The organism is Lysobacter sp. CCNWLW3 (assembly GCF_036697405.1).
Lineage (GTDB): Bacteria > Pseudomonadota > Gammaproteobacteria > Xanthomonadales > Xanthomonadaceae > Lysobacter.
The window spans coordinates 964,566-1,022,236 of sequence record NZ_JBAHWA010000001.1; the positions used below are offsets into that span (position 1 = coordinate 964,566).

At 66.2% G+C, this 57,671-nt stretch carries 41 protein-coding genes (2 of these 41 cut by a window edge); 18 read left to right on the plus strand and 23 right to left on the minus strand.

Annotated features, from left to right (window positions below):
- From V1318_RS04295 to V1318_RS04320, 6 genes are all read left to right on the plus strand, one after another.
- On the plus strand, nucleotides 1-1,997 hold the 3' portion of the coding sequence (locus V1318_RS04295) for a DEAD/DEAH box helicase (protein ID WP_332937960.1). Its footprint begins 220 nt before the window's first position; the window shows 1,997 of its 2,217 coding nt (coding positions 221-2,217); the start codon falls outside the window, past its left edge; its stop codon occupies nucleotides 1,995-1,997.
- Complete coding sequence (locus V1318_RS04300; protein WP_332937962.1) at nucleotides 1,994-2,797, plus strand: ion transporter; 804 nt, start codon at nucleotides 1,994-1,996, stop codon at nucleotides 2,795-2,797. The genes V1318_RS04295 and V1318_RS04300 overlap by 4 nt, the downstream gene beginning before the upstream one ends.
- Before the next feature lie 478 nt (nucleotides 2,798-3,275).
- Nucleotides 3,276-4,109, plus strand: a complete 834-nt coding sequence (locus V1318_RS04305; protein ID WP_332937965.1) for a vWA domain-containing protein — start codon at nucleotides 3,276-3,278, stop codon at nucleotides 4,107-4,109.
- 4 nt (nucleotides 4,110-4,113) lie between these two features.
- Nucleotides 4,114-4,833, plus strand: a complete 720-nt coding sequence (locus tag V1318_RS04310) for a hypothetical protein (protein WP_332937967.1) — start codon at nucleotides 4,114-4,116, stop codon at nucleotides 4,831-4,833.
- A 17-nt stretch (nucleotides 4,834-4,850) separates the two neighbouring features.
- Entirely contained in the window at nucleotides 4,851-6,530 is a 1,680-nt protein-coding gene (locus tag V1318_RS04315; RefSeq protein WP_332937970.1) for a protein kinase family protein, read from the plus strand.
- A gap of 45 nt (nucleotides 6,531-6,575) precedes the next feature.
- The gene (locus V1318_RS04320) at nucleotides 6,576-7,529 is read left to right on the plus strand and encodes a phospholipase D family protein (protein WP_332937972.1); all 954 of its coding nucleotides are present in this window, start codon (nucleotides 6,576-6,578) and stop codon (nucleotides 7,527-7,529) included.
- Between the two features lie 435 nt (nucleotides 7,530-7,964).
- Here V1318_RS04320 and V1318_RS04325 read toward each other — a convergent pair whose 3' ends face one another.
- The 3 genes from V1318_RS04325 to V1318_RS04335 all read right to left on the minus strand — a co-directional run bounded on the left by V1318_RS04325 (nucleotide 7,965) and on the right by V1318_RS04335 (nucleotide 10,013).
- Entirely contained in the window at nucleotides 7,965-8,099 is a 135-nt protein-coding gene (locus tag V1318_RS04325) for a hypothetical protein (protein WP_332937973.1), read from the minus strand.
- Between the two features lie 302 nt (nucleotides 8,100-8,401).
- Complete coding sequence (locus tag V1318_RS04330; protein ID WP_332937975.1) at nucleotides 8,402-9,052, minus strand: poly-gamma-glutamate hydrolase family protein; 651 nt, start codon at nucleotides 9,050-9,052, stop codon at nucleotides 8,402-8,404.
- A gap of 34 nt (nucleotides 9,053-9,086) precedes the next feature.
- Nucleotides 9,087-10,013, minus strand: coding sequence for a hypothetical protein (locus V1318_RS04335; protein WP_332937977.1), 927 nt, complete (start codon nucleotides 10,011-10,013; stop codon nucleotides 9,087-9,089).
- A gap of 1,192 nt (nucleotides 10,014-11,205) precedes the next feature.
- Here V1318_RS04335 and V1318_RS04340 point away from each other — a divergent pair.
- Together V1318_RS04340 and V1318_RS04345 are read left to right on the plus strand one after the other, a co-directional pair.
- Nucleotides 11,206-12,600, plus strand: a complete 1,395-nt coding sequence (locus tag V1318_RS04340) for a site-specific integrase (protein WP_332937979.1) — start codon at nucleotides 11,206-11,208, stop codon at nucleotides 12,598-12,600.
- 56 nt (nucleotides 12,601-12,656) lie between these two features.
- Nucleotides 12,657-13,076, plus strand: coding sequence for an H-NS histone family protein (locus V1318_RS04345; protein WP_332937981.1), 420 nt, complete (start codon nucleotides 12,657-12,659; stop codon nucleotides 13,074-13,076).
- Nucleotides 13,077-13,173: 97 nt separating this feature from the next.
- On the opposite strand, the gene V1318_RS04350 is transcribed toward V1318_RS04345, so the two are convergent.
- From V1318_RS04350 to V1318_RS04390, 9 genes are all read right to left on the minus strand, one after another.
- Nucleotides 13,174-13,572, minus strand: coding sequence for a hypothetical protein (locus tag V1318_RS04350; protein WP_332937983.1), 399 nt, complete (start codon nucleotides 13,570-13,572; stop codon nucleotides 13,174-13,176).
- Nucleotides 13,573-13,693: 121 nt separating this feature from the next.
- Nucleotides 13,694-14,656 carry a toll/interleukin-1 receptor domain-containing protein gene (locus V1318_RS04355; RefSeq protein ID WP_332937985.1) on the minus strand — a complete coding sequence of 321 codons (963 nt, stop codon included), beginning with the start codon at nucleotides 14,654-14,656 and terminating at the stop codon, nucleotides 13,694-13,696.
- A 159-nt stretch (nucleotides 14,657-14,815) separates the two neighbouring features.
- Nucleotides 14,816-16,372: a hypothetical protein gene (locus V1318_RS04360; protein ID WP_332937988.1), complete on the minus strand. Its 1,557-nt coding sequence runs from the start codon at nucleotides 16,370-16,372 to the stop codon at nucleotides 14,816-14,818.
- The gene (locus V1318_RS04365) at nucleotides 16,365-16,730 is read right to left on the minus strand and encodes a hypothetical protein (RefSeq protein WP_332937990.1); all 366 of its coding nucleotides are present in this window, start codon (nucleotides 16,728-16,730) and stop codon (nucleotides 16,365-16,367) included. Before V1318_RS04365 ends, V1318_RS04360 begins: the two co-directional genes overlap by 8 nt.
- A 90-nt stretch (nucleotides 16,731-16,820) precedes the next feature.
- Complete coding sequence (locus V1318_RS04370; RefSeq protein ID WP_332937993.1) at nucleotides 16,821-19,460, minus strand: AAA family ATPase; 2,640 nt, start codon at nucleotides 19,458-19,460, stop codon at nucleotides 16,821-16,823.
- Complete coding sequence (locus V1318_RS04375; RefSeq protein WP_332937995.1) at nucleotides 19,457-20,566, minus strand: DNA repair exonuclease; 1,110 nt, start codon at nucleotides 20,564-20,566, stop codon at nucleotides 19,457-19,459. The genes V1318_RS04370 and V1318_RS04375 overlap by 4 nt, the downstream gene beginning before the upstream one ends.
- 221 nt (nucleotides 20,567-20,787) lie before the next feature.
- A complete protein-coding gene (locus V1318_RS04380; protein WP_332937997.1) occupies nucleotides 20,788-21,192 on the minus strand; it encodes a hypothetical protein in 405 nt (134 codons plus the stop codon).
- 197 nt (nucleotides 21,193-21,389) lie between these two features.
- Nucleotides 21,390-22,364, minus strand: coding sequence for a tyrosine-type recombinase/integrase (locus tag V1318_RS04385; protein WP_332937999.1), 975 nt, complete (start codon nucleotides 22,362-22,364; stop codon nucleotides 21,390-21,392).
- Nucleotides 22,337-22,834: an integrase arm-type DNA-binding domain-containing protein gene (locus tag V1318_RS04390; RefSeq protein ID WP_332938001.1), complete on the minus strand. Its 498-nt coding sequence runs from the start codon at nucleotides 22,832-22,834 to the stop codon at nucleotides 22,337-22,339. Before V1318_RS04390 ends, V1318_RS04385 begins: the two co-directional genes overlap by 28 nt.
- Nucleotides 22,835-23,020: 186 nt before the next feature.
- On the opposite strand from V1318_RS04390, the gene mutS reads away from it, so the two are divergent.
- From mutS to katG, 3 genes are all read left to right on the plus strand, one after another.
- Complete coding sequence (gene mutS, locus V1318_RS04395) at nucleotides 23,021-25,636, plus strand: DNA mismatch repair protein MutS (protein WP_332938003.1); 2,616 nt, start codon at nucleotides 23,021-23,023, stop codon at nucleotides 25,634-25,636.
- A gap of 78 nt (nucleotides 25,637-25,714) precedes the next feature.
- Nucleotides 25,715-29,059, plus strand: coding sequence for an AAA family ATPase (locus V1318_RS04400; protein ID WP_332938005.1), 3,345 nt, complete (start codon nucleotides 25,715-25,717; stop codon nucleotides 29,057-29,059).
- A gap of 373 nt (nucleotides 29,060-29,432) precedes the next feature.
- Nucleotides 29,433-31,610, plus strand: coding sequence for a catalase/peroxidase HPI (gene katG / locus V1318_RS04405; protein WP_332938007.1), 2,178 nt, complete (start codon nucleotides 29,433-29,435; stop codon nucleotides 31,608-31,610).
- Nucleotides 31,611-31,776: 166 nt separating this feature from the next.
- On the opposite strand, the gene V1318_RS04410 is transcribed toward katG, so the two are convergent.
- Nucleotides 31,777-32,649: an aminoglycoside phosphotransferase family protein gene (locus tag V1318_RS04410; protein WP_332938009.1), complete on the minus strand. Its 873-nt coding sequence runs from the start codon at nucleotides 32,647-32,649 to the stop codon at nucleotides 31,777-31,779.
- 301 nt (nucleotides 32,650-32,950) lie between these two features.
- On the opposite strand from V1318_RS04410, the gene V1318_RS04415 reads away from it, so the two are divergent.
- On the plus strand, nucleotides 32,951-33,583 hold the full coding sequence (locus V1318_RS04415; protein ID WP_332938011.1) for a DUF937 domain-containing protein: 633 nt from the start codon (nucleotides 32,951-32,953) through the stop codon (nucleotides 33,581-33,583).
- A 590-nt stretch (nucleotides 33,584-34,173) separates the two neighbouring features.
- Here the strand turns inward: V1318_RS04415 and V1318_RS04420 are convergent.
- The 8 genes from V1318_RS04420 to ffh form a co-directional block, all read right to left on the minus strand.
- Entirely contained in the window at nucleotides 34,174-34,608 is a 435-nt protein-coding gene (locus V1318_RS04420) for an RNA-binding S4 domain-containing protein (RefSeq protein ID WP_332938015.1), read from the minus strand.
- A gap of 130 nt (nucleotides 34,609-34,738) precedes the next feature.
- Nucleotides 34,739-35,104, minus strand: a complete 366-nt coding sequence (locus tag V1318_RS04425; RefSeq protein ID WP_332938016.1) for a hypothetical protein — start codon at nucleotides 35,102-35,104, stop codon at nucleotides 34,739-34,741.
- Between the two features lie 236 nt (nucleotides 35,105-35,340).
- Complete coding sequence (gene rplS, locus V1318_RS04430) at nucleotides 35,341-35,733, minus strand: 50S ribosomal protein L19 (protein ID WP_332938018.1); 393 nt, start codon at nucleotides 35,731-35,733, stop codon at nucleotides 35,341-35,343.
- 106 nt (nucleotides 35,734-35,839) lie between these two features.
- The gene (gene trmD, locus V1318_RS04435; protein WP_332938020.1) at nucleotides 35,840-36,664 is read right to left on the minus strand and encodes a tRNA (guanosine(37)-N1)-methyltransferase TrmD; all 825 of its coding nucleotides are present in this window, start codon (nucleotides 36,662-36,664) and stop codon (nucleotides 35,840-35,842) included.
- 137 nt (nucleotides 36,665-36,801) lie between these two features.
- Nucleotides 36,802-37,317 carry a ribosome maturation factor RimM gene (gene rimM / locus V1318_RS04440; protein WP_332938022.1) on the minus strand — a complete coding sequence of 172 codons (516 nt, stop codon included), beginning with the start codon at nucleotides 37,315-37,317 and terminating at the stop codon, nucleotides 36,802-36,804.
- Nucleotides 37,318-37,372: 55 nt separating this feature from the next.
- Complete coding sequence (rpsP, locus tag V1318_RS04445; RefSeq protein WP_332938024.1) at nucleotides 37,373-37,630, minus strand: 30S ribosomal protein S16; 258 nt, start codon at nucleotides 37,628-37,630, stop codon at nucleotides 37,373-37,375.
- A gap of 415 nt (nucleotides 37,631-38,045) precedes the next feature.
- The gene (locus tag V1318_RS04450; protein ID WP_332938026.1) at nucleotides 38,046-38,945 is read right to left on the minus strand and encodes a hypothetical protein; all 900 of its coding nucleotides are present in this window, start codon (nucleotides 38,943-38,945) and stop codon (nucleotides 38,046-38,048) included.
- A gap of 987 nt (nucleotides 38,946-39,932) precedes the next feature.
- Nucleotides 39,933-41,300, minus strand: a complete 1,368-nt coding sequence (ffh, locus tag V1318_RS04455; protein WP_332938029.1) for a signal recognition particle protein — start codon at nucleotides 41,298-41,300, stop codon at nucleotides 39,933-39,935.
- Between the two features lie 282 nt (nucleotides 41,301-41,582).
- Here ffh and ccsA point away from each other — a divergent pair, with 282 nt between their 5' ends.
- The 6 genes from ccsA (at nucleotide 41,583) to V1318_RS04485 (ending at nucleotide 48,115) form a co-directional block, all read left to right on the plus strand.
- Entirely contained in the window at nucleotides 41,583-42,371 is a 789-nt protein-coding gene (ccsA, locus tag V1318_RS04460; RefSeq protein ID WP_332938031.1) for a cytochrome c biogenesis protein CcsA, read from the plus strand.
- Nucleotides 42,372-42,413: 42 nt separating this feature from the next.
- Nucleotides 42,414-43,082: a CPBP family intramembrane glutamic endopeptidase gene (locus V1318_RS04465; RefSeq protein WP_332938033.1), complete on the plus strand. Its 669-nt coding sequence runs from the start codon at nucleotides 42,414-42,416 to the stop codon at nucleotides 43,080-43,082.
- A 176-nt stretch (nucleotides 43,083-43,258) separates the two neighbouring features.
- Nucleotides 43,259-43,717 carry a MarR family transcriptional regulator gene (locus tag V1318_RS04470; RefSeq protein WP_332938036.1) on the plus strand — a complete coding sequence of 153 codons (459 nt, stop codon included), beginning with the start codon at nucleotides 43,259-43,261 and terminating at the stop codon, nucleotides 43,715-43,717.
- A 3-nt stretch (nucleotides 43,718-43,720) separates the two neighbouring features.
- On the plus strand, nucleotides 43,721-45,226 hold the full coding sequence (locus V1318_RS04475) for an efflux transporter outer membrane subunit (protein WP_332938038.1): 1,506 nt from the start codon (nucleotides 43,721-43,723) through the stop codon (nucleotides 45,224-45,226).
- On the plus strand, nucleotides 45,223-46,407 hold the full coding sequence (locus V1318_RS04480; protein ID WP_332938040.1) for an efflux RND transporter periplasmic adaptor subunit: 1,185 nt from the start codon (nucleotides 45,223-45,225) through the stop codon (nucleotides 46,405-46,407). The genes V1318_RS04475 and V1318_RS04480 overlap by 4 nt, the downstream gene beginning before the upstream one ends.
- Before the next feature lie 145 nt (nucleotides 46,408-46,552).
- Nucleotides 46,553-48,115 carry a DHA2 family efflux MFS transporter permease subunit gene (locus tag V1318_RS04485; RefSeq protein WP_332938042.1) on the plus strand — a complete coding sequence of 521 codons (1,563 nt, stop codon included), beginning with the start codon at nucleotides 46,553-46,555 and terminating at the stop codon, nucleotides 48,113-48,115.
- 62 nt (nucleotides 48,116-48,177) lie between these two features.
- Here the strand turns inward: V1318_RS04485 and V1318_RS04490 are convergent, their stop codons facing one another.
- Nucleotides 48,178-49,893 carry an enoyl-CoA hydratase-related protein gene (locus V1318_RS04490; RefSeq protein ID WP_332938044.1) on the minus strand — a complete coding sequence of 572 codons (1,716 nt, stop codon included), beginning with the start codon at nucleotides 49,891-49,893 and terminating at the stop codon, nucleotides 48,178-48,180.
- Between the two features lie 334 nt (nucleotides 49,894-50,227).
- Nucleotides 50,228-57,671, minus strand: partial view of a calcium-binding protein gene (locus tag V1318_RS04495; protein WP_332938046.1) — the 3' portion only. The gene runs 1,724 nt beyond the window's last position; only the last 7,444 of its 9,168 coding nucleotides appear in the window; its start codon lies off the right edge, out of view; its stop codon occupies nucleotides 50,228-50,230.

Below are 57,671 nucleotides of genomic sequence, written 5' to 3' on the forward strand. Positions count from 1 at the left end.
TGATCATATACATCAGCCCACTGAAAGCCCTGATCAACGATCAGTTCGGCCGTTTGGATCGACTGTGCGAGAACCTGGAAGTCCCCGTCTGGCCCTGGCACGGGGATATCACCGCGACCAGCAAGCGCAAGTTCTTGGGCCAGCCCGAGGGCGTGCTGCTGATCACGCCGGAGTCATTGGAGGCCACCCTGTGCAACCGCGGGACCAGTGTGGCGGGCCTGTTCCAGAACACCACCTTCGTGATCGTCGACGAGCTCCATGCCTTCATCGGCTCCGAGCGCGGGAAGCAGCTCCAATCGCTACTGCATCGCATCGAGGTCGCCCTAGGTCGCTCGGTGCCACGCATCGGCCTGTCAGCGACCTTGGGCGACATGAGCTTAGCCGCTCAGTTCCTACGACCGGGCCGATCGGCTGCCATCGTCGACACAGGGTCCACCGCTTCGCAGTTGCTGATCAAGGTCAAAGGCTGTGAAGAACCGCCCGAGATCCGGGCTGCAGAAACGCAGGCGAACGCGAACACCGTCCCGGCCTCCAAGGCCATCGCCCAGCACCTGTTCAAGGTCTTGCGAGGATCGAACAACCTGATCTTTCCCAACCGGCGTCAGGAGGTCGAGCGCTACACGCACCTTCTGAATGAGTTGTGCGAACAAGCCCAGGTGCCCTCGGAGTTCTGGCCGCATCACGGCAACCTGTCCAAGGAGATCCGCTACGACACCGAGACTGCCCTAAAGCAGCGCGAGCGCCCTGCGTCGGCCGTGTGCACCAGCACCCTGGAACTGGGCATCGACATCGGTGCGGTTAAAAGCGTCGTCCAAGTGGGCGTGCCGCCCTCAGTAGCCAGCCTACGGCAACGCCTGGGACGGTCCGGGCGGCGCGCGGGCGAGCCGGCCATCTTGCGCGGGTATGTGATCGAAGACACCTTGGACGAGCAGTCCAGCCTTCAGACGCGGCTGCGAATGGATACGGTGCAAACGGCCGCCGTGGTCTCCTTGCTCATCGAACACTGGTTCGAGCCACCAGCCGTGCGGGGTGCGCACTACTCCACTCTGGTCCAACAGCTGCTGTCGGCCATTGCCCAATACAGCGGCCTCACCGCCGGGCAGGCCTTCGCACTGCTGTGCTCCCCACATGCTCCATTCGATGGGATTTCCAAGGAGAACTTCGCCGAACTGCTCAAGACATTGGGGCAGAAGGAAATCCTGATCCAGGACCACTCGGGGCTGCTGCTTCATGGCCGAGTCGGCGATCGAATCGTCAATCACTACTCGTTCTACGCCGCCTTCGCCAGCGATGAGGAGTTCCGCATCGTGTCGGGCGACAAAGCACTTGGCACCTTGCCCATCGTTCAAATGGTCTCGCCCGGCCAGCGCATCTTGTTCGGTGGCCGGACCTGGCAAGTCCAGGATGTCGACGAGGCCCACAAGACCATCTATGTAACACCCACCAAGGGCGGCGCACCGCCGATGTTCAGTGGCGGCGTAGGGCGGGTCCATACCCGTGTGCGCCAGCGCATGCGCGAGCTCTACCTGGGCGATGATGCGCCCGGCTACCTGGATGCGCAGGCACAACGCTTCCTCGATGAGGGGCGGGCCGCGTTCCGCGGGCTGGGACTGAAAGACGCGATCATGCTCGACCAGGGAAGCGACGCTCTGTTGCTCACCTGGCTGGGTGATGCGGCCAACGAGGCGATCGCCTGCCTGCTGACCGCGCGCGGCGCCACCGCTTTCGCCGCGAGCCTGGGAGTGGAAGTGCAGCGCTCCGGGCGCAGCGTGGACGACATCGCCGACCTGCTGGCCGACATCGGGTCGGAGCCGATCCCTGCGGTCGATGACCTGCTGGCCAACGCCAGCAATCTGGCCCTGCAAAAGTGGGACAACCTGCTGTCGCCCCGGTTGCTTCGGGAGACCTACGCGCGCTCCAACATCGATCTGGACGAGGCCATGGCCTGGATCCGTGCCCACTTCGGTGTCGAAGCCGAAACTGTGCCCGGACCATGAGCATGCTGCACGAGCGACTGCAGCGCCGGGCCTATGTCGCTCTGTTTGGGCGCGGCGACGCCAGCGGGCTCACCATCACTCAGCTGGTTAGTGTGATTCTCATCCTGACGTCCGTGGCCGTCGCTGTGCTGGGCACCGAACCTGTCGTGATCGCCGCCTATGGGCCCACGCTGCGCAGCTTGGAGACCGGCTTCGTTATCGCCTTCTCGTTCGAGTATGTGATGCGCCTGTGGGCGGTCGGAGCCAATCCCGCCTACAACGGGATCTCTGGCCGCATCCGATACGCCCTGAGCTTCTATGCGCTGATCGATCTGCTGGCGATCATCCCCTTCCTGTTCGGATGGGGCGCGCAATCACTGCTGGTGCGCTTGCTGCGACTGTTCCGGCTGCTGGCGCTGTCCCGGCTAATCCGATACTCGCAGGCGATGCGCATCGTGCTCGGGGCCGTGCTGGAGCGCCGCTACGAGCTGACCTTCTCCATGGCGCTGTCGGCGTGCGTCATCCTGCTGTCGGCTGGCGTTCTCTATTCGGTGGAAGCCGACACCAATCCTGAGGCCTTCGGCTCCATCCCACGGGCGATCTGGTGGTCGGTCACGACCCTGACGACAGTGGGCTATGGGGACGCCGTTCCTCAAACTATATTGGGGCGCGTCTTTGCGGCTCTGACTGCCATCGCCGGCATTGGCCTGATCGCCATGCCCACCGGCATTTTGGCGGCAGCCTTCTCCCAGGCATTCAAGAACGTCAAGGACCAAGATCGGGCGCGCAGCGAAGGCCCGAAGGGCGACACGCAGTTCTGATGATGCTCCACCCTTCAAATTACGAACGCCGCTAATTTTGCACGATAAACTCCCCTTGACCCTGCCGGTCGGGGTTCAACAAGGAGGGATACGAGATGGAACTCGGATCGTCCAACTACGACACTCGCGATGGGCTATGCGGTCGCAGCCTCCTGGTTCCTGACGCTTCAGGGACGCCCCTTCTTGGTGCTGGCTGCCATGCGCAGGGTTGGCGACAGCCTGACAAGTCTCTGCGTCCTTCCGCGCCCCTCAGTAGTCCCGAAGGCCGTCAGCCACGAGCTAATCGTCGAGCCGTTGACCGTGCATTGTTCCTAGTATGGTTCGAACGCACACCGGCGCTCCAAGGCCTGTGGGCAGATAGATCCGCGGGCCTTGCGATAAGCGGTGGGCTCGGCCCCCCAATCACCCCGTGCAACCTTTTTCTCATCCCACCAGCGTCGACCCAAAGTCGTCGCTCAACGCCGCACTGGAGCACTCCATGAGCTATAGCGCCGAGATCAGTCGCACGACCCCTACCGCCTTCTTGTTCCTTGTGGACCAGTCCGGCTCGATGCAGGACCAGATGACGAACGGCAAGTCCAAGGCCCAGTTCGTCGCCGATGTGCTGAACCGGACCCTGGCCACCTTGATTACGCGCTGCACCAAGTCGGAAGGCACACGCGACTACTTTCATGTCGGCGTGATCGGCTACTCGGGCTCGACGGCGGAGAACGGATTGGCCGGCCCGCTCTCCCACATCGTGATGCACCCCATCTCTGCGATTGAGAACTCTCCCCTGAGGGTCGAAGACCGGACGCGCCGTATCGACGATGGGGCGGGCGGACTGGTCAACCAGTCAATCAAGTTCCCGGTGTGGTTCGATGCCAAAGCCAGTGGCGGCACACCGATGTGCCACGCGATCACCGAGGCGGCCGCCCAGCTCGCCGCCTGGTGCGACGCTCACCCGGATAGCTACCCGCCGACCGTGCTGCATGTGACCGACGGCGAATCGACCGACGGCGACCCGCAAAACCTGGCCGCTCAGCTCCAGCAGATCGGGACGAACGACGGCACGATCCTGCTGTTCAACTTGCATGTGAGCAACGCGGGTGGAGACCCGGTCAAGTTCCCTGCTTCCGATGCTGGGCTCCCTGATGCCTACGCTCGACTGCTGTTCCAGATGTCCAGCCCCTTGCCTCCGCACCTCCACCAAGCGGCCGAAGAGAAGGGCATCAATGCCACGATGGAATCGCGTGGTTTCATGTTCAACGCTGAGGTCACGGAAATCGTCGACTTCTTCGATATCGGCACGCGCGCCGCACAGCTGCGCTAGTTCCATGCAGATCCTGTTTCACGGCAGCGTGCCCAAGCACGCGGACAGCCCATCGGACAACGAGGATGCTTACCGCGTGGATGCCGAGCGCGGACGCGTGGTGGTGTCGGACGGCGCCTCGGAATCATTCGACGCCAAGAGTTGGGCACAACTGATCGTGGACCAATTCATGGAGACAGGCCCAAACGAGGCCACAGTCGGTGAATGCGTCGCCGCTTTCGCCGCGTTGCACGACCCAGCGGCCCTGTCGTGGTCCCGTGCCGCGGCGTTCGAGCGCGGGAGCTTCGGCACACTGCTGGTGGCGCAGGAAGATAGCGACGGCCGACTAGGCGTCATCAGCATCGGGGACAGCTTGGCGGTCGTGACCGACGGCCACGTCCTGCTAGGCCAATGGCCTTACGACGCCGCGGAGCAGTTCGCGCAGAAACCGGTCCTGCTGTCCACCAAGGCCGAACTCAATGTCGACCTGCTCCAGGAGGACAGCGAGCGCGTCGTGACAGCGACCTGGGAGCGTGGGGACCTGCAAGGCCCGGTGTTCGTGTTGTGCATGACCGATGCGTTAGGGGCGTGGTTGCTCGCCAGCACGCAAGCCGGACAAACGAACGCGCTGGAGCAGCTACTGGAGATCCGAGACGAAGCGGCTTTGGAAACCCTAGTAGAGCGAGAAAGGGACATCGGTGCGATGCGTCGAGACGACAGCACCTTGGTTATTGCGGTGATTTGACGACTGGCGGAGCTAACGTGGCTTACCCGACGCTGGAGCAATACAACCTGGCCCTGGCTTCGCCGCAGCTCACACTGCGCGATGCAGAACTCCGGGGCGGCACGGTCAGAACCACCTCCCTGGGCGTGCCCCGAGCCCTGTGCGGTGGCTTCGCGCTGACCTATACCATCGACACGCCAGGCAAGCGGTATGCCCTGCGCTGCTTCCACAAGGAAGCGCCCGAGCTCGAAAAGCGCTACCGCCTGATTTCTGATCGAATCAAGCAGCTCAATTCACCTTTCTTCCTACCCTTCGATTTCCAGTCGGACGGGATCGTCATCGACAAGCGGCCGTATCCGGTCGTCAAGATGGCTTGGGCGGCGGGCGAAACGCTCAGCGAATTCCTCGATACGCACCATGCCACGCCCACGACCTTGAGCAAGCTGCGGCAGTCGTTGACCCAGCTCAGCGCCTATCTGGAAGGTCAGAAGATCGCCCACGGCGACATTCAGCCGGGCAATGTCATGGTCGGCGCGCAAGGCGCCTCACTCCAATTGATCGACTACGACGGGATGTTCGTGGAGGCGTTCCGCGGATCCCGAGCCACGGAACTTGGGCAGCTGAACTTTCAGCATCCGGCCCGCTCGGCGAGCTACTTCAACGAGACGCTCGATCGGTTTTCCTTCCTGGCCCTGGATGTCGCCCTGCAGGCGCTGATTGCTCAACCGGGCATCTGGAGAACCTCCCGCTCGGATCCCGATGCGGTCGTATTCCGGCGCAACGATTACCTCGATCCGGGATCCTCGCCGGTCTTTGCCCAGTTGCTCAAGCTTCCTGCAGTGGCCGGAGAGGCCAGGAAGCTCGCGCAAGTCGCCTCGGCGCCCATTGATCAAACGCCAAGCCTGGCCGAGTTTTTACAGGGCAAGGGGGTTCCGCAAATCGTTGTCGCCTTCGGTGCGGCGCCCTCCGCGGCGCAGCGGGCCTACCAGGGTGCTTACACCGTGTGCGACGCCCTGTCGTTCTCGCAAGTCCAAGCCCAGGTGGGCAACCGCATCGAACTTATCGGCCGGATCGTGGCGGTGGATCGGCAATACACCAAACGATCCAAAAAGCCCTATCTGTTCGTCAACTTCTCTAATTGGCAGGACGGCCCGTCGGTCAAGCTCAATATCTGGACCGACGGCCTGGACGCGCTGGGCGCCTCCGTGCCGACCAAGGACTGGATCGGCAAGTGGGTATCCGTAACCGGATTGGTCGATCCGGTTTACAACGGCATGGCCCGCAGCGGGAGCTATTCCAGTGTTTCAGTGACGGTCAGTCAGCGCGGACAGATCCAGATCATCGAGGAAGCCGAAGCCAAGTTCCGCCTGCGCGGCGGCAGCGACCCATCCAGGACTGCCGGCCCGCGCAACACCCAAGTGCTGGGGAACATGGGCATACGGCCTGAGACCCCCCGCAGCGCGCCCTCCTCCGTTCCCGCACGATCCGCATCCGTACCGCCGACGCGGCCGGCGCCGCCCCCCGCACCTAAAAGCGCGAACAGCCAGGTGCTGGATCGGATGCGCGGGCAGACGTCCAGTCCGCACACACCGTCGCCACACGGCGTTCTGCCGCACCGCCCTCAGACCAAGCCGCCTGCGCCGGAGGGCGGGCTCGGGGTATTCGGATGGATCGTGGTGGGACTTATGGTTCTGGTGGCGCTGCGAAGTTGTCTCTAGCCTCTGCGAGGGGTCGCATCGAACAATCATCTCCAAGTCGAGCCTATGAAAGTCATTCACGATCAGCAGCATGTGGTCGAGTGGATCCGCGGACTGAACGGCCCCCTCGACATAGCAATCGCATTCTGGGGGGCTGGCGCGATGAAGACGCTGGGTCTCGCCAAGCGATCGCCTAAACCCCGGATCCTGCTTGAACTCGATACCGGAGGCAGCAATCCCTCCGAGGTCGAGAGGCTTTGGAAGACCCTGGGCAAGGACCATGTCCGTTGCTTGCCCCGCCTTCACGCCAAGGCGGTGATCGCCTCCAATGAAGTTCTTATCGGAAGCGCGAACGCGTCCGCAAGCGGCCTCGGAACCGAAGGCCACGAAGCCAGTCACTGGCACGAGCTGGCGCTACTGACCCATGACACCAGCGCTGTTGCCGAGGCACAGGAGTGGTTCTCGCAAAAGTGGGAGGCGTCGGTCCCAATCGACGAACAACGGCTTGCGAACGCTCGTATTCAATGGAAGCGCAACAGGGAAAATCGCCCCTACACCATCGCCAAGAACAACGGACTTCTGTCCTCCGCCATCTCCCATCCAAACGAATTTCTGGAAAGGGAGATCTATGTCGTTACCGTGGTCTCTGGCCTGGATGAGAAAGGGACACGCGCGCTCCAAGAACATCGCAAGCGCTTTGGTCCCGAGGTATACGCGTTCCAGCGCTGGCCGACGATCCCGACGAACGCCGTGCTGATCTGCTTCACGGACTATCCGGACGAAGGATTGTGCGCAGACACCCCCATGGTCTTCCATACGGGCGCGTCACGAATGAAAGGAGCGATGCAGTGGGTCTATCCGGCACCCACTGACCGCCTGGTCGATGGTTTCAAGGTCGAACCCTTCCGCGACTGGCGCTCGCGACTTGAGCTTTATCGGGAGCGGTATCGGAAAGCGTGGGACAAAAACGGTATGAGCAAACGACTGGTAGATTTCGTCCGACACACCGGCCCTGCGTAGCGCACAACGCTCAAGGCCAACTTGGCCGAACCAAGGGCAGATTGCGCGCTGGTCCGCATAGGCTACTTCGTCGCCGGCGGGGCCTGATCCGCCCGTGACAGCGCCCTTTGCTCTCCCTGCCCTACACTCAGGTCTCAACGGATTGACTGATCCCGGCGACCGCTTAGTGGACCTTGTTCGGCCGCTACCACCCTGAGAGGGCACATGGAACATTGGACTGCTCAGGCTACTCAGCTGTTTTGCTCTGCGTCTTGTGCGCGGCCATCGCCTGCGGCTATCTGACTAGAGCTCTCTACTGGAGCCACAGAGCCGATACCGCTCAGCAACCGGACCCCAAGTTCAGCGAGAACAAGAAGTCAGATATTGGGCGGTTCCTTACCTGGATCTTTGTGAGCGCCATCTTCGGCGTGACCGTGCTCGTCGGGCCGCCATGGCTCAGTAAATGAGTATGTAGATCAAATAGCCAAGAACACACGCCAGGGCGATGTCATTGAGAACGCGTTCACGCGTCCACCGTTTGCGGCGCTTGGGTAGCACCTGTTCTACTTGCTCCGGCTTTTCTGGCTTCATGGCCCCACCCTAAGGCCGATCATCCACTTGGCAAACGCACTCGGCGCGTACGAGTTCACTTACCTTTGTTCATAGCCGTTCGCAACGGGCCAGCGCCTGGTGACCTTCGCTCATCGAATGATGCCGGAATAGGAAAACTAGCATGGAGGCAATGAAATCCGCTCGGACGCAAAGTCTATGATCCGCGAGGTTAGGCATTCAGCGCGCGTGCATCAGCACCTATGTCAGAAAAGTTGATAGCACAGAGGATTAATCCAAAACCCAACCTCAACATGGTCTCGGGCTATTGAGCGAAACTCACCCTATCTGACAACGCGATCCAACACCTGGCGCACCAAGGCTGAAATCTGCGCTGCGGGCTCTCTCGCGCGCATGTCCATAGTCAGCTCCAATTGGGCGCCCGCGCCAAGCGCGCCACGATTGCAGATGTTCATTGGCTGCAGAGCCGGATAGGCATGACCGTGTCGATGAACTGGAAAGCCTCCAGCGCTTAACGCATGAAAAATGGCATCCGCCAAAGGAGTATCCAGTCCCCCTACATTGATGGCACCCTCCCCCTTGCATCCGTGTATAGCCAGCACGGTTGTCGCTTCAGCAATGAGGACAAGGCTTTGCGGCTCGTCGAAATGGTGGCTGGTGACATGTAGATCTCTGTTGCCCTCAGCCTTTTTCCCCTCGAACAAGTAGTAGGAATAGTCTTGACCCGCAATATCGCGCGTAAGACGGGAGGTTCCTGGCTCGATCTTCCCCCCATGCGGCGCAATGATGGCAACCTCAGGATTGGCACCACGATGCGTCGTTATCGCGTAGCTCTCGGCAGGCTCCCTAGCCGCCAGGACAGAGAAGTCTGGATACAGGTCTATGTGCACCATTCCTGCAACGCTCCCATCTAAATCCGCACGACGGCGACTGGTCAATCCATACGCCCTACACATGCCAGTGACCTCGGACATCAATTTACCGAAATCCTTGGCGTCGACCCGAACGCTAGGTCCGTCGCTCGCAACTTTTTGCAACTTGCATGAACCTGACCCCAAGCGCCTCAGCAATCGCTGCCGCTTTCCTGGAGAGCGGCACCGTCGATACCAAGATAGAGGTGCCGGGAAGGCGGTGCTTTGGGTAGGCCCGCGCTTCGGCTTGCAACGTGGCACGATATTTTACGCACTGAAAGATTCCGCGGATGAGTTCGGCTTCAGAAGAGTTGCTCGCTTTTACTTCGACTGCCAACCGCGAGGTCGGGCCACAGAGCATGGCATCAATGCTGTCACCTGATTGAAGCGGCGCCTCACACTGGCCATGATTGAAGTGGCCGAAATCGCTGAACCTTTGAGGATTGCTGATCACCCAATGCTTTAGCGCTTCATGTGCTTGGCCCTCACCTTCGCCCCCTATAAGCGGCTTGGTTGGAGGCCCAATCTGGGTGACACGAACCTTCGGCGCAGGAACCGCGGATATGCCAAGAAGTTGCTCCAGACGCTCCCAAAAACTGGTCTCTAGCGCCCAAATACGTTCGACCTCTCGATCAATGATGGCTAGCCGTTTCGGGTCTCTAGTGTGCAGGTCTGTCCCGCGGAGACGAGGCACAAACTGGTTAGCGCCGTCGCCGGCATAGCCCGTGTTGGCGTTCACAACGATCAAACTGATTGGAGGGACCTTAATACCGTGTTTGCGCCCGCCAATGATTGCCGCATCCGCAGCGGCACCCAATGGGCGCCCGTATTTCTGCTTGTTGGATTGAACAGGCTCACCGTATCGCTCATACATCAGCATGGCGAGCTCGCTGTATGAAAGCGAGCCCTGCTTCTCCTTGAGGCGCTCCAGTAGCAGCGCTAGCGTCATGGGGGCGGTTTGTCGCGTCCACCATGCGCTGGCTGAGATGTAGTTACCCCACTCGATTGAACTTCCAATGTTCATCTAACGCCCCCTGGCTTTGTTCCTATGAACGCTAGGACTTTTCTTCTAAGACCTCGATAGAGTCTACCCCGCTACTTTGGGACCCGCACATGAGCCGATCGATCCTCTGAGACCCCGCCCTTGCCTGTCATGACGCGGCGAGGTCTCAACAGGGGCCCCATAGGCCCCTCTGACTAAATCCGGTCAAGCCTAGGTTTGTCGTGCCGAGTTCAAGCCAGCTGGAATACTGGGAAGCCTAGGCTCCGAGTACCACTGGATTCTGCCGCCCTAAGGCCGAGCGTCTCGTTGGCAATGCCCGCACAGGGCGCCCCGACGCCTGACGACACTGCCAACGGAGACGCCAAACCAGACTATCTGCCGACCGCGTACGAACTGCGAGCGGGCGCTTACCGCAGCCTAGCTTTTCTTCGTTGGGGCGCGCAACAAGCGCTGCCCCCTGACTACGAGTTCCAACTGGCCATCCGCCTTGCGACGAAGCACAGCATAGTCTGTCGGCCGCCTCGTTTCGGTGTTCATATCGCCTCCTGGTGTAGGTCCGCGAACTCAAGCCTAAAACATTCAAACCGACGTGGAATTAGCGAAGGAATCGAAAACATGCTCTGAAGCCCCTTGACCGCAGGCGAAGTGGGGCTAGAAGAATCGGGAAGGAGGACGTTTCCCAATGACAGACACGATTGAACCACGCCCTACGCACGACGAAATGCCCGACCATGACCCGGTCTACAGGCGCAAGGTTTGCGACCTTTTTATCGAAGCGAGCCGCGTGCTTGAGCTCCCCTTGGGCCACCGGATCTTGCGCTTGCTGACGCTGTACGAAGAGGGCGAGCTTTCGATACAGGAAGTCGAGAGTGAGATAAGACGCCCCCGCTTCCACTGAGTGCAATGAACGCCTGGCGTTACCGATTACTCACAAACTGCGGTTTATTTGACGTTTATCCGGACGCGGACGAGTGATGCAACGAAAAGCGCGTTACTTCTATTTGTTGCATTACAAGCACCCTCCGGACCGCCTCAGACACCCGCATACCGATCAACGACTTGAGCTAAGTCATCGGGCCTGTCTCCCTCTCCGCAGCCGCCCAACCGCATCCACGCGTATAGCAAGTTGGACCCGCCAATAGCTCGCGAAGAAAACGCATTGACGCAGCGCACCCCGGAGCTATCAAGGATGCATCCCTTATAGAACACCTATATGAATGCCTTCGACGACAACTTCGGTAACGACATCAAGTCCGCAGGTAGGTTGCGCATTGCCAAGCTGCGGATGGGCGGCTCCCACTTCCAGGATATTGAAACGGATGGGCCCGAGGGCACCGCTCAGCTCATCGCTCTCTTGCGCGAAGTGCGCGAGATGACCCGTCGCCGATACTTTGATCGAAAAGGCCAGCCCTACCCCAGCTCTGTACCGCAGCGTTTCTACCCGCGCAAGCTCTCGGCGGAGATCCAGGACTACCTTCGCAGTCGCTCGCTAGAAGGCCTGGACACCAAGTCGGTCGAGCAGATCAGGCGCTCGTTGACGCTGCTGATGGCGGTCTGCGGTGATGTCTATGTTTCCTCGATCTCGGAAGGCGATATCCTGCGGCTGCAGGAGTTCATTCTGTGGACACCTAAGGGACTGGCCAGCCTCCAACGCCTCAAGAACCAGACGCCCGAACAGCTGATCGCTGAAGGCAAGGCCGCCAATTTGCCGCGGCCGGCTGAAGGAACAGTCGATCTGCACCTGCGCCTGCTGAACCCCTTCTTCAAGAACCTCGTCGACCGAGGCATTTTGGGCCACAGCCCGATGGTGGCCTGGAGGAAGATGCGCACGGAGCACGTCCATGACCCTGAGAAGGCCGAGCGAGTCTTCAGCGAGGCCGACCTGCAGCGGATCTTCGATCCGCAGATCTATGCCGAATGGGCCAGCAAATGGCCGCACCGCTTTTGGGGCCCGATCCTGGGCCTGTATACCGGGGCACGGATCAACGAGATCGCGCAGCTCAGGCTCGACGACATTGTGGAGAAGCACGGCACCTGGTGGATGCATATCCGCGCCACGGTGGATGAGGATCTGCGGAACCAGCGGGGACGGCGGAGTCGGGCCAGCGTCAAGTGCGCCACCTCTGTTCGTTGCATTCCGATCGCCCAACCAGTCCTGGATGCTGGCTTTCTCGACTTCATCGCCGATATTCGTGATGGTAGCCATGCCCGCCTCTTTCCCAATCTGTCGTCGGGCCCCGACAAGGACCGGGCGCGCTACGGGGTCGGACTGGCCACCCAGTTCGGCAACTACATGAAGCAGCTTGGCTTCCCCACAGGCGTTCGGTTCCACGCCTTCCGGCACACTTTCGTAACGATCTTGCTCAACGAACAGGTCAAACAAGTGGACATCGCCAGTGTCACCGGGCATGCGCTTGACCAGAGGGTCGAGCGGGTTCAAGCCTACGGCCATGTGGGCAGCCCCAAGCATCCGCCTAAGGAGCGCGTGGTCGATGAGTGCGTCCAGATGGATGTCGTTGCGAAATTCCAGCCAGTAGTGACACTACCGCGCTACGAACGGGGCCAGTTCAAAAAGCAGCTGGGGAGGAAGGCGTGGGTGTATCCTTGAAAGTCCCTTGATCAACCTGTCGCTCGCTGAAACACCACCGCGGGACCCTCGCTTGCATGACCATCGATATCGAGACGCTCAGCTTGCCGGAAATCGAGGCACTACTGGTCGCCGCGCAGCGGCGGAAGCGGTTGCTATCCAGTCGTCGCCCCATTGCCTTTGTACGTCGTAAATTGGTCGCAATCGCTGCCCAATACGGTTATGCGATCGAGGAGCTTTACGGCGATCAGGCGATAGCAGAAATTGCTGGAAAGAAGCGCGCCTTGCGACGAAAGGGAAACAAGGTTGCTGCCAAGTACCGTGATCCAGAGAACAAGCGAAACACCTGGTCGGGCCGTGGGCGAATGCCGCGATGGTTGACCCAGAAGACAAAGCATGGCCGGAGCATCACCGATTTCCTGATCCCCGGCCTAGCGAAGCCGACCGCACGCAAGAGCAGCTCAATAGGCCAGCGAACGCTCGTCAAGCAGAGCTAACGGGTGGCCCTTGATATCCGACCGTAAGGCGCGCGCCGGGTGACCGCGCCAAGGAAGGCGCGGGCCTATCGCCGAGTGGATGCGCCTGCACTTGAAGTCAACCGGGCGCATCAACAGCGTTTGCGTCGATCTCAAACAGAATATCAATCAGTGCGCCCGGAGCATCCTCACGGTATAACCCCATACTCCAAACCGGCACTGACACTGGGTCGTGTTGGAAACTTGGCGTAACGTCCTCGCCTGATGAGTTGAAGGCGTAGACGACTTCTTCATTAAACCAACTGCGAAACGCATGACCGTCTTTGTAGAAGAAGAGCGAACCCGGCTTAGCCTGCGCAGGTTCGGGCAAAGTGGGAAGCAAAGGGCGGCAGCGAAATGCAGGGCTTATCGCGAAAACTTGATCGTGGGCCTGAAGTACCGTCAGCTGCCCCTGCAACGCGCCGTTCATCGCCAAGGCTCGGCGGCGATTTGTGTTACCAATGTTCAGCGCGGTCAACAAGAACCACATCCCCTGCGATGTGAGCAGCTGGCCGGGCTGACACCCACTGACGGGCCCGTAAGTGAAAGCGTCGGCGGGAATCATCGTCTCGTGCCCCCAGTGTGACTGACTTAACTTTTTAGCGTTGCAAGGGTTGGATCAACATACCCCAGAGGAGTTCAGCCGCGCCCTCCTGCGACAATTTTTGATCGCGCCCCGAAAAGGAGCCCATCCCCATACTGGTCAGAAATAGAGTTTGGTCGTCGGCCTGGACGGCGAGGCTCTCATTCATGGTGTTGCTTTGATGGTCATGCCCGTGAACATACGCGATACCACCGGCGAAGCCCCCTAGGTAAATCGTAGCGCGAGCCACATCCTCGCCGCCCTTATAGATCGAGACAAAGAAACGGCTTGCGTCTACCTGGCGAAAATCGACGTCGTAGCCTGGGTTCCGCGTCGCCAACTCGGAAAGCGAGTTCTGGAAGTAGCGCGCCATGAACTCGAAGGTCTCGGCTTGGAAGCGGTCCTTATCCAACTGGGTAAAGGTCTTCGCCAAACGAAGATTACTCGACCGCGCCGCAGGCGCTGAAGGAGGAGCTGGGTACGCCGGGGCTGCGTCGGCAGCTGGCCTCGCAGGCGTCTTGACAGCGGGAGCACTGGCTTGCGTCCAGCGTGCGGCAGCCCCCCGCACGGCCTTGGCGACATGCAAAAAGGCTTCGTCAATGTTCGTCCATTGCGTCACGGCCTTCCCGTCGGGTGGACTGGCATTGAGCTTGCCGAAGGGCGCAGGGTGCCAGTCGCAAGGCCTGAGGATCACCGGGATGACGATGGCGCTGCCTGCTGCGTGCCGCTCCATGGCCCGTGCCATCTCAATGTTGTAGCAATAGTGGGACGCGATGAAGTCCGGGCTGACGAGAAGCAGGATGATCTCGTCGCTATTGATGCGCTCATCGATGGCCTCGTCGATGTTCTCGCCGGCGCCGATCCGGCGATCGTGCCAAGTCTCGATCACCCCTTGGTGCTTGAGCATGGCTAGCTGCTTTTCCAGCTGGTCCCGCAATGCTTCGTCCGCGTGCGAGTATGAGAAGAAAACGCTGGGCAAGATGCGCTCCTTGCACTATCTAAGATGCTGAACTCAGGGCTAAACCTCGCTCCGGGGTACATGTCACCGAGGACGAGCCGTTAAACTTGGCCACATCGCCCGTCGCCTTGTGTTGCCGAGCCAAATCGTTTCGCATCACTGCACCGGACAGCAGCCCGATCAGTAGTTGTTCTCATACTGATGACGTACGACATCTTCTGACACGCCGTAGTGCGCTGCCACCTTCGTCATCGACAGCTCTTCTTCATCGATCATCGCGATCACGCCCGCAGCAGGCGCCATGAATTCGGCGGCAAACGCCCGCCCCACTGCCTGTCGATCGGTGTATTTGTTGGAGACACACGATTTCTTGCTCTGGAACACCAGATAGTCACCTATCGCTCGCGCCAGGAAAAAAGCCGCATAGGGCTCCTCCCACCCACTGCGCACTAGCATCGTCGGCGCGTCCTGGGCATTGGACTGGAACGCCAAAATCTCATCCGAGCCAAACTCGTTGAGGATGAAATCGTCGGCACCGAACAGCCCCGCCAGATGGTCAATCCCCCCCATTGGCCGATCAACGCCCATCTGTAAACGGCGTCGCATCAACTTCGCGACCGCAGTGCCCTTCTGCCAAGGCTTAAAAATGGCCGCGGCGGCGATCCCTGACACCTTACTATTCATGTCCGCCAACGCGTCGGGAAGCGCTGTCAACTTATTATGACCACTCAACCTAGCAACATCTTGATCAAGCTGAGTGGTTATCGTGTCAACCTCTTCAAGATCCAGAGTGGATGCAAAATCCAACCGCGCATCCTCCTCAGGCATCCCCGCTATTAGATCGCGCACTGCTTGAGCAGCCTCGTTGCTCAGACCATAGGGTGAGAGCTGCAAGGCGCCGGCTGTGCGACAGAACTCGTGTTCCCGCGTTTGCTCATAAGAATCCGCCAAGCGGGTCAGCTTCGATAGGAAGAGCTCGTCGAATGTCGCCCCGCCTCTACCGGCCAGCTTGCCCATGGGCTCCAATACGCACTGACGCAGTTCCTGCTGAAAGGCATCCGCTCCGGCGAAATCGGACGTGATCTTGAGATCAGGTTCTGCAGTCCAACGCACGGAGCGCTCAATCCGCGCTCCTTTCGAGGCGATCAAGACCGTAAACGCACCGACCTTCTCGGAATCAAAATCTCCGACCTTGAAGGGCGCGTCCCTACGGCACCAGATCCGCCACCAATGATCGATCAGTCGATGAGCCATCTCATTGTGGGCCTCCCTACTCTGCCCGACTACGGCCTCCTTAGGGCTACGCACATTGGCCAGTAGAACGGTGTCCGCGCCGTGAGCGGCAATGACCAGGAATGGCTTCGTATCCGTGACCAGATCGACTTGATCATCGGCAACGGCCTGAGCGGCACCAGTGAGGTCCGGCACACCTATTTCGGCCGCTTTTTCTTGCCCCAATGCGGTGAGTGTGGGAACGGACGATCGGCCGTTGACCACGATGGTAATCAAGCCAGCGCGAGCCAACGCCGCCAGCGATCGACTGACATTAGGCTGCGCTCGATCCACCAACGCGGACAGCTCACCAATACTCTTCGGAGCGTAATGGGCGATGGTTGCCAACAGCAGGCGATGACCCGGCGTTCCCAGCACGGCCATCCATGCGTCAGCAGGCACCGGTTGGTGCTGTCGAGCCAACAATCGGTCGCGAAGATCACTGCCCGATATGGTCTTACTCATCACCGTCACCCTCGAATTCAAATGGCGTGCCTGTGTTGTGGCAGTGCGCTTCCACGCGATCAAAAATGTCGCTCACCAACTGATTGGGATTCTTGAACACATACGGAAAGCGCTGACCGACCTTACCCGGTAGGTGCTCGTGGTCGAATGGATCATCAGGCTGCGCGTTATCAAAGGCATGCGAGTTGTCCAAACCCAGTATGCGTTGGCCATTCTCATCGTTGAGGATCGCGCCGTAGAACAATCCATGAGGCCTACCCACGGTTGGATCACAAAAATCGACCCGGATCACGACAGACCAGCCGCAGGTCATTCTGTAGATCACCGTGCCGATCAACCAAAGTATACCCTCTCCCATATCATATATATCCTTATGCGATATACGTCAATTCCGGAAGCTATCGCCCCTGAATCTCAGTATTTCATGAGACTAGACAGCGACGATTGTCTACGCCGAAAGCCCCGCCCTCAACGCGATCCGCGTCGCCGGCACATGCCTAAACGCCCGGTCCCGGCAGGTCAGCACGATCACCTGCATCCTTTGCGATACCTCGCTGAGGATGTCGATCATCAGATCCAACCGGGCGTCGTCCGAGTAGACGAACGGATCGTCCAGGATCAGGGAGACGGGTTGGCCCTCGGCCAGCAGCAAGTCCGCGAACGCAATGCGCGTCAGCACGGCCAATTGCTCCTGGGTCCCGTGCGACAGGTCTTCGCAACCCTCACTTGCCCCCGCACGCTCCACCTCTTCCAGCTGCAGGTCCTCTGAGAACTTCAGCTCGCAGCCGGGCAACAGGCGTTCGATATAACCTTTGGCCCGCTTGGTCACCGGCCCCACGAACTTCGCAGAGGTTTCGTTGCGCGCCTCGTCCAGCGTGTCGCGCAGGAGCTTGATCGTCTCGGCTTCTTCAGTGACACGCTCCAGAGCTGCACGCGCGGCTTCAACCTCATCGCGAGCGGCCGCCTCACGCTCGGCCAATCCCTTGCCACCTTCGCTCTCGATCGTGCCACCCAGCCGCGCGATCTCCCTTTCCAACTTCGCGCGCGTATCGGACGCCGTCCGCTCCCGCGCATCGATCATCTCAATCTTTCGATTGATGACCGCCTGATCGTGCGCGATCGCGTTCTGCTTGGCCTCTTCCCAGCGAACGGAGGCTTCGGCGCGAATCGCGTGGGCCTCCGTTAGCCCCGCAGTCAGAGTGGCGAACTCTCCGCGACCTTCAATGTCTTGGATCTCCGCTGTCGCGTGGGCAAGATTGCTACGCAGCTCAGCCTCCCTCGTAGCCAGCGGCGAGTACTCCTCCTCCGCCTGACGCAGGCCCGCCATTGCGCTCTCCTGGGCGCCCTCGGCGCGAGCTACGGTGTCTTCCACCGCCCTCGCCGCTGCCCTCAACTCGTCGATGCTCGGCAGCGCGTCGTCGCTTGCATCGTCGTCCTGAGACGCAGCCGCTATGAGCGCCTTCAAAGCATCGGCTCCGGCCACTAGGTTCAACCGGTTATCCCCTGGAGTGGCAGCGTCAATGCGCGCCTGAAGGGTGCGCGTTTCGCTTATCGCCTCGCGACCGCGATCGTGGCGGGCACGGGCGGCTGCGGCATCGAGGACCCCAAGATCGCGTAGGGCCGCCTGCTGTCGCTGCGAGACCGCATTGAGCTGCTCTTGCGCGCTCGCGGCACCCGGGGGCGGCAGAACTACCACCTCGGTATCCCCCACACGAATGCGGGTCTCACGGATGATCGTCTGCTCCTCAGCCACCAGAGGCTCGTCGTCGACCAGAACGCCACCCGTTTCGCCCTCGACCCGAATACGCGTCGCGCCGGCGTCCAAAGCCGCCTGGGCCTGACCAATAGCGCGTTCGTTCTCATCCAGCTTGCCCAACGCGTCCGCGGGGATCATAGACGCGGCCACCGCCTGCGCGGCAGTGAGCTGGGCCTCCAACGCCAATAGCTCATCGTGGCGCCCACGGGCCGCCGCCAATGCGACTTTGCGCTGGACAACCTGCGCCCGCTCTTCACCCGCCCTGAGTGCTTCCCGCGCAGCACGGTGCTGGGCACGCGCGCCTTCGAGCGCGCCGCGGGCTTCCTGCGATCGCTGCCCAGCCTGCGTTAGGGCGTCCTGGAGCGCCGCACGCTGCCCCCCCACTTGGTCGAGGGCTGCCTGCGCGACGCCTTGGCTTTCCTTGGCGCGGCGATGGCGCTCGGCCAGCTCTTCCAGCGCGCGGACCTTGACATCGGCCACTTCGTGCTCGGCTTTACGGGCCGACAACATCTGCGTTGCGCTGCGAGCGATCTCCAGCGAGGCCACCAAGCCCTTTCGGGTCTGCGCATCCGTGTCATCGGCAATGTCGCGCAGCACAACCTTGAGCTTGGCCCGCTCGCCTTCGAGGTCGGAGAACGCCTGCTCCAAGCCGGCCAAGCGGGACGCGGCGTCGCTGGCCTCCTTTTCGGCCTGGTCGAGGCGACTGCGAGCGTCATTTTGCGGACCGCGCCTTTGCCCGGTCCGCGTCCAATAGCGATCGAACTGCTCGTCGACCGCCGTGCGCACCCGCTGATAAGCGGGACCACCCATGATCGAGCCGACCTCTCCCTCCAGAGTCGCGCGGATGCTGTCGCGGACGAGTTGCCCGGGCGGCGTTACGGCCAGCGCTTCGGTCTGGGCCACCCATAGTAAGCCGAGCGCTCCGTAGTTCGCGGTGTCGCCGGCGCCACGCCCATCCTTCACCGATCCGAACAGAGTATGCAGTCGTGTCTCCGCCTCATCGCTTTGCGCCCGGCCCTGCGGCCCCTCGACTTCGACCATAGCGCTCTTGAGAAAGCGCTTCGTCACCTTCCAAGGGATTCCGTCCACCTCGAAATCGGCCTCGATCAAAGGGCCGACCGCATCGCCGTGCGGCGCATACGACAGAGCACGCTGGCTTCTGGTCGAATACTTCATGAAGAACGCCGCACGCAGCGCTTCCAACAGGGTCGACTTTCCGGTCTCGTTCGGCTCGATCAGGATGTTCAACCCATCGGTCAGCCCGTCGATGACAACGGGCTTCCGGAACTTGCGGAAATTGTCGACGGCAATCCGGCGAAGACGCAGGCTCACGCGATCTCTCCCCGGCTGTATTCGACGAATAGGCGCTCTAGCGCGCGGCGGGCCAAAGCTGCATCAGGCCCGCCGGCTTCTATCCGGGCATTGAGCTTAGCCGCCGCTACACCGAGGACGCCCTCTACCGCCAAAGTGTCCAAATCCTCCCGCGTCGGGCTTACCACCAGCTCCGAGGCCCGCACCTCTAGGTCGCGCAGTCGGTGTGCGATCTCGTCCTCCAGCTTGCTGAGGATGGCCGAACGATCCCCCAGGTTCGTGATCCCGCTCAGGGATAGCTTTAGGAGGCTAGCCGACGGATCGACCGTGCCCAGCAGCGCCTCAACTTGGGCGTCGAAGTCGGCCAGATCGCTCACGATCCAGTCGCGCGTGATCCAGCGAAAGCGCCCGGTCTGAATTGGACTCACCTGAGGCGCACGCCCCGGTTCCAGATCGACTAGTAGCGCATATCCCGGTGCGTCGCGCTTGAAGCGATCGGTCTCGGGGGTGCCCGAATACCAGGTCCAAGCGTCGACCTCCAGCACGCCGTGCCAATCGCCCAACGCCAGGTAATCCAGGTTCGAGCGGCGGGCCCGATCGGGTGCGATCTGGTTACCCGCCTCTCCTTGGGACCCGAAGTCCCGAATGGATCCATGGGCTAGGCCGATCCGCAAGCGGGCGCCCGGCGTGTCCATGGCGTCGAAGGCCTCAGTGGGGTCGTCCAAGTTGAGCCGGTAGGTCAGCGGCGCCGGCAGGAGCCATGATCCGGGTTCGATTTCGTGGGGCCTGGCTTCGGACAGCACGACGATGCGATCGCTGGCGCGCTTGCGCACCCGGTCCCAGAGCCCGTCGTTGCGTACGAAGTCGTGGTTGCCCGGGAGCAGCCACCATCGGCACGGGTGGCGTTCCATGCGGGAAATCGCCTGAACGATGGTGCGATCTCCCGGACCCTCGGTGTCAAAGATGTCGCCGGCGACCAATACATGGTCGACGCCCTGGTCGGTGGCGGCCCGTCCGATCGCGTCGATGGCGTCGAAGCGCGCTTCTGTCAGTGCGGCCCGCACCTCCGGCTGAAAGCGCCCGAAGGCCTTACCGAGTTGCCAGTCGGCAGTATGAATGAACTTCATAGGGTCCCCTACCCTGGGTGAGCACCAGGCGCGTCCGTCCTGAGCAGGAGACTACCAACGCGCCGGCGGACGCGCATCCATCCTGACCACCGGACCGTTGCTGGGCAAAATAGGTCCTCGACCGGCCCTTGCGACTGCGAAAAATGCCGCTCGAACGGCGCGCCGTTCGAGCGTGCTGGTCTCTAATACGACGACCAGACCATGGTGGCGCCCTATTCCTTTCAAGCTCGCTCATTGGCCTCCGCAGTCGATGCCGCGTCGATCGCCGCATCCACGATCCGGCGGGCGATCTCGTATGTCATGGGCTCATGGCGACCGATGAAATTCGCGTGCTCTACCTGCGTGCGATCAAATTGGACCGCCATCGGCTCGGTAGAGATCACCGCACTGGGTAGCTCGTCAGCGACAAATGCGCACACCTGAAAGCCATGACAAACAGGGGGAGACACAAAGTCTCGGATCCACTTCGCCTCATCTGCTCGACGCTTTTGCACGATGTCGAGCACCCCGCCATAAGCAGGAAGAAGCTCCTCGATCAGCAGATACAAACGCTTGGCAATCTCATCTGGACGCCTGCTGAAAAGTGTTTGTCGATGCGCATGGGTAAATTTAACAGAGATCAGCAACCCGACTACCCTATCCCTCTAGCCCAAAGACCGCCAGATCTTTGAGGCGACCAAAAAGACGGAATTGGAGGGTGTAGACTGTGGTTCGTCCCGCTGCATCCTCCTCTTCTACTTTCAACTAAACGGACCAGAGATGGTCCGTTTTTTATTGTTGCGCGCACACTCCTGAAAAGCGGCGGCAAAAGCAGCATGCAGCGCTAGAGCAATGCAGTTGCTACGAAGGGCGCGCTTTGCAGCATCATGCGCTCAACGCGGATAAGTTCCTCTGAAAGCCGCGCTCCATCCACTCTAGCGTAACGACCTGTCACATCCCTCAGATCGTGATGGTTAAGCAGCCGCTTGACCACGGCATAGGAGGTCATCTCCTCCGCTACTGTGGCAAAGGTGCGCCGCAGATCATGGGTCCGCAACTCCTCGATCTCACCTGCCTTCTTGAGCCCCTGAAGGATCGCCTTGCTATCGAGGTAATGACCTTGGGCCGCCTTGCTGCTGCGAGCCGGAAAGACCCAAGGCGTCTTGCCTTCCCGAGACGCTTCTTCCCGAAGCTCCAGGATCCGCCGGGCTGCCGGTGCCAGCGGCAGAGTGTGGGTCGTCCCATTCTTTGTGTCGAAGAAGGACACCCAGCCGGCTTCCAGGTCCGCCCAGGAGCAGATGCTGGCCTCCTCCTTGGTAATCCGGTGGCGCCAGCGCAGGGGCGCGGCCTCGCCCCGCCGGGTGCCCCACAGCAGGGTGAGCAGCAGGTAATCACAGGCTGTCCGGTAATTGGGCACCTTCCGCTTGGTCCACAGCGCCTCCAGGAAGCGCCCCAGAGAGCCATCTCGCAGTTGCAGTGGGTTCCGGACACCGGCAGCCTCGTAGTGCTCCTCCAACTGCTTGCGCGTGCGGTAGCGCCCCTCGTCGCGCAAGACATGGAGGGGGTTGATCTGGAGCGAGGGCGGCCGACCGGCATTGGCCGCGACGCGCCGTTCGCGCGTCATGCAGTAGTCGGTCGCCCTGCTGACCCAGCGGAACGTAAGTTCCGCCGTAGTCACGGTCGGGCTGTCGTAGGCTTCTGAGCTCGTCCTGGCGCGCTTCGTGCCGGCCACAAGAGTCCGCTTACCGCGGGCGAGCGTATCGAAGGCTTCCAGGATCCGCCTTTCGGTAGCTAAATCCCCAATCGTCCGGTCGTCCAACGCAATCTCGGCCCGTCCCAGCGCTTTATGGCTTGTTCCAGGCCCCGCAGACTGCTGTCCTTGGCCGGCTTGGCACGCTCGACCAGGTGCCTGCGATACATGGCCACGCACTGAGCCACCGTCATGGCGGCGCCCCGCATATCCTCTTGTGCAACCTCGCGGGCCTCGGCCGGCGTCCGCCCCGTAGCCCGCATCGCCTCCAGGGCGGCCCGGGCATTTTCCCGGGCCTTGGCCAGCGTCAGGTCCCGGCAGTTGCCGATCGTGGCTTTCATGACCCGCTTGCCCACCCGACGCTGCAGGACATAGCTCATATTGGTCCGGTTGACGGCCACCCCGAAGCCCACGGGGGCGTCCCGGTGACTGTCAAAGATCACATAGCGCTTCTGCTCCGTATTCGGGGCAAAATTAACGATCTTGCCCGTGGCACCGATGACGGGGATGCGCGTGAACGACAGCTGTTCCTTGACCATGGCGGGCGTGAGCGCCACCTTCCTGGACGGCCTACCTTCCATGTGTAGCTCCAAGATCCGTCTTGCTGGCTGGACGTTAGCGCAGCGCGGCACACTGGCGCTACAACTCGGTGTGTTCACTTGCCCTCACCTGTCCAAGCTTGTCCATACTCCGCTGAGCCGAGAAGCCATAAACCCTTGAATCAAATGCATAAAACTCAGAAGCCCAGCGTAGGAAAGAGTTCCGAAGAGCACACGCCGCTGATGCGGCAGTTCTTCGCCGCCAAGGCCGAGCACCCGGACGTGCTGCTGTTCTTCCGCATGGGCGACTTCTACGAGCTGTTCTACGACGACGCCCGCAAGGCGGCGCGGCTGCTCGACATCACCCTGACCCAGCGGGGCAACTCGGCCGGCCAGCCGATCCCGATGGCGGGCGTGCCCCACCATGCCGCCGAAGGTTATCTGGCGCGTCTGGTCGCGCTGGGCGAATCGGTCGCGATCTGCGAACAGATCGGCGACCCGGCCCTGGCCAAGGGCATCGTCGAACGCAAGGTCGTACGCATCGTCACCCCGGGCACGGTCACCGACGAGGCCCTGCTGCACGAACGCCGCGATACCCTGCTGCTGACCATCGCGCGCGGCAAGCACGGCTATGGCGTGGCCTGGGCCGATCTGGCCGGCGGCCGTTTCCTGGTCAACGAGGTCGCCAGCGAGGACGCGCTCGAAGCCGAGCTCGCGCGCCTGGAGCCGGCCGAAACCCTGATCGCCGACGAGGACGGCTGGGCGCCGTTCGTGTCCGAGCGCAGCGGCCTGCGCCGGCGCGCGCCGTGGCTGTTCGACGTCGACAGCGGCCGCCGCCAGTTGCTGCGTTTCTTCGGCCTGCACGACCTCAGCGGTTTCGGCCTCGAAGACCGTCCGCTGGCGATCGCCGCGGCCGCGGCGCTGCTGGGCTACGTCGAGGAAACCCAGAAGCAGCGCCTGCCGCACCTGACCTCGATCGCGGTCGAATCCGGCGACGGCGCGATCGCGATGAACGCGGCCACCCGCCGCCATCTCGAACTCGACAGCCGCGTCGACGGCGACAGCCGCACCACCCTGCTGGGCGTGCTCGACAGCACGGTCACGCCGATGGGCGGGCGTTTGCTGCGGCGTTGGCTGCATCGTCCGCTGCGCGACCGCCCCACCCTGCGCCTGCGCCACCAGGCGGTGGCGACCCTGATCGACTCGCGCGCCGGCGACGGCGTGCGCGAGCGCTTCCGCGCGCTCGGCGATCTGGAACGCATCCTCTCGCGCATCGCCCTGCGCAGCGCGCGCCCGCGCGACTTGTCGACCCTGCGCGACGGCCTGTGCCTGCTGCCCGACGTGCGCGCCCTGCTGGCGCCGCTGGACGCGCCGCTGCTGAGCGAGCTGGCGGCCGAGCTGGGCGAGCACGCCGAGCATGCGCAGTTGCTGAGCCAGGCGATCGTGCCGCAGCCGCCGGTGCTGGCGCGCGACGGCGGCGTGTTCGCGACCGGCTTCGATGCCGAACTCGACGAGCTGCGCACGCTGTCGACCAACGCCGACCAGTTCCTGGTCGACCTGGAGGCGCGCGAACGCGTCGCCAGCGGCATTCCCACCCTCAAGGTCGGCTACAACCGCGTCCACGGCTATTACCTCGAGGTCAGCAAAGCCCAGGCCGAGAAGGCCCCGACCCACTACACCCGTCGCCAGACCCTGAGCAACGCCGAGCGCTACATCACCGAGGAACTCAAGCAGTTCGAGGACAAGGTGCTGTCGGCGCGCGAACGTTCGCTCAGCCGCGAACGCCTGCTCTACGAACAGCTGCTGGACGCGCTCAACGAACGCCTGGCGCCGCTCAAGCGCTGCGCCGCGGCGCTGGCCGAACTGGACGTGCTGTGCGGCTTCGCCGAGCGCGCGCAGGCCCTGGACTGGTCGCCGCCGGAACTGCGCGACGAGCCCGGCCTGCGCATCGAACGCGGCCGCCATCCGGTGGTGGAGGCGGTGCGCAGCGAACCCTTCGAGCCCAACGACCTGATCCTGGACGAGGCCAACGGCCGCCGCATGCTGGTCATCACCGGCCCCAACATGGGCGGCAAGTCGACCTACATGCGCCAGAACGCGCTGATCGTGCTACTGGCCCACATCGGCAGTTTCGTGCCGGCCGCGCGCGCGCTGCTGGGCCCGATCGACCGCATCCTGACCCGCATCGGCGCCGGCGACGACCTCGCGCGCGGGCAGTCGACCTTCATGGTCGAGATGAGCGAGACCAGCTACATCCTCCACCACGCCAGCGACCAGTCGCTGGTGCTGATGGACGAGATCGGCCGCGGCACCTCGACCTACGACGGCCTGGCCCTGGCCGAGGCCTGCGCGCGCCATCTGGCCCAGCACAACCGCGCCTATACCCTGTTCGCCACCCACTACTTCGAACTCACCGCCCTGGCCGAACCCGGCAGCGGCATCGCCAACGTGCACCTGGACGCGGTCGAACATCGCGATCAAAGCGGCAGCGAGCAACTGGTGTTCATGCACGCGGTCAAGGACGGCCCCGCCGACCGCAGCTTCGGCTTGCAGGTCGCCGCGCTGGCCGGCCTGCCCAAGTCGGTGGTCAAGCAGGCGCGCGGGCGCCTGATCGAACTGGAACAGCAGGGCCGCGACACGCCGACGCCGTCCTTCGCCCAGGCCGCGCTCGACCAGCCGCAGCAGTTCGGCCTGTTCGCGCCCTCCTCGGCGGCATTGGACGCGCTGGCCGCGGTGGACCCGGACGAACTGACGCCGAAGCAGGCGCTGGAAGCGCTGTACCGGATCAAGGCGCTGACCTGACGCCCCGCACACGCCTGCGGCGCGGAAGCGCGCAGGCGACCGGCTAGACTTGCTGCCGGAACGGACACCGGAGCGATCGTGGAGACCCTGCTATTCGTGGCCGGCTTGGTGGCCGGATTGATCCTGGCGCGACTGTATCGCCCCGCCGCCGCACAGGCGGCGCCGGCCGCCGACGCAGCGAGCGATGCCGAAGCGGCCGACCAGGCCGCCACGCTCCCGCCGCCCGACGCCGCGCCGGAAGGCGCGCAGGAAACGCCGGCCGACCGGCTCGCGCGCCTGGTGCGCGAGGTCATGGCCCACGACGACCGCATCCAGCGGCCGCAGGACCTGATGGCGCAGGCCGAGTTCCAGCAGGGCACCGACCTGCTCGCCGGCCCGGACTTCGACGCCGCCGAACTGCTGCGCCAGGTGCCGGGCAACGGCTACGTGCTGCAGTCGATGGCGATACGCGCCGCCTCGCGCCGCGACGACGTCGCGATCGAACCGCTGCTGGAACAGGCCGGGCAGCTCGGCGCGTATCCGCTGTACTTCCTGGTCGAGGCGCTGCGCGCGCGACCCGATGCGGCCGCGCGCCTGCTCACGCTCATGCGTTACGCCCAGCCCTGGTGGTGGGAGTTCGTGCCGCTGCGCCAACAACTGCGCGACTACTTGCAAGCGGCCGAAGGCGTCGCCGCCCCGCCGGCGGTCCTGCCGGCGCTGGACGAGCTCGACGAGGACGCCGTCATCCAATTGCGCGATACCCTCAAGCGCTTCCAGTCGCCGCTGCTGGCGCCATTGCAGGAGCAGGCCGAGCTGGCCGTGGGCGCGCGCCGCGAGAACCGCGTGCTGGGCAGCTTCGGGCGCGTCAACCCGGCGCTGAAGGCGCGCACGCGCATCGTCCACGACGAGCTGGCCGCGCAACTGCAGCGGTTGCACGAACTCTACGCCGGCGACGAGGCCGCCTCGGTGCTGGTGTCGGGCGAACACGGGGTCGGCAAGAGCGTGCTGATCGACTTGCTCACCCAACGCCTGCGCGACGAGGGCTGGCTGGTGTTCGAGGCTTCGGCCGCGGAGGTGCTGGCCGGCCAAAGCTATATCGGCGAACTGGAAGAGCGCATGCGCGAGATGCTGGCGGTGCTCAACCGCAAGCGCGCGCTATGGCGGGTGCCGGAGTTCGTCGACCTGCTGGCCAAGGGCGCGCATTCGCGCGATCCGCGCGGCCTGCTGGATCTGGTGTTGCCGGCGATCGAACGCGGCGAGCTGCGCCTGATCGGCGAAGTCACGCCACGCCAGCTGGCGCAATTGCTGATCGCGCGGCCGGTGATCAAGCACCACTTCCAGATCCTGGGCCTGGCGCCGCTGGACCCGGCCGCGATGGACCCGGTCGCGCAGAGCTGGGCGCAGGCCGAACGCGAGCGCCACGGGCGCGAGGTCGCCGACGCGCGCACCCTCACCGAGGCCGCGCGCATGGCCGCGCAGTATTTCCCCGAGCAGCAGGAGCCCGGCCGCCTGCTACGCCTGCTCGACGACGCCATGCAGGCCGCCACCACGGCCGATCCGCCGACCCTGCCGCTGGACGCCGAGCAGGTGCTGGTCACGATCGCGCGCCGCAGCGGCCTGCCGCTGGACGTGATCGACGACCGTCAAAGCCTGGACCTGGAGCGCCTGCGCGCGTTCTTCCGCACCCGCGTGATCGGCCAGGACGAGGCGGTCGACGCCCTGCTCGACCGCATCGCCATGCTCAAGGCCGGGCTCAGCGACAACGGCCGCCCGATCGGCGTGTTCCTGTTCGCCGGCCCCACCGGCACCGGCAAGACCGAACTGGCCAAGGCGCTGAGCGAGCTGCTGTTCGGCAGCGACGAGCGCCTGCTGCGCCTGGACATGAGCGAGTTCCAATCCGAGGACGCGGCCTGGCGCCTGACCGCGGACGAGGACGCCAACGGCGGCGTGCGCTCGCTGACCGCGCGCATCCGCGAGCAGCCGTTCTCGGTGGTGCTGCTGGACGAGTTCGAGAAGTCGCATCCCAAGGTGTGGGACCTGTTCCTGCAGGTGTTCGACGACGCCCGCCTCAGCGACCGCAGCGGCAACACCGTCGACTTCCGCCACAGCATCATCATCCTGACCAGCAACATCGGCTCGACCATCTCGCGCAACGCCGGGCCGGGCTTCACCTCGGCGCGCGGCGGCTATTCGCGGCTCGCGGTCGAGAAGGCCCTGTTCGACACCTTCCGGCGCGAGTTCATCAACCGCATCGACCGGGTGGTGCTGTTCAATCCGCTCGATCGCAACCTCATGCGCGAGATCCTGCGCAAGGAGCTGGACCGCGTGCTGACCCGGCGCGGCCTGCGCAATCGCGACTGGGCGGTGGAATGGGAACCGTCCGCGATCGAGTTCCTGCTCGACAAGGGCTTCACCCCGGACCTGGGCGCGCGCCCCTTGCGGCGCGCGATCGAGCACTACCTGCTGGCCCCGTTGGCGCGCAGCATCGTCGAACATCGCGCGCCGCAGGGCGATCAGTTCCTGTTCGTGCGCAGCGCCGGCGACAAGCTCGAGGTCGAGTTCATCGATCCCGAGCCGGCGCTCGCGGCACCGGCTGCGCACGGCGGCGACGCCGGGCCGGCGCACGACGGCGGCGACCTGCGCGACCTGGTGTACGCGCCGGCCACCGACGCCGACGCGGTCGCGCGCCTGGACGCGCGGCTGGCGGCCTTGGAGGAGATCGTGCTGGGCCCGGCCTGGCGCGGCGAGCGCGAGGCCGACTACGCGCGCATGGCCGCGGCCGAGTTCTGGAACTCGCCCGATCGCCACGGCGTGCTCGACCGGATCGAGCGCCGCGACCGCATCGAAAGCGCGCTGGACACCGCCCTGCGCATGCACCAGCGCCTCAGCCGCGATGGCGGCAACGCCAGCTTCGCCCGGTCGCTGGCGCAGCTGCTGTTCCTGCTGGGGCTGGCGGTGGACGCCTTGCGCGCGCAACGGCCGCAGGACGCGCTGATCGAGATCGACCTCAGCGAATCGGCGCAGCAGCGCCTGGGCGAGGACCTGCGCCTGTGGTGGCAGCGCGTCGTGCGCATGTACCGGGCCTGGGCGCAACGCCGCAACATGCGCGTGCAGGTGCTGCGCGAGGACCCGGAGCGCTGCAGCGCCTGGCTGGCGGTGAGCGGCTTCGGCGCCTTCGACCTGCTGGAGAGCGAATCCGGCCTGCACGTCTACGAGGACAAGGTCGACGACAACACCCTGCGCCTGTCGGTGCTGGTGCAGGTCGCGCCGGACCTGCCGGGCCGCGCGCGCCAGTCGCAGGGCGCGCCCGAGGGCGAGCGGCGCATCTGCCGGCGCTATCGTCAGGCGCCCTCGCCGCTGGTGCGCGACAGCGTGCGCGGCTGGCGCAGCGGCCGCCTGGACCGGGTCCTGGACGGCGAGTTCGACGTGATCCAGGGCGGCTGAGCCGCCCTTCGAGCCGGCGGCGCCGCGCCGTCGGCCCTTGCCGCATCGCGCTATCGCGGTCACGACGCCGGCGCCGCCGAAAGCCGATCATCGCCAGGACGCCGGCGGTCGCGGCCGCCCTTTCGATAGCTCCATCCTATCGAATACGTCGAAAGTATCGATTTCCCATGCGTATCCGGCCGACATATCGTCCATGGGCGCCTGCGGCTTTTCCCCTCCCCCCATGAAGGCGAGCGAATGATCGAACCGCCGACACATCCGTAAGCGAAGTTCGAACGGAGCCATCGACGACTCCGTTCGCGCATCGGCATCCGCGCTTCCATCCCACCCAATCGTTGCGTCCGCACCGTCAACAGCGAAGAGGCAGTCACCCATGTCAAACGAAGCGAAATGCCCGTTCAATCACACCGCTGGCGGCGGTACGTCGAACCGCGATTGGTGGCCGCATCAGGTCAACCTCAAGGTCCTGCACCAGCAAACCCCGCTGTCCGATCCCATGGATCCGGACTTCGATTACGCCAAGGCGTTCAAGAGCCTGGACCTGCAGGCGCTCAAGCGCGACCTGACCGCGCTGATGACCGATTCGCAGGAATGGTGGCCGGCCGACTTCGGCCATTACGGCCCCTTGTTCATCCGCATGGCCTGGCATAGCGCGGGCACCTATCGCATCGCCGACGGCCGCGGCGGCGCCGGCGCCGGTCAACAGCGCTTCGCCCCGCTCAACAGCTGGCCGGACAACGGCAACCTCGACAAGGCCCGCCGCCTGCTGTGGCCGATCAAACAAAAGTACGGCAACAAGATTTCCTGGGCCGATCTGATGATCCTGACCGGCAACGTCGCGCTGGAATCGATGGGCTTCAAGACCTTCGGTTTCGCCGGCGGACGCGCCGACGTGTGGGAGCCCGAAGAGGTCTACTGGGGCAGCGAAACCACTTGGCTGGGCGACCAGCGCTACAGCGGCGACCGCAACCTGGAGAATCCGCTCGGCGCCGTGCAGATGGGCCTGATCTACGTCAATCCGCAGGGTCCCAACGGCAACCCGGATCCGATCGCGGCGGCGCGCGACATCCGCGACACCTTCGCGCGCATGGCGATGGACGACGAAGAGACCGTCGCCCTGATCGCCGGCGGCCACACCTTCGGCAAGACCCACGGCGCCGGCCCCGAATCGCACGTCGGACGCGAGCCCGAAGGCGGCGACATCGAGCAGCAGGGCCTGGGCTGGGCCAGCAGCTACAACAGCGGCATCGCCGGCGACGCGATCACCAGCGGCCTGGACGTGACCTGGACCAGCAAGCCGACGCAGTGGAGCAACGAGTTCTTCGCCAACCTGTTCGGTTTCGAATGGGAACTGAGCAAGAGCCCGGCCGGCGCGCACCAATGGGTGGCGAAGGACGGCGCGGGCGCGGGCACCATCCCGGACGCGTTCGATCCGAACAAGCGCCGCCCGCCGACCATGCTGACCACCGATCTGTCGCTGCGTTTCGACCCGGTCTACGAAAAGATCTCGCGCCGATTCTTCGAGAACCCCGATCAGTTCGCCGACGCCTTCGCCCGCGCCTGGTTCAAGCTGACCCATCGCGACATGGGCCCGCGTGCGCGCTACCTCGGTCCGGAAGTGCCGGCCGAAGCGCTGATCTGGCAGGATCCGGTGCCGGCCGTCGACCATCCGCTGATCGACGATCGGGACGCGGCCGCGCTCAAGGCCAAGATCCTCGCCAGCGGCCTGCCGATCTCGCAACTGGTCTCCACCGCCTGGGCCTCGGCCTCCAGCTTCCGCGGCTCCGACAAGCGCGGCGGCGCCAACGGTGCGCGCATCCGCCTGGCGCCGCAGAAGGACTGGGAAGCCAATCAGCCCGCGCAGCTGGCCAAAGTGCTGCAGACGCTGGAAGGCATCCAGCGCGACTTCAACGCGGCTCAGTCCGGCGGCAAGCAGGTCTCGCTGGCCGATCTGATCGTGCTGGCCGGTTGCGCCGGCGTCGAGCAGGCGGCGAAGAACGCCGGCCATCCGGTCGAGGTGCCGTTCAAGGCCGGCCGTACCGACGCCAGCCAGGCCCAGACCGACGTGGATTCCTTCGCCGTGCTCGAGCCGATCGCCGACGGTTTCCGCAACTACCTCAAGGGCAAGGTCAACGTGTCCAGCGAGGCGCTGCTGGTCGACAAGGCGCAATTGCTGACCCTGACCGCGCCCGAGATGACGGCGCTGATCGGCGGCCTGCGCGTGCTCGACACCAACGTCGGCCAGACCCGGCACGGCGTGTTCACCAAACGCACCGACACGCTGAGCAACGATTTCTTCGTCAACCTGCTCGACATGGCCACGCATTGGAAGGCGATCTCCGACGCCAAGGACGTGTTCGAAGGACGCGACCGCAAGAGCGGCGAGCTCAAGTGGACGGCGACCCGCGCCGATCTGATCTTCGGCTCGCACTCCCAGTTGCGCGCCCTGGCCGAGGTCTATGCGAGTTCCGACGCGCAGGAGAAGTTCGTCCACGACTTCGTCGCGGCCTGGACCAAGGTGATGAACCTCGACCGCTTCGACCTCGCCTAACAGCGAAGGCCGCGCCGCCCTTCCGGCGGCGCGGCGACCGCCCGGCCGGTCCGGACCGTGCGTGGAGCTCAGTCTTCTCCGCGCGCGGATTCCGGCACCGGCGCAACCCTGCAATCCCTGCGCACCTCACTGGCCCGGCGAGCGATCGCCGGGTCTTTTTATGCGCTCAGTCCGGGCGCTCGTCGGCGCCCAGGGCCAGCGCCGCCGCCAGCACCGACAAGGGCAGCTGCGCTGCTTCGGGCTCCTCGTCTTCCAGGTGCCAGGCCGCCGACAGGCCTTGCTGCGCCGCGATCCAGCGCAGCAGCCGCGCCGGCGCCAGGCCGCTGGCCTCGGCGACCACCTGCAGGCGGCGCTCCAGGCGCCGCGGCAGCTCGCGCCCCAACTGCAGCGGGTCCCCGAACAGGGTGGCGTGGTCGTAGCCGCGATCGCCGATCACGCGCTTGGGATCGATCGCCAGCCAGCCGCGCTGCGGGCCGAAATCCAGCACGTTCTCGTGGTGCAGATCGCCGTGCAGCGCGACCGGATCGGCCGTGGCCCGCAGCAGGCCCTCGGCGATCCGCCACGAACGCGCGTAGAGGCCGCCATGCGCGCGCGCGGCCTGCGCCAGGGATTCGAAATACAGCGACAGCGGCTGCAGGCCGTCGGGCGGCGCGTCGGTGCGCGCGTGCAGGCGGCGCGCGACCGCGCACAGGATGCGGCAGGCCTGATCGTCGCGGCCGTCCGCGGCCATCGCCAGCAAGGAATCGCTGCCGGTCGCGCGCTCGATCAGCAACGCCGGCCCCTCGCTGGCGAGCACGCGCGCGGCGCCGTCGCCGTCCCACCAACGCATCAGCACGCCGCCCCAGCGTTCTTCGGCGTCGTAGGCCAGCTTGAGCATGGCCGGCGCGCCCGCATGCAGGACCGGCTGCAAGGCGCCGGACGGCGTGTCGAAGGCGGCGCCGTCCGCGCGCAGGGCCCAGCGTTGCCGCCAGGGCCGCAGGGCGCGCTCCGGATCGGGGCGGAGCGTGTCGACGGGCGAAACTGCGTGAGATTCGGTCATCGGGCGCGATCGTCCTGCTTGGGTAGAGAGAGATACGGCGGCTTTGGCCGGGAGACGACCTTTCCGGCGAATCCTGAGCCTTGCGACGGCGCGGCCGCCATGCCGGATCCGGCGGATCGCGCTTGCGGGCCCGCCACGCATCGGGGGCCTCGCCAAGACTATGCGCATCGTTCCTGTGCCGCGTTCGCACGACCGGCTCTTGGGCGCACGGCGATGCCGGGCCGGCGGCGTCGCCGCCGTCACCACGCCCGAACGAAACGGCGCTAGGATCGGTGTCCAATTGCCAAAAGGACGCGCCCCCATGAGCTTGACCGACGACCTCCTCCGCCAACTCCAGGGCCAGCCGCTGGAGCAGATGAGCAGCCAGCTCGGGCTGTCGCAGTCGCAGACCGCGGGCGCGGTGTCGGCGGCGCTGCCGCTGCTGCTGGGCGCGCTCGGCCGCAACGCCAGCCAGCCGCAGGGCGCGCAGGCGCTGTTCGGCGCGCTCCAGCGCGACCACGCCGGTGCGGGCGCGGGTGCCGGCGGCCTGGACATCGGCAGCGTGCTGGGCGCGGTGCTCGGCGGCGGCGCCAGCCGTCAGACCGACGGCGCCGGCATCCTCGGCCATATCTTCGGCGACCGCCAGGAAACCGCGGCCCAGGGCCTGGGCCAGGCCACCGGCCTGGGCGGCAGCCAGGCCAATACCCTGCTCAAGATCCTCGCCCCGATCGTGCTCTCGTATCTGGCCCAGCGCATGTTCTCCGGCGGCGGCCAGGCCGCGGCCTCGCCGCAGGCCCTGGGCGACGTGCTCGGCCAGGAGCGTCAGCGCATCCAGCAGGACAGCGGTGCCGGCGGCCTGCTCGGCTCGGTGCTGGATCAGGACGGCGATGGCCAACTCGGTCTGGGCGATCTGCTCAAGATCGGCGGCGGCCTGCTGGGCGGCGGCAATCGCTGAGCCTTCGCCTTTCCGAAAGGGATGAAGCCGTGGCCGCGTTTCGACGCGGCCGCGGTCGTTTTGGGGCTCGCCGGAATCGGGTCGCGGCTCGCGCCGCTCCTACAGGCGGGACCTAGTCGGGATCGGATCCGCACCCGCCTCCGCATACCGTTCTGGATCGGGTGGCGGCTCACGCCGCTCCTGCAGGGTGGCCTGGTCGGAATCGGATCCGCGCCCGCCTCCGCGGACCGTTCTGGATCGGGTCGCGGCTTGCGCCGCTGCTACCCCAAGGCCTCGCTGTCGCTTGTTGTAGGAGCGGCGCGAGCCGCGACCGCGCTGCGCGGCGTCTGCGGTGGCTGGGATAGAAGCGTTTCGTTCGCGGCGTATCGGAGAGCGATGGGAGCGGCGAGATACAGATCGCGGCTTACACCGCTCTCACAAGGATCAGGTGGTCGTGTGCGGGCCGAGTAGCCGCAAAAAACCGCGTTGCCGCTGTCTGTGGGAGCGGCGTAAGCCGCGATCGCGCTGTCTCGGACACGGTGCCGCTCGCGGCGCTCGCGCCGCTGTAGCCGCTGACTCCTCACGGCGCCTGATGCGCTCGTTCGCAGCCGCTACAGAGCGTCGATATCGCCCAGCGCGCGGATCAACCGCCGGGCGCGCTTGTCGGGCTTGGTTTCGGGCGCCTGGTAGCCGTTGCGTTCCGCCACGCGCATCGCGCGCGCGGCTTCGCGCGCGGCGCGCGAGGCTTCGGTTTCGGCGTACAGGGTCTGGGCCACGCTGGCCGGGCCGCGGGTATCGCTGAGCGCAAGCACGATCACTTCGTAGCGCTCCTCTCCCCGCACGATGCGCAACGCGTCGCCGATGCGCACCGCGCGCGCGGCCTTGGCGCGTTGGCCGCCGATATCGACCTTGCCGGTCTCCGCCGCGCTGCGGGCCAGGCTGCGAGTCTTGTAGAAGCGCGCCGCCCACAGCCACAGGTCCAGGCGCACGCTGGGCGACGCGCTGGCGGCGTCGGCGGAAATCGGGTTTGCGGTGGTTGCTTTCATCGGCACTCGGGTGTTCGGCGCTCGCTCGCGCAGGCGCTGGATACGGGACCGTCGCGCCGCAACGCCAACGGTAGGACCGCGATGGCGGAATCGCAAGCCAGCGCGGTGTCCGGCGAAGCATCCGCCGCGGTCAGATCTCTTCCAGCGCCAGCGTGAACACGCCGGCCTCGCCCTGGTCGTAGGCTGCGCGCCAGATCCGATAGCCCTCCAGATCCTCGTCGGCGACCGGCATCGAGCCGATCACGCGCGGCGTGGCTTCGACCACGCGGCTGTCGACGATGGGGAAGTGGCCGAGCAGCGGCAAGCCCTTGAGTTCGGCGACGTCGTCGACGTGCTCGGCAAGCACTTCATCGTCGGCTAGCACGTCGAATTTGCGCAGCGACAGCGCCGCGCCGCCGCTAGGCATGGCGTCGATACGCTGCACCCAGAAGAAGCCCCACGCGCCATCGCTGCGCTGGTAGGTGCAGATATCGCCTACGGACAAGGCTGGGGACATGCGTGCGCTCCTGCTGCGCGTGATCTTCCACGGCGTCGGCGACGCCGTACGAAGAAATCTAGCGCATGGCGCGCGCCGGGCAAAGCCGCGCGCGGCGTCCCGCGTTGCGACGGTCGCGGGCGCGGGCGATGGCGACGAACGCATGGCAACGAACGCATGCCACCACCCCCGCAAACGAAAACGGCCGCCTCGCGGCGGCCGTTCCTTGCGCTGCGCGCAAAGCGCGCGACGCGGAATTACTCGGCGGCGTTCTTGGCGCGCGCGTAGGCGGCCAGGTCTTCCTTGATGCGCGCCTTCTTGCCTTCCAGGCCACGCAGGTAGTACAGCTTGCCCGAGCGGACCTTACCGCGGCGCTTGACGTCGACCGAGTCGATCACGGCGCTGTGGGTCTGGAACACGCGCTCGACGCCGAAGCCGTGCGAGATCTTGCGCACCGTGAACGAGGAGTTCAGGCCGGCGTTCTTCTTCGCGATGACCACGCCTTCGTAGGCCTGGACGCGCTCGCGATTGCCTTCCTTGACCTTCACGTTGACGACGATGGTGTCGCCGGGGCCGAAGTCCGGCAGCTGGCGCTGGACCTGTTCGGCTTCGAAATTCTGCAGCAGGGTATTGAGCGAGGGCTTGTTCATGGCACGGCCTGTTGGATTAGTTGTTGCGCGAGTGCACGTGGACCCGCGTCATGGCATGGATGGAGCAATGAAGCCGTGCATTATAACGGCCTTTTTCGTTGCGTGACTAGGGCTTAGCCGTTTCGGGCGGGGCCGTGGGGCCCGGGCCGGCGGGCTCGCCCGGGGCCGACGCCGCCCCGGCCTCGGCCGCGGCGGCCTTTTCGGCCCGATAAGCGGCCAACAGGCTGCGATCGTCCTTGGACAGGCCGGCTTCGTCCAGCAAATCGGGGCGCCGCTCGGCGGTCCGGCCCAGCGCCTGCTGGCGCCGCCAACGCGCGATCCGGGCGTGGTTGCCGGACATCAGCACCTCCGGCACCGGGCCCAGCTCGTGCTCGACCGGGCGGGTGTAGTGCGGGCAGTCCAGCAGGCCGTCGTCCTCGAAACTGTCCTGGACCGCCGATTCGGCGTCGTTGAGCACGCCCTCGCGCAGGCGCGCGACCGCGTCCACCACCACCGCCGCGGCCAGCTCGCCGCCGGACAGCACGTAGTCGCCGATCGACAGCTCCTCGTCGACCTCGGCCCGGATCAGGCGCTCGTCCACGCCCTCGTAGCGCCCGCAGAGCAGGATCAGGCGCTCGCTGGCGGCCAGCTCGCGGACCTTGGCCTGGGTCAGGCGCGCGCCCTGCGGGCTGAGGTAGATCACCCGCGCCGGCGTCGGATCGGCCGCGCGCGCTGCGCGCAGGCTGGCGCGCAGCGGGTCGATCAGCATCACCATGCCGGGGCCGCCGCCGAAGGGGCGGTCGTCGACCCGGCGGTAATTGCCCTCGGCGTAATCGCGCGGATTCCAACCCTGCAGCGACAGCAAGCCACGCTCGGCCGCGCGCCCGACCACGCCGAAGGCCGCGCACTGGGCGACGAACTCGGGGAACAGGCTGACGACGTCGATACGCATGGGGCGGAAGTGAGCGCAGAGGAGTGAGGAGAGAGCGTAAAGGCTACGCCGAACCAGGACGTTCAACGCAACGGATCGGAGCGATAAGCAAAGAGGCTGGAAGCATTTATTCGCTCCTCACTCCTCTGCGCTCACTCCTAGAACTCGGGATCCCAGTCCACCGTGACCACGCCGGCCTCGAAATCCACCGAGGTCACGTATTGCGGAATCACGAACGGAATCATGCGCTCGCGCTCGTCGTCGCGCGCGACCAGCACGTCGTTGGCGCCGGTGGCGAACAGGTGCGAGACCGTGCCCAGGGACACGCCGTCGACGGTGACCACGCGCAGGCCTTCCAGGTCGACCCAGTAGTACTCGCCCTCGCTGGGCGGCGGCAGCGCCGAACGCGGGACATAGATTTCGCTGCCGCGCAGGGCCTCGACGGCATCGCGGTCGGCGACGTCGGGGAAGCTGGCGACCAGATATTTGCCGCTTTCGCGGCCACGCACGCCCGATAGCTCGCGCTCGCGCCCTTGCGGGTCGCGCACGATCCAGGGTTGGTAGCGGAAGATGGCGCTGCGAGGCTCGGTCCAGGACTCGAGCTTGACCTCGCCGCGCACACCGAAGGCGCTCAACACCCTGCCCAACAGGATGCGGCGCCCGGTATCGGTCATCTGCGATGCGGCCGTGAGGCGGTCGCCGCGCGCGTGAGGCGCGCGGCGAAACGGCTTAGGCGGCCGGAGCGGCCTTGCCGGCCTGCTTGTAGAGGCTGGCGACCTTTTCGGTCAGCTGAGCGCCCTTGCTCACCCAATGCTCGACGCGAGCGAGGTCGAGCTCGACGCGCTTCTCATTGCCGGTGGCGACCGGGTTGTAGAAACCGACGCGCTCGATGTTGCGGCCGTCGCGGGCGCTGCGGCTGTCGGTGACGATGATGTGGTAGAACGGACGCTTCTTGGCGCCGCCACGAGTCAGGCGAATCTTGACCATCTTTACAGTTCCTGTGTTGCCCAGTCGCCGGATTGGCGAGGTAAGCCGGAAATTGTAGCGGATCCGTGGGCTTAGGCAAACTCTGCCCCCTCTCAGCCGGCGAATTCGGCCCCTGGGCGGCCTTGGCCTGCCCGTTCGGCCGCTTTCGGGCCGGTTTGGCCGTCTCCGGCAGCCCGGGCCGGCCCGGATGTGCCCGACCGGCCGTCAGGCGCCCGCCCCTGCTCCACCGCACCCCTGGGCCGTTGCGTCCTCTGCTGCCCATCCAGGCCGCTGCGACAGCCGGCCGAGCCTGTCGCCGGCCGCCCCGCCCCCAAAAAACCGTGGCGCGACGAGCCTTCCCTGGCTCGCCGCGCCACCCGCTTTCGGCCGTCCCTGGCCGGCCCCGCCGTCCTGGCAGGGCCTCAGACGACGCCTGTCAGGCGCGGTAGTGGATCGTGCCGCGCACCGCCTCGGCGGCACCGTCGCAGTGCTGCTCGAACTCGGCGTGCAGCGCGGTGATCACGCCGTCGGGGTCGTACTCGACCGCCTTGATCTGCAGCGTGCCGCTGCTGACCCGCATGCACGGGCGGCTGGGCCGCTCGAACACGAACACGGCGCTGCCGGCCGGCGCGGTGTCGCCGATCGCGTAGGTGCCGACCTGCAGGGTCTGCCCGAACGGCGCGAACAGGCTGGCGCGCCAGTAGTCGCGCTGGCCGTGCACGTTGAGCATGGCCGACTGCGCCCCGCCCCAGAGCTCGAACACCGAAGTGTCGCCGTAGTAGGACTTCTGCAGGCCCTCGCCGACCACGTCGCCGGGGTCGCTGTCGACCTGCAGCGACAGCGGCGCGACGTTATGGCGGATCACCGCCGCCAGCACCGGCGCGTCCGCGCTGTTGCAGTGCTGCAGCACCGTGGCCTCCAGCGCCAGCACGCGGTCGTCGGCGTCCAGCTCCAACTGCTGGATGTGGATCTCGCCCCAGGCGTCGTCGCAACGACGGCCGTTGCTGGCCAGGTAGACGTAGGGCGCGCGGCCGGTGCGGCGGGTCGGATTTTCGGCGTCGTAGTAGCGGCCGACTTCGAACTTGCGCTCGCGCGGCGCGCCCAGCGAGACGTACCAGTTGTCGTCGCCGCGCGCGACGCTGAGGCGGATGGAGCGCGCATCGGCGTCGAGCGTGAGCGTGGAATCGGCGTCGGTGAACAGCGCCGACTGGCCTTCGCCGATCGGATCGCCGGGCTGGCTGTTGGTGGAGAACACCGTGGCCGCTTGCGCGGGCGCGGCGAGGACGCCCGCGAACGCGAGGGCGGCGGCGATGGCGTGCGTATGGAACTTCGTCATGGGCTCGTTCACTCCTTGAGGGCGGCCGGCAGACCCGGAATGGGGCGGCTCGGCCTATGGCGAATGCGCCGGCGCGAATGCGGCGGCGGCGAGTCCTGGCGGACTCTGCGTCGCGATGCGGTCCTGCATCGCGCTGCCCAAACATGATGGTCTTCGGGCGTCTCCCCCGACGAGACGGCGCGCCGCCGCCTGTCGGGCGATGCGCGGCGCGCGCAATCGCAGCGGGCGATACGCGCTGGGTGTACCTATGCGCACAGGGCGATTTCGCGGCGACGATGCGGCCCTGGTTCGGCCCGGATCGGATCGCGGCTTACGCCGCTCCTACCCCAAAACAACACCCAAATTCTGCGGCCGCATCCTGTAGGAGCGGCGCGAGCCGCGACCGCGTCAACGCGGCGACGGCGAAAACGCGAGTAGAGGTTTCAATTCGACCTGGATCGGATCGCGGCTCACGCCGCTCCCACACGGAGCGCTTGCGCGGTCGCGGCTGAAGTTGGATCCGGATCAGATCGCGGCCTACGCCGCGCCTACCCCAAAACAACACCCAAATTCTGCGGCCGCATCCTGTAGGAGCGGCGCGAGCCGCGACCGCGTCAACGCGGCGACGGCGAAAACGCGAGTAGAGGTTTCAATTCGACCTGAATCGGATCGCGGCTTACGCCGCTCCCACACGGAGCGCTTGCGCGGTCGCGGCTGAAGTTGGATCCGGATCGGATCGCGGCTCACGCCGCTCCTACCCCAAAGCGGCATCGCCCCGGGTGGGGGCGCAAACGCCTAACGCGGTGCGGGCGCTTCCTGTGGGAGCGGCGTAAGCCGCGATCGTGCGTACGCGGCAACGACGAGAGCGACGACCGCTGCCCTACACCCAAGCGCCGGCATCGCGCGGTGCCGCCCCACGGCGCGAAGCCTCGGCACGGCGCCCGCCCCACCAACAAAAACGGCGGCCAGTGGCCGCCGTTCCGATGCAACTGCGCAACCGCCGGACGATCAGCGGAACGGCATGCCGCCGCGGCCGCCCATCATGCCCTTCATGCCGCGCATCAGGCCCTTCATGCCGCCGCCGGAGAGCTTGCTCATCATCTTTTCCATCTGCTGGAACTGCTTCATGAGCTTGTTGACGTCGGCCGGGGTCATGCCCGAGCCCTTGGCGATGCGCGCGCGCCGCGAACCGTTGAGCAACGCCGGATTGCGGCGCTCCTTCTTGGTCATCGAGTTGATGATCGCGACCATGCGCGGCACTTCCTTGCCGGTGACCTGGTTCTTGACCGCCTCGGGGATCTGGCCCATGCCCGGCAGCTTGTCCATGAGCCCGTGCAGGCCGCCCATGTTCTGCATCTGCTCGAGCTGGTCCTTCATGTCGTTGAGATCGAACTTCTTGCCCTTGGCGACCTTCTCGGCGAGCTTCTGCGCCTTGTCCTTGTCGACCTGCTGCTCGACCTGCTCGACCAGCGACAACACGTCGCCCATGTCCAGGATGCGGCTGGCGACGCGGTCGGGGTGGAACACGTCCAGGCCGTCGGGCTTTTCGCCGACACCGATGAACTTGATCGGGCGCCCGGTGATGTAGCGCACCGACAGCGCGGCGCCGCCGCGCGCGTCGCCGTCGGTCTTGGTCAGGACCACGCCGGTCAGCGGCAGCGCTTCGCTGAAGTGCTTGGCGGTGACCGCGGCGTCCTGGCCGGTCATCGAGTCGACCACGAACAGGGTTTCGACCGGCGCGACCGCGGCGTGCAGGGCCTTGATCTCGGCCATCATCGCTTCGTCGATGCTGGTGCGGCCGGCGGTGTCGACGATCAGCACGTCGACGTAGGACTTGCGCGCGTCGTCGATCGCGGCACGCACGATGGCTTCGGGCTTCTGGTCGGCGCTGGAGGGGAAGAACAGCACCTCGACCTGTTCGGCCAGGGTCTTGAGCTGCTCGATCGCGGCCGGACGGTAGACGTCGGCCGAAACCACCATCACCTTCTTCTTGCGGCGTTCCTTGAGGTGCTTGGCGAGCTTGGCGACGGTGGTGGTCTTGCCCGCGCCCTGCAGGCCGGCCATCAGGATCACCGCCGGCGCCGGCACGTTGAGGTTGAGGTCGGTGGCCTGCGAGCCCATGACCGCGGTCAGCTCGTCGCGCACGACCTTGATCAGGGCCTGGCCCGGGGTCAGCGACTTCAGCACCTCCTGGCCGACCGCGCGCACCTTGATGCGCTCGATCAGGGCCTGCACCACCGGCAAGGCCACGTCGGCCTCGAGCAGGGCGATGCGGACCTCGCGGGTGGCCTCGCGGATGTTCTCCTCGGTCAGCCGGCCGCGGCCGCGCAGGCGCTCGATGGTGCCGGACAGGCGTTGGGTCAGGGATTCGAACATGGGCGTCGGGGGTGTTAGGCGGAATCGCGAAGTATAGCGTCCGCGGGGCGGGAGGCCGTGCGGGGCTCGAGAGGCCGGGGCTTGCGAGATGTCTGTCGCCGCGGGTCGAAGAGCAAATCCCCCTCGCCCCCCTTTTTCAAAGGGGGAGGAAAAGCGACGCTGCGGACTTGTACGAGGCGGTTCCGGAAAATACGACAGCCACGCAGCACCGTACGACCTCGTGCTGCCTGGCCATTGCGAATCCCTAATCCCCAATCCCGGCTCTTATGCCAAACTGCGGCGATGACAATCGTTCTCATCGCCGTCGCCCTCTACCTGCTCGCCGCCGGGCTCCTGGCCGCGGCCGTGCGCAAGGACGGCGGGCGCAAGGCCCGGCTGTGGCTGCTGCCGGCCGATCTGGCGGTGCTGCTGCACGGCGCCGCGCATCTGATGGCCTGGAAACTCGCCGGCGGCGCCGACCTGCATTTCTTCGCCGCCCTATCGCTGGTCGGCCTGGGCATGGCGGTGCTGACCGCGGTGGTCGGCGCGTCCGGGCGCATGGCCGCGCTGGGCGTGGTGGTGTTCCCGCTGGCGGCGCTGACCCTGATCGGCTACCACAGCTACGGCCACGTCCTGGCCGAGCCCCTGGACTGGCGCCTGCAACTGCACGCCTGGTTCGCCCTGCTGGCCTACGCCACGCTCGCGATCGCGGCCCTGCTGGCGACGATGCTGTGGCTGCAGGAGCGCGCGCTGCGCCGGCGCGAGTTCCACGGCTGGCTGCGCGGCCTGCCGCCGCTGGTGGAGCTGGAAACCCTGCTGTTCCGCACCATCGCGGTCGGCTTCGTGCTGCTGACCGCGACCCTGCTGACCGGCTTGCTGTTCGTCGAAAACCTGCTGGCCCAGCACCTGGTCCACAAGACCGCCCTCAGCGTGTTGTCCTGGCTGGCCTTCGGCGGCCTGCTGATCGGCCGCTGGCGCTACGGTTGGCGCGGCGGCACTGCGGTGCGCTGGACCCTGGCCGCGATGGCGCTGCTGGTGCTGGCATTCTTCGGCAGCAAGTTCGTGCTCGAATTGGTCCTGCAGCGGTCCTGATCCCGCCGCTCCTCCTCGCGACACCCGCCCTTCGGAACGCATATGCAGGAATGGATCCGGTCGCTGTCGCCGCGCAGCGAGTTCGTGGTGGTGATCGGCCTGGCCTTCGGCTGGGCTCTGCTGTCCAGCCTGGAAAGCGTGTTCTCCGGCGCCTCGGCGCAGACCGGGACCGCCTTCGCCTACAGCGCGGCGACGCTGTGGAGCATGTTGATCATCGAAGCGACGGTGATGGCCCTGCTGGGCTACTTCCTCGGCGTGCGCGGTTGGGCGCTCGCGCATTTCGGGCCCGCGCCGCAGGCCCGCGACCTGCTGCCGGCCCTGGGCCTGGCCGCGGCCTCGATCGTGGTCTTCCAGGTGTTGGCGGCACTGGTGCTGTCCAATGGCGTCCAACTCAAGCCGGCGCAGGTGGCGCCCGACGTGGGCTGGCTGACCATCCTGGCGGTCTCGGCGGTAAACGGTTTCTACGAAGAACTCTTCGTCTGCGGCTACGTGCTGGTGATGCTGCGCGAACGCTGGGGCCTGTGGCCGGCGATCCATATCAGCACCGCCATCCGGCTCGCCTACCACCTCTATCAGGGCACCGTCGGGATCCTGGGCATCGTGCCGGTGGGCCTGCTGTTCGCCGGCTGGTACGCGCGCACCGGGCGCCTGTGGCCGGTGATCCTGGCCCATGTGCTGCTGGATGTGCTGGCTCTGGCCTCGCTGGCCTGAGCGAAGAATCCACCGTATCCGATTGATTTTATAGGGCCACCAGCCCAACCGATCTGCGTATGAAGGCGCTCGGTCCCGCCGGGCGCGGGTCGCCGTGCGCGCTGCGACACGGCGTTCCATTGACGTAACAATAATTGCATTGACAACTATTGCATGGAGTAGCAACATGCCGCTCCATGAAGACCGCCCCTCCCCCCGCCGCCTGCAGCGGCTCGACCCTGGGTTTGCTGTTCCGCCAGGTCCGCGACGCCATGTGGGCGCAGATGGAACGCGAACTGGCCGCGGCCGGCCATGAGCTCACGTTCAGCCAGTACATCACCCTGAAGAAGCTCGCCGACGGTACCGCCGGGGTCACCGACCTGGCGCGCGCGGCCGAACTCAACCCCGGCGCCATGACCCGCCTGCTCGACCGGCTGGAAGCGCGCGGCTTGGTGGCCCGGGTCGCCGATCCGTCGGATCGCCGGGCCCTGAACATCCATCTGACCGATGCCGGCGTGACGATCTGGCAGGACATCAACAAGTGCGGCCAGCGCGTGCGCGAGCAGGCGCTGGGCGGCATGAGCGATCACGAACGCGACACCCTCATGCGCCTGCTCGCGCAGGTGCGCGACAACCTCACTCCCTCCGGTTCCTGAGCCATGAACATCACCGTCTCGATCCCGAGCGCCGCGCCGCCGCGACGCGTGCTGCGTCCCCTGCTCGCCGCGCTGGCCGCGGCGCTGATCCTGGCCGGCTGCGCCAGCACCCACGGCTTGGCCCCCGAAGGCCGCGCGCTCGACGCCGACACGCTGGAGAGCCAGCGCAGCCTGGGCGCGTATGCGCTGTCCGAGGCCGCATTCCCGAAACAGGATTGGTGGACCGCGCTGGGCGACCCGCAGCTCGACGGCCTGATCGCCGAAGCCCTGGCCGGCACGCCCAGCCTGGACGCCGCCGATGCGCGCGTGCGCCAGGCGATCGCGCAGGCCGGCCTGGCCGACGCCGCGCGCAAGGCCACCGTCGGCGCCAGCGCCCAGTACGCGGGCGTGCGCATTCCCGAGACCGTGGCGCCGGAACCGCTGGGCGGCCACTACAGCGGCGTCGAATTGCTGTCGCTGAGCTTCAAGTACAGCCCCGACCTGTGGGGCGGCCACCGCGCGCGCTGGCAATCCGCGCTGGGCCAGGCCCGCGCCGCCGAAGTCGAAGGCCAGGCCGCGCGCCTGACCCTGTCGTCCAACATCGCGCACGCCTACGTTTCGCTGGCGCAGGCGCACGCGGCGCAGGATGTCGCCGTCGCCGAGAAGGAACGCGCCAGCCGCCTGCTCGGCCTCGGCCGTCAGCGCGTCAAGGCCGGCCTCGACAATCAATTGCAGATCCGCAACGCCGAAAGCACGCTCGCCGCCGCCGAACAGCAGGCCCAGGCCGCGCAGCAGCAGATCGACGCCACCCGCAACGCGATCGCCGCGCTGCTGGGCAAGGGCCCGGACCGCGGCCTGGGCATCGCCAGGCCGGCGCTGTTGAGCGCGTCCGCGCCGGCGATCCCGGCGGTCGCGTCCAGCGAACTGCTCGGCCACCGTCCCGATGTGGTCGCCGCGCGCTGGCGCGTGGAAGCGGCCGCGCACGGCATCGATGCGAGCAAGGCCGACTTCTATCCGACCGTGAACCTCAGCGCCATGATCGGCCTGGCCTCCGGCGGCCTGTCCGATCTGTTCAGCAGCGATGCGCTGCTGCTGCAGGGCGGCCCGGCGATCAGCATGCCGATCTTCGACGGCGGCCGCCTGCGCAACCAGCTGGCCGAGAGCGACGCCGACTACGACCTGGCCGTCGCCGACTACAACCAGAGCCTGGTCGGCGCGCTGCGCGAAGTCGCCGACGCCCTGCAGGCCGCGCGTTCGCTGGACGCGCAGCTGATCTCGGCGCAGCAGGCGCGCGACGCCGCGCAATCGGCCTGGCAGCTGGCCACCGCGCGCTACCGCGGCGGCCTGGGCACCCAGCTCGACGTGCTGGCCGCGCAGCGCCCGCTGCTGCAACTCGATCAGCAGATCACCGCGCTGCGCGCGCAGCGCCTGAGCGCCTCGATCGAACTCGATCGCGCGCTCGGCGGCGGGCTCCAGTTCGCCGCACCCACCGCCTCCAATTCCGACATCGCCAAGGCCTCCACGCCATGACCACCGAAATCAATCCGCAAGCCGCGGCCCCGGCCGCGCCCGCCAACGGCAAGCGCCGCAAGTTCCTGCTCATCCTGCTGGCCGTGGTGGTGATCGCCGCGATCGGCTGGACGGCGTGGTACCTGCTGGTCGCGCGCTGGCACCAGGACACCGACGACGCCTACGTGCAGGGCAACATCGTCAGCATCACCCCGCAGTCGATCGGCACCGTGGTCAGCATCGGCGCCGACGACGGCATGAAGGTGACGGCCGGCCAGGTGCTGGTCCAGCTCGATCCCAACGACGCCCAGGTCGCCTACGAACAGGCCGTGGCCAACCTCGCCAACACGGTGCGCCAGGTGCGCGGCCTGTACAGCGCGGTCGACGCCGGCCAGGCCGATCTCAACGCGCGCGAAGTCGCGGTGCAGAAGGCGCGCGCCGACGTGAAGCGCCGCGAGGGCCTGGTCGCCAGCGGCGCGGTTTCGGCCGAAGAGCTGGCCCACGCGCGCGACGAACTCGCCGCCGCCGAAGCCACACTGTCGTCCTCGCGCGGCACCCTGTCGCGCAATCGCGCCCTGGTCGACGCCACCACCCTGGGCAAGCAGCCGCAGGTCGCCGCGGCCGCCGCGCAGTTGCGCCAGGCCTACCTCAACCTGCAGCGCGCCGCGATCGTCGCGCCGGTGTCGGGCTACGTCGCCAAGCGCAACGTGCAGTTGGGCCAGCGCGTGCAGCCGGGCGCCACCTTGATGACCATCGTGCCGCTGGAGCAGGTCTGGGTGGATGCGAACTTCAAGGAGACCCAGCTCAACAACATGCGCATCGGCCAGCCGGTCGAACTGCATTCGGACCTGTACGGGTCCGACGTGAGCTTCGACGGCAAGGTAGCCGCGATCGGCATGGGCACCGGCTCCGCGTTCGCCCTGCTGCCGGCGCAGAACGCCAGCGGCAACTGGATCAAGATCGTGCAGCGCGTGCCGGTGCGCATCGAGGTCGACCGCAAGCAGATCGCCGAGCACCCGCTGCGCCTGGGCCTGAGCATGCACGTCGACGTCGACATCCACGGCCAGGACGGCGCGATGCTGGCCAGCTCGACGCCGGCCAAGCCGGTGCTGACCACCGACGCCTACGCCAAGCAGTTGGCCGACGCCGATGCGCTGATCGAGAAGATCGTCGACGAAAACCTGCCCAACCGTCACGGCTGAGCGCTGCGAGCGCGGCTTCGCGCTCGCAGCGGCGCCCGGCGCGAGCGCGCCGGGCGGCCTCGCCCAGCCGCACTGCGATGCCGCGGCCGGCCGCGGCACCTTCCCATAGCGACGAACGCCGCGCCACTTTTCATAAGGCCGTTCCATGTCCGCCACCGCCACCGCCGCCGCGCCCGCCCCGCAAGCCGGCTTCCGGCCACCGAACATTCCGCTGACCACGCTCGGCCTCGCGCTGGCGTCGTTCATGCAGGTGCTCGACCTGACCATCGCCAACGTCTCGCTGCCGACCATTTCCGGCAATCTGGGCGGCAGCGCCAACCAGGCGACCTGGGTGATCACCTCGTTCGCGGTCAGCAACGCCATCGCGCTGCCGCTGACCGGCTGGCTGACCCGCCACTTCGGCGAACGCAAGCTGTTCGTGTGGGCGACCTTTTTGTTCGTGATCGCCTCCCTGCTGTGCGGCCTGGCCAACAGCATGGGCCTGCTGGTCGCCGCGCGCGCGCTGCAGGGCTTCGTCGCCGGCCCGATGTACCCGATCACCCAGGCCCTGCTGATCTCGATCTATCCGCCGCACAAACGCGGACAGGCGATCGCGCTGCTGGCGATGGTCACCGTGGTCGCGCCGATCGCCGGCCCCATCCTCGGCGGTTGGATCACCGACAACTACAGCTGGGAATGGATCTTCTTCATCAACGTGCCGATCGGCATCTTCGCCAGCCTGGTGGTCGGCAGCCAGCTGCGCGGCCGGCCGGAAAAGCTGGAAAAGCCGAAGATGGACTATGTCGGCCTGATCACCCTGGTGCTCGGCGTGGGTGCGCTGCAGATCCTGCTCGATCTGGGCAACGACGAGGACTGGTTCCGTTCCAACCTGATCGTGATCCTGGCCATCGTCTCGGCGATCTCGCTGGCGGTGTTCGTGATCTGGGAACTCACCGACAAGGACCCGATCGTCAACCTGCGCCTGTTCCGGCACCGCAATTTCGCCGCCGGCACCGCGGCCATGGTGATCGCCTACGCGGCCTTCTTCGCCGTCGGCATCCTGGTGCCGCTGTGGCTGCAGCGCAACTTGGGTTTCACCGCGATCTGGGCCGGCTTCGCGACCGCGCCGATCGGCATCCTGCCGGTGCTGCTGACGCCGTTCGTGGGCCGCTACGCGCACAAGTTCGACCTGCGCTGGCTGGCCAGCTTCGCCTTCATCGCGATGTCGCTGACCAGCTTCGCGCGCTCGGGCTTCAACCTCGACGTCGACTTCGACCACATCGCGCTGGTGCAGTTGTTCCAGGGCTTCGGCGTGGCGCTGTTCTTCATGCCGGTGCTGCAGATCCTGCTGTCGGATCTGCAGCCGCACGAGATCGCCGCCGGCTCCGGCCTGGCCACCTTCATGCGCACCCTGGGCGGCAGCTTCGCGGCTTCGCTGACCACCTACGCCTGGACCGAGCGCAGCGCAGTCCACCACGCCCACCTGACCGAAAAGCTGTCGGCCTACGATCCCAACCTGATCGAGACCGCCACCCGCATGGGCGGCGGCGACCTGCAGACCGGTGCGGCGACGCTGGAGCGGATGATCTCCAACCAGGCCGCGCAGCTCGGTTTCAACGAGATCTTCCACCTGCTCGGCCTGATCTTCCTGGCGGTGATCGTGTTCGTGTGGTTCGCCAAGCCGCCGTTCCAGGCCAAGGCCGGCGCGCCCGCGGGCGGCGGCCACTGAGCGCGGCGACAGGCGCAACGACGAAAGGGCCGGGTTCTCCCGGCCCTTTTCTTTTGCGCCGCTCAGGCCGGCGAGGCCGTCTCCCGCGAATCGCGCGTGTCGCGCGTGGGTTCGCCGGCGGGTGCGGCCGCGCCCTTGCGCACGAAGCGGCGGCGGGCCTCGTGATAGGCCGGATCGGGCCCGAAGAAATTGCGGTACATGTGGCTGAGCTCTTCGGCCGCATAGCTTTCCAGCGGCTTGCGGCGTTCGTCGCTGCTGCGGCGGCGGCGCTTGAGGCCCAGGGCCTTGTGCCACGCTGCCGGCTCGGCCAGCGCCTGCGCACGCGCCTGCGCTTCGGCGCGGAAGCCGGCGCCGTCTTCGCCGAAGGCGGCATCGATCAGGCCGATGCGCGCGGCGTGCTCGCTGGTCACCGGGCGCAGGCTTTCGGTGAGTTCCTGCGCGCGCGCCGCGCCGACCCGGCGCGGTATCAGATAGGTCCAGTACTCCGAGCCGTACAGGCCGCCCATGCCCTGGTAATGCGGATTCAGCACCAGCCCGCCGCGCGCCCACACCTGATCGGCGGCCAGCGCCAGCACCACGCCGCCGGCGCCGGCGTTGCCCTGCAGGGCCGCGACCACGCGATGGCTGTCGGTGAGCACGATCTCGCGCACCAGCGCGTTCATGGCCAGGATGTTGCGCCACGATTCCAGCGCCGGATCGCAGGCGGCCTCGATCTGGTTGAGGTGGATGCCGTTGCTCCATACGTCGCGGCCGCCCATCAGTGCGATCACCCGCGTGGGCCGCTGGCGCGCATGCAGGAAGGCCGCTCGCAGGCGTTCGCACTGCCGGGTCGACATGGCGCCGTTGTAGAAATCGAAATGCAGGTAACCGACCTCGCCGTCCTCGCGGTAGCGGATGTCGCGCCAGGTTTCCGGCCCCTCGGGCGCGTCGATCCCCACGGGCCGCTCCGGCACCCTGGCCATGCGTCGCGTTCCCAACACCTGCGCCGCAGGCAGTTTGATCCCGTCCTTGGCGCGCAGATGGCCCAACCAGATCGCACCGTCGCCGCTGCCCACGCACACCGCGCCTTCGCGCTGCGCCAGCAGCTCGCCCGGGCGACCGCGCAGCGAGGCTTCCGGCCAGGCGTCGTAGAGCTGGCACGGCAGGCCGGCGAGCAAGGCGCGCGCGCCCGGCGCGCTGTCGCCGCAACGCACGCGGCGCAGGATGGCCGCGCTGGGCAAGTTCCAGTCGACCGCGCGGTCGGCCGCGCGCATGGCGGGGCGCAAACGCCCGCGCACATCGCCATCGCGATAATCGAGCGCGCGCGGCGTGTGCAGTCCGGACGCATAGCGCTCGATCGCCTGCAGCAAGGCGCGCATCGCCGCCTGCGCGACCTCGTGGCGATAGAGTTCGCTCTTGCCGACCTCGCGCATGGCGAAGCTGGCGCTGGCCCAGATGTCGCCGGCGTCCATCTCCGCCGCCGCCTGCAGCACGGTCACGCCCCACTCGCGCTCGCCTTCCAGGATCGCCCAGTCCAACGAGGACGGGCCGCGGTCGCCGACGATGCCGGGGTGCACGATCAGGCAGGTGGTACGGTTCCAGATCGCCTCGGGGATCGCGGATTTCAGCATCGGCGCCACGATCAGATCGGGGCGCTCGCGCTGCGCCGCCTGCTGCATGGTTTCGGGGTCGCTCGCGACCTGGATGACGACGTCGTGGCCCAGCTCCGACAACCGGCAAGCGACCAGTTGCGACAGTCCATTGCACGCCGTGCACAACAGCAATATGCGCAGTGCCATCGAACATTCCTTGTTCGTCCGTGTGGGTTCACTCTCTGCCAAAGAGCGGGACGCAAACTCGCTCTCTAGTCACATTTCTTACGAGTTATCCGCGCCGAACCGGTCAAAACCGGACCGCGGTCGAATCCTGCGTCGCAGACGCGCTTGGGAATGTGCGGCAGGTCGCGCTCGGGCGCCTGCCAATCGCGGGGAGGATCGCGACCTGCGCTCCGAATCGGCGCGGGCGCATCCATCCCCGCACGAGCAGTGTGAGAATTGCGGAGAAATCCGATCCGCCGCGCCCGGGCACCCAATGGGCGCCCGGACGCGACACGCTACGGCGTCGCCGCAGAGGTCAAGCCGGCATCGCCAGGGCCAACTCGTACACGCTCTTCCAGCTATGGCCGGCATCCAGGCCGCCCTCGGCCAGGCCCCCGGCTTGCGGTGCGAAACTCGCCATCGCCGAGATCAAGGCCGCGACGTTGCGGTCGCGATCGGCCCCACCCGCCTCGGCATCGGACCCGATTCCGTGGCCGGGCCGGGCGCGAACTTCGACCAGGCCGGACTCGTCGGGACGGATGTAGCGGGCCGAACCCGGCACGCCCTGCTCCAACGCGGGCAGGCGGCCGCCGAAGGCGATCGCTGCCGCGGTTCGCCGCGCGACCGGATCCACTTCCTGGGCATAACGGCCGTTCTCCGCCAGAGGCGCCTCGTCCAGCGTGCCGTCGACGCGGCAATCGCTGCTGGTCATGCCGGTGCGGAAGTCCGCCACCGACGCGATCGGCGCAGGCGCAAGCCCGGACAGCACGTCGTCCTGGCCCCACACCGTGCCGTCGGCGAAACGGATCCGCTCGACCGCGTTGGGGCGGCTGCCGCCCGCACCGCCGACGAAGTACGCCGCCACGGTCAGCGTGTCGGTGCTGCCGATACGCTCGATCAGCAGGTCGTCTCCTATCCGCGACAGATGCAGATCGCTCGCCGCGATGCTGGCGCCGAATGCAATCTCGTCGACGTCCCCGGGCGTGGCCTCGTGGACGTAATCGGAAATACGGTCGCGGCCGAAACCCGCTTCGAAGGCGTAGACATCGCTGCCGGCACCGCCGAACAACGAATCGTCGCCGCTGCTTCCGACCAAGGTATCGTCCCCGGCATCGCCGGCCAGCAGGTCGTTGCCGGCACCGCCATCCAGGCGATCGCGCCCTGCCTGCCCCGAAAGCAGATCGTTACCGTCGCCTCCGCTGAGCAAGTCATCGCCAGCGAAGCCACGGATTCGGTCGTCGCCCTGACCGCCAGCGCTCAACTGCGCGACAACCTGCGAGTAGTCCCACTCGCTGCCATCCTCGAAGCGGAATGCGTCGATCGACATCGGATCGCGTCGTCCCTCGGCATCGAAGTATCCGGCGATGATGAGGCTATCGTCGGTTCCAACGATCGAGATCAGCAGATCACCGTCCTGGCGCAGCCAACGCAGGTCGGAAGCCGTGACGCCCGCCGAGAAGACCACGACATCCGTGCTGGCGTCGCCGTTGCGCGGCGACAAGCCGGCGTCGCGCGCCTCGGCCAGGATGCGGTCGCGACCCGAACCGCGACCGAAGCGGAACAGATCGCTACCGCTGCCGCCAAGCAGGCTGTCGTCGCCCTGCCCGCCATCCAGCACATCGTTGCCCTCGCCGCCGCCGAGGCCGTCGTCGCCGCCGCCGCCGGACAGCGAGTCGTTTCCTTCGTCGCCGTACAGGCCGTCGTCGCCCTGGCCGCCAAGCAGCGTGTCCGCGCCCATGCCGCCGGACAAGCCGTCGTCTCCGCCGCCGCCATCGAGAAGATCGTTACCCGAGCCGCCGGACAAGAAATCTCCGCCGACATTGCCGAACAGACGGTCCCAGCCCGAGCCACCGGAAAGGTCGCTACCGTACAGGCTCGCCGTCAGGTGGTCGTCGCCGGCTCCGCCGAACAAGCCGTTGTTGTAACCGCCCGCGGACAGACTGTCGTTGCCGGCGCCACCGGAAATGCCGGTGCGGATGCCTACGGCATGCATGACGTCCGCATCCGAGGAGCCGACACGAACCGGCTTGTACGGCAGATAGTCGCGCGGCAGAGCGAAGCCGGCCTCGTCCTCTTCGGCATCGAAAGGCAGGCCCTCGTCGGAACTGGCCAGGCGGTTCGCGATCTCGACGGTGGTCCACGCGGTGCCGTCGGCGAAGCGGATCCGATCCAGCGCGCGCACGGTTTCGCCGTCGGCGTCGAAGTGCCCCTGGATGACGATACGGTCGTCGCCGCCGGCGATGGCCACGATCAGATCGCGGCCGGCGCGGTGCAGACTGACGTCGCCTACGGCCACGCCCGCCTTCAGCTCCAGCACGTCCACGTCGGCGGACAGGCTTTCACCGTAGACGATGGTGTCCTGACCGTCGCCGCGGCCGAACACGACCACGTCGTTGCCGAGGCCGCCGTCGATGCGGTCGTTGCCCGCGCCGCCGTCCAGGCGGTCGTCGCCGTCGCCGCCGCTGAGCACGTCGTGACCGGCGCCGCCCAGCAGGTGGTCGTTGCCGCCGTGCCCATCCACGGTGTCGTCTCCGGCGCCGCCGTCGATCGTATCGCCCGAGGCCAGGCCGGCGATGGCATCGTCGCCGTCGCTGCCGGCCAGCAACCGCGCCCGCACGTCGGCCGCCGTCCACCGGGTGCCGTCTGCGAACGCCAGTGTGTAGGGAACCGATCCCTCTGCGCCCGTCCAGGAGTAATCCGAGATCTCCAAACGGTCGTTCGTGCCGGCAATCCGCAGCACCAGGCCACTACCGAACGAACCCAGACTCACCGTGACGTCGGCGACGGTGATATCGGTGCCCAGTTCGATCGTGCTGGTCTCTCCGGGAGCCAGAGCCTCATAGCCGTTGTGCACGTAGTCCTCGCCGGAACCGCGGCCGAAACGGTAGGTATCGTTTCCGCCCTGGCCGGACAGGTAGTCGTTGCCCACGCCGCCGTCGATCACGTCGTCCCCGTCGCCGCCGAAGAGCCGATCGTCGCCGTCCAGGCCGAGCAAGCTGTCCGCGCCCGCAGAGCCCCGCAGCATATCGTCGCCGGCGCTGGGAATCAGCATGTGCGCAAGGATCTGCGCGCGATCCCAGACGGTGCCGTCGTCGAAGCGGATCTCGGCCAGACGGTCCGCCTCGAAACGCAGTTCGTCGTCGCTGCCCAGCAGGCGCAACACATGTCCGCGATCGCCGTTATAGCCGGCCAAGCTCACGTCCGCGGCCGAGATGCCAGGCCCCAGACGCAAGACGGAGTCGCTGTCGTCGTCGATCAACGCATCGCGCCCGTAGCCGCGGCCGAACATATAGGTGTCCTTGCCCTCGCCGCCGTCGAGCTCGTCCGAGCCGGCTCCGCCGTCGAGCACGTCGTCGCCGGCCCGTCCGTACAATCCGTCATCGCCGGCGCCGCCCTCCAGAACATCTCCGCCGTTGCCGCCAACCAGCACGTCGTCGCCGTCGGTCGCCGAAGCCAGCATCAGGGCGCGGATTGCCGCCGCGTCGTAGCTGCTACCGTCGGCGAACCGCAACTGCGCCAGGTCGCGGTCCAGCACGAATACGTCGCCGGTGCCGCGGATGCGTACGGACACGCCCGGGTCGTTGCCGCGCCCTTGTACGATCACGTCTGCCAGCGTCAGACCGGCCTTGAGTTCGAGCACGGCGGCGCCGTCGTCGCTCGCCTGGTCATAACCGTCGCCGTTACCGAAGCGGTAGACGTTCTGGCCGCTGCCGCCGCTCAGGTAATCGTCGCCGGCGCCACCGTCGAGGATGTCGTTGCCGGAACCGCCGTGCAGATTGTCGTACCCAGCTCCGCCGATCATGCGGTCGTTGCCGGACTTGCCGAGCAGAGTGTCGTCGCCGTCGCCGCCGTCGAGGGTGTCGGCGCCGCCACGACCGGCCAGCGTGTCGCTGTAGTCTCCGCCCTGCAGCAGGCCGGCACCCTGGACCTGATCGAGGATGTCCGTCTGCGACCAGGCGCCACCGTCGGCGAAGCGGATCTCGGCGATGGCCTGATCCGGACGCAAGAAGTAGTCGCGGATGGTCAGTACCGAGTTCAGTTCGTGATCGCGGTGCCGCAGCAACAGGTCGTTTCCGGAGCGTTCCAGCGATACGTCGTCGGCATAGCCGTCGATCTCGACCACGTCGTAGCCGGCGGTTTCCCCGGAGCCGACGCTGTTGTCGATAACGTCGTTGCCCCAATCGTAGCGGTAGGTGTCGTCGCCGGTGCCGCCCTTCATCAGGTCGTTGCCATAGGGCGCGCCGAAGTCGATGCCGAACAGCCCTCCGTCGATCACGTCGTTTCCGGCGCCGCCGTCGATGACGTCGTCTCCCTCGTTACCATAGATCCGATCGTTTCCGCCGCGACCGGACAATACGCCCGGATCCGCGTCGCCGTCGTCGCCGTGAATCTCGTCGTCGCCCTCGCTGCCGCGACGCTGCGCGGCCAGCAGGGCCTGCACGCGCTCGCGATCCCAGGTAGTGCCGTCGCCGAATCTGAAGAACTCGACGGCCCGGCCGATGTCCTCCGGACCGGTGTAGGCGCCGCCGCCGGCGTCTGCGCCGGCGAAACGCGCCAATGCCGGCCCCGACCCTGTATCGCCGCCGTCCGCGGGCGGCGCCCAGCCGAAGTAGTGCGGCACGCGCAGCACATCGTCGCTGCCGGCGATGGCCAGCACCAGATCGTTGCCCTCGCGCTTGAGCGTAACGTCGCCCTCGCCGATGCCGGCGCCGAACTCGACCGTATCGATGCCCTCGGACGCCGCGCGGAACAGGGCTACGTAATGCGCGTGGTCCCACTCGTTGCTCGATTCAATGGGTACATTGACCAGCGTGTCGCTGCCGGAACCGCGGCCGAACCGGTAAGTATCGTGGCCAGCGCCGCCGTCCAGCAGATCGTTGCCTGCGCCGCCATCGATCACGTCGTCGCCGCGGCCACCGTGCAGGTCGTCATCGCCGAGTCCGCCGGCCAGCAGGTCGTCGCTGCCGTAGCCGTACAGGCTGTCGTCGCCGTCGCCGCTGTGCAGCGTCATGGCCAGCACGGTCCCGACGTTCCAGACCGTACCGTCGGCGAAGCGGATCGCATCGACCGCGGAGCCGGAGCGGCCATCGTCACGGAAGTAGTTGCGGATCACCAGTTCGTCGTCCGAGCCGGCGAAACTCAGCACCAGATCCGCGCCGTTGCGATTGCGCAGCGTCACCTCGGCAGGCGAGATGCCGGCACCGAACTCGACGGTATCGGTGTAGCTGCTCTTGTCGCCGTAACGAATGTTCTCGATTGTGTCCCTGCCGAAACCGCGCTCGAATCGGTAGCGGTCGTCGCCGGAGCCGCCAACCAGGTAATCGTCGCCCGCACCGCCGGTGAGCACGTCGTTGCCGCTGCTGCCGTCCAGCGCGTCGTCGCCGTCGCCGCCGATCAGGCTGTCGTTGTCCTCACCGCCGTCGACGACATCATTGCCTGCGCCACCGTCCAGCATATCGTTGCCGTAGCGCCCGTAGAGATTATCGTCGCCGGCGCCACCGAAGAAGCGCTCGCCAGAATTGTTGCCGTAGTAGGTGTCCGAACCCGTCCCACCCTGATAGTTATAGACCAGTTCGGAGCCCGAAGCGGTAAGGCGCACGCCGTCGCTGAACTCGATCACATGGCTGCTGCCAGGCGCGAAGAAACCATCGATAGCCAGACTGCTCACGGTGCCGGACTGGTTGAACACCAGCACCAAATCGTCGCTGCCCTCGCCCGTCGGACCGAAACTCATATTCGATCCGTTGAAAGCGAAGTTGAAGCGGATCGTGTCGTTGCCCGCACCGGAATCGCCGAGGCCGACGACGGTGTCCGTGCCGAAGTAGGCGTCGAAGCTGTAGACATCGTCGCCTTCGTCGCCCTGCAGCAGATCATTGCCGCTGCCGCCGACCAGCAGGTCGTTGCCCTTGCCGCCGCTGATCTGGTCGTCGCCGCCATTGCCGAACAGACGGTCGCTACCGTCCTCGCCGAACAGGGTGTCGTTGCCCTCGGTCCCTTCCAGCAGGTCGTCGCCGTTCGTTCCCGACACCGGCACGATCGAACCCAGCAGTTGCTCCAGCTGCGAGCGGCTGAGCGTGGAGCCGTCGGCAAAACTCAGCCCGACCTGGGATGCCGCCCCGAAATAGTCTTCCACCAGAACCGCGTCGCCGCCGCCCCCGACCTTGATCAGCAGGTTGCGGCCGATCACCTGGTAACTCAGGTCGCCGGCCGCGATGCCGGCCCCGAATTCGAGGGTATCGACGCCGGGTTCGCCCTCCTCGTTGGCGAGAATGCGATCCTGGCCGAAGCCGGTCTCGAAGCGGTAACAATCGTTGCCGACACCACCGGCAAGCAAGTCGTTGCCGGCCCCGCCGGTCAGGGTGTCGTCACCCTCCTCGCCCACCAATACGTCGTCGCCGGCGTCGCCGCTGAGGCTATCGTTACCCTCGCCGCCCCAGGCCTGGTCCGCGCCTTCGCCACCGAGTAGCTGATCGGCACCCATAGCGCCGTTGAGCAGATCGTCGCCGGCATCGCCGCGCAGCAGATCGTCGCCGTCGCCGCCGAACAGGCTGTCGTTGCCGGCATTGCCGTTCAGCACGTCGGCATCGGCACCGCCGTCGAGTTGATCGTCGCCGTTGCCGCCCACCAGCCGGTCGGCGCCGGCATCGCCGTACAACTCGTCGGCGCCTTCGCCGCCGTCCAAGGAGTCGTTGCCGCTGCCGCCCCAGAGCCGGTCGTTGCCGACACCGCCATCGATGCGGTCGTTGCCGGCCTCGCCGACCAACTGGTCGGCACCGGCGCCGCCGCTGATCCTATCGTCGCCGTCCTCGCCGAACACCTTGTCGTCGTCGTCACCACCGTCCAGGTAGTCGTTGCCGATGCCGCCCTGCAACTCGTCGTTGCCGGCGCCGCCGGACATGGCATCGTCGCCGTCGCCGCCACGCAAGAGATCGACGCCGGCCTCGCCGAGCAGCGCATCGTCGCCGTCGTCGCCGATCAGAATGTCGTCGCCGTCGCCACCGACCAGGCCGTCGTTGCCGCCTTCGCCGAACAGGCGGTCGTTGCCCGCGCCGCCGGACAGCGTGTCCTGACCTTCGCCGCCGACCAGGTCGTCCACGCCCTGTCCGCCCGACAGGTAATCGTTGCCCCCGCCGCCGTAGAGCTTATCGTCGCCCTCTCCGCCTTCTAGATGGTCGTTGCCATAACGAGTGCCGGCATGTTCGTCATCGCCGAACAGGATGTCGTTGCCGCCGCCGCCCAGCAACACATCGTCGCCGTCTTGACCGGCGAGCTGATCCGCGCCTTCGCCGCCGTCGAGATAGTCCGCATCGGTGTCGCCTTCGTCGGCGGCGCCATTGGCTTGGCCGTTTCGGCCATACAGCTTGTCGTCGCCGTCGCCGCCGTACAGGGTGTCGTTACCGCCCATGCCCAGGAGGGTGTCGTTGCCGTTGCCGCCGTCGAGGATGTCGTCGCCGTTCTTGTTGGCGCTATTGGACACCAGGGCTGTCAGGGTCACGTAGGGCGATGCGCCGGCCGGCAAGTCGCCGACCAGGGTATCGTCACCTTCGCCGCCCGACAGCGTATCGTCGTCGTGCCCGCCGTTCAGCGAATCGTTACCCAGGCCGCCGATCACGATATCGTCGCCTTCGCCGGCGAACACCCGGTCGGAGCCCGCACCAGCATCGATCAGATCGTCGCCGCTGCCTCGCGTTTCCGGATCCAGGTAGGTGGAACCGTCCGGCGTACGAATAATGTAGACGGAATCCTGCGTGGCATCTCCG

Coding starts and splice junctions, on each gene's coding strand:
- V1318_RS04300 (WP_332937962.1), top strand. CDS start 1,994: ATGAGCATGCTGCACGAGCGACTGCAGCGCCGGGCCTATGTCGCTCTG.
- V1318_RS04305 (WP_332937965.1), top strand. CDS start 3,276: ATGAGCTATAGCGCCGAGATCAGTCGCACGACCCCTACCGCCTTCTTG.
- V1318_RS04310 (WP_332937967.1), top strand. CDS start 4,114: ATGCAGATCCTGTTTCACGGCAGCGTGCCCAAGCACGCGGACAGCCCA.
- V1318_RS04320 (WP_332937972.1), top strand. CDS start 6,576: ATGAAAGTCATTCACGATCAGCAGCATGTGGTCGAGTGGATCCGCGGA.
- V1318_RS04325 (WP_332937973.1), bottom strand. CDS start 8,099: ATGAAGCCAGAAAAGCCGGAGCAAGTAGAACAGGTGCTACCCAAGCGC.
- V1318_RS04330 (WP_332937975.1), bottom strand. CDS start 9,052: ATGTCCGAGGTCACTGGCATGTGTAGGGCGTATGGATTGACCAGTCGC.
- V1318_RS04335 (WP_332937977.1), bottom strand. CDS start 10,013: ATGAACATTGGAAGTTCAATCGAGTGGGGTAACTACATCTCAGCCAGC.
- V1318_RS04340 (WP_332937979.1), top strand. CDS start 11,206: ATGAATGCCTTCGACGACAACTTCGGTAACGACATCAAGTCCGCAGGT.
- V1318_RS04345 (WP_332937981.1), top strand. CDS start 12,657: ATGACCATCGATATCGAGACGCTCAGCTTGCCGGAAATCGAGGCACTA.
- V1318_RS04360 (WP_332937988.1), bottom strand. CDS start 16,372: ATGAGTAAGACCATATCGGGCAGTGATCTTCGCGACCGATTGTTGGCT.
- V1318_RS04365 (WP_332937990.1), bottom strand. CDS start 16,730: ATGGGAGAGGGTATACTTTGGTTGATCGGCACGGTGATCTACAGAATG.
- V1318_RS04375 (WP_332937995.1), bottom strand. CDS start 20,566: ATGAAGTTCATTCATACTGCCGACTGGCAACTCGGTAAGGCCTTCGGG.
- V1318_RS04390 (WP_332938001.1), bottom strand. CDS start 22,834: ATGGTCAAGGAACAGCTGTCGTTCACGCGCATCCCCGTCATCGGTGCC.
- mutS (WP_332938003.1), top strand. CDS start 23,021: ATGCATAAAACTCAGAAGCCCAGCGTAGGAAAGAGTTCCGAAGAGCAC.
- katG (WP_332938007.1), top strand. CDS start 29,433: ATGTCAAACGAAGCGAAATGCCCGTTCAATCACACCGCTGGCGGCGGT.
- V1318_RS04410 (WP_332938009.1), bottom strand. CDS start 32,649: ATGACCGAATCTCACGCAGTTTCGCCCGTCGACACGCTCCGCCCCGAT.
- V1318_RS04415 (WP_332938011.1), top strand. CDS start 32,951: ATGAGCTTGACCGACGACCTCCTCCGCCAACTCCAGGGCCAGCCGCTG.
- V1318_RS04420 (WP_332938015.1), bottom strand. CDS start 34,608: ATGAAAGCAACCACCGCAAACCCGATTTCCGCCGACGCCGCCAGCGCG.
- V1318_RS04425 (WP_332938016.1), bottom strand. CDS start 35,104: ATGTCCCCAGCCTTGTCCGTAGGCGATATCTGCACCTACCAGCGCAGC.
- rplS (WP_332938018.1), bottom strand. CDS start 35,733: ATGAACAAGCCCTCGCTCAATACCCTGCTGCAGAATTTCGAAGCCGAA.
- trmD (WP_332938020.1), bottom strand. CDS start 36,664: ATGCGTATCGACGTCGTCAGCCTGTTCCCCGAGTTCGTCGCCCAGTGC.
- rimM (WP_332938022.1), bottom strand. CDS start 37,317: ATGACCGATACCGGGCGCCGCATCCTGTTGGGCAGGGTGTTGAGCGCC.
- rpsP (WP_332938024.1), bottom strand. CDS start 37,630: ATGGTCAAGATTCGCCTGACTCGTGGCGGCGCCAAGAAGCGTCCGTTC.
- V1318_RS04450 (WP_332938026.1), bottom strand. CDS start 38,945: ATGACGAAGTTCCATACGCACGCCATCGCCGCCGCCCTCGCGTTCGCG.
- ffh (WP_332938029.1), bottom strand. CDS start 41,300: ATGTTCGAATCCCTGACCCAACGCCTGTCCGGCACCATCGAGCGCCTG.
- ccsA (WP_332938031.1), top strand. CDS start 41,583: ATGACAATCGTTCTCATCGCCGTCGCCCTCTACCTGCTCGCCGCCGGG.
- V1318_RS04465 (WP_332938033.1), top strand. CDS start 42,414: ATGCAGGAATGGATCCGGTCGCTGTCGCCGCGCAGCGAGTTCGTGGTG.
- V1318_RS04470 (WP_332938036.1), top strand. CDS start 43,259: ATGAAGACCGCCCCTCCCCCCGCCGCCTGCAGCGGCTCGACCCTGGGT.
- V1318_RS04475 (WP_332938038.1), top strand. CDS start 43,721: ATGAACATCACCGTCTCGATCCCGAGCGCCGCGCCGCCGCGACGCGTG.
- V1318_RS04480 (WP_332938040.1), top strand. CDS start 45,223: ATGACCACCGAAATCAATCCGCAAGCCGCGGCCCCGGCCGCGCCCGCC.
- V1318_RS04485 (WP_332938042.1), top strand. CDS start 46,553: ATGTCCGCCACCGCCACCGCCGCCGCGCCCGCCCCGCAAGCCGGCTTC.
- V1318_RS04490 (WP_332938044.1), bottom strand. CDS start 49,893: ATGGCACTGCGCATATTGCTGTTGTGCACGGCGTGCAATGGACTGTCG.